Raw genomic sequence first — 57,671 nt, 5'->3', positions numbered from 1 at the left:
GAATCGCTGATGGCGCGATTCCCGGCCCGCGCAGGGTTCGCGGAGCAATTGCGCTTCAGCGACAGAGTCGAGGTCGAGTTCTCTCATCTCTCCGACGAGGAGCTGACCTTCCTGGAAGATCTCTATCGCGCGGCCGGCCCGGACATGCGCGCGAGAGCCGCGCAGCTCGCGACGCTGCGCGACGCGCTGAAGGCCGGCGGCCGGCGCTTCGAGGCCACCGAGCTCGAGCAGGTTCTGCCGGCGATGGTGCGCTATCTGACCGCCGACGCCATTCGCGGCTGGCTGTTCACGGCGAGCGTCGCCTCCAAGCCTCTGCCTTACGTCATCACCCGCTTCGACTATGTGCCGGCCTCCAACGACGAGGCGGGCAAGGTGATGATCGAGCTGAAATCCAACGCCAAGGGCGTGCTGACCACCACCGCCATTCGCATCATGGCGGCGGAGGTCGCGGGCCGCACGATCAACGAGATTCTCGCGGTCAAAGGCTTTATCCGCGAGACGCCCGAGCTGATCGCGGCCTTCGACACGGCGACCGAGACCTATTTCGATTGGCGCGGCCGCTATGGCCAGCAATTCACCGGCCGCGGCACCGGCTTTCACGCCGAGGACCCCAACGCCTCGCATCGCGACACGGATTGGTCGCGCAAGGATGTCGTGGTGCTGTCGACCAGCGGCGGCGATGCGCGCCTCGTCAATGACGAGGCCATTCTCTCGGCGCGCAGCCTGACGCTGGAATCGCCCGGCGACGTGCTCGGCAATTTCATCCGCAAAGCGTCGAAGAGCAATAAATTCACCGTCGAGGACGAGCTCGCGGTGATGCAGCAGCAGATCCCCGAACATTTGTTCAAGCGCATTCCGGTGCATCCTTACATTCTGATGTTCCATCTCGATCTGCATCACCATGTCTGGGTGCATGTCGACGAGATGAAGCTCTATGAATATAAGCCCGCGCTGAAGCAGAAGCTGGTGCTGCCGGCCGAGCAGACCGATCTCATCGACATTCTGACCGCCGAGATGGACGTGCTGATGGACGATATCGTCGCCGGCAAATCGGGCGGCACCACCGTGCTCTGCGCCGGCCCGCCCGGCGTCGGCAAGACGCTGACGGCGGAAGTCTATTCGGAGATCATTCAGCGACCGCTCTATCGCGTGCATTCCGGCCAGCTCGGCCTCAATGTCGCGACGATGGAGACGGCGCTGAAGGAAATCCTCACCCGCGCGCAACGCTGGGGCGCGGTGATGCTGATCGACGAGGCCGACGTCTATATCAAGCGGCGCGACGACAATATCGCCATGAACGCCGTAGTCGGCGTGTTCCTGCGCGTGCTGGAATATTTCAACGGCCTGCTGTTCCTGACGACCAATCGCGTCGACGATATCGACGAGGCGATCGTCTCCCGCTGCATCGCGCTCATCAAATACAGCCCGCCGGACGATGACGCGAAGCGCCGCATCTGGCGCGTGATGTCGGATCAGTTCGAGCTGAAGCTCGCCGATGCGCTGATCGACGATCTCGTCGCCGTCTTCCCCTATGCGACGGGCCGCGACATCAAGGGCCTCGCCAAGCTGACGGCGAAATTCTGCCATCAAAAGCAGGTCTCGCCGGATATCGCCGTGTTCCAGCGCTGCGCGATCTTCCGCGGATTGGATGTGGTGCGCGGAGAGGAATTGAAGACCGCCGCGGAGTGACGCGCCGCGTCATTGCGAGCCGAAGGCGAAGCAATCCAGGAGCCGCCCCGCGACTCTGGATCGCTTCGCTCCGCTCGCGATGACGGCGAAGAATCGAAACCAAAGGCCGCGCGCGAAGCCTCCCTCGTGCTTCGAGACGCCCCACTCTGCGGGGCTCCTCGGCATGAGGGAGGGCTTCAGCCGTTCTTGTCGGCGACGACGCATTCGTGCAGCGCTCTCCGGGCGCACGCCAATCGAACAGCACAAATCCCCCTCATGCTGAGGAGGTCGCGAAGCGACCGTCTCGAAGCACGACGGGCTCCAGAACGCGGCGCATGATGGCGCCTCATGCTTCAAAAAAGAAAACGCCCGCCCTCGATGAAGAGAGCGGGCGCTGAATTTCGAACGAGGGAACAATGTCCCTCGATCGTGTCTTACTTCTTCGGCGCTTCTTCGCGGGCCTTGAGGGCCGCGCCGAGAATGTCGCCGAGCGAGGCGCCCGAATCGGCGGAGCCGTATTGGGCGATCGCCTCCTTCTCCTCGGCGACTTCCAGCGCCTTGATCGACACGGCGACCTTGCGCGCCTTGCGATCGAAGAGGGTGATGCGGACATCCACCTTCTCGCCGACGGCGAAACGCTCGGGACGCTGGTCGGCGCGGTCGCGCGCCAGCTCGTTGCGCTTGATGAAGGTGGTGAGGTCGGTGCCGAGGATCTTCACCTCGAGACCGGCTTCCTTCACCTCGAGCACCTCGGTGGTGACGACAGCGCCCTTCTTCACCTCGCCCCCGGCGCTCTCTTCGGCGACCGAGGCGAAGGGATCATTGGCGAGCTGCTTCACGCCGAGCGAGATGCGCTCCTTCTCGATATCGACGTCGAGCACCTGAGCGGTGATGACGTCGCCCTTCTTATACTCTTCGATGACCTGCTCGCCGGGGCGGTTCCAGTCGAGATCGGAGAGATGGACCATGCCGTCCACATCGCCATCGAGGCCGATGAACAGGCCGAACTCGGTCTTGTTCTTGACCTCGCCGGAGACGGTGGAGCCCACCGGATGCTTCTCGGCGAAGGCCTCCCACGGGTTCTGCAGCGTCTGCTTGAGGCCGAGCGAGATGCGGCGCTTGACCGGATCGACCTCGAGCACCTGAACGTCGACTTCCTGGCTCGTCGCGACGATCTTGCCGGGATGCACATTCTTCTTCGTCCAGGACATTTCCGAGACGTGGACGAGGCCCTCGATCCCCGGCTCCAGCTCCACGAAGGCGCCGTAGTCGGTGATGTTGGTGACGCGGCCGTGGAACTTGGCGCCGATCGGATATTTCGCCTCGATGCCCTGCCACGGATCTTCCAGCAGCTGCTTCATGCCCAGCGAGATGCGATGCGTCTCGTGATTGATCTTGATGATCTTCACGCGCACCGTCTGGCCGATGGTGAGCACCTCGCTCGGATGATTGACGCGGCGCCAGGCCACGTCGGTGACATGCAGCAGGCCGTCGATGCCGCCGAGATCGACGAAGGCGCCGTAATCGGTGATGTTCTTGACGACGCCCTCGATGACCTGCCCCTCTTCGAGGTTGGCCACGATCTCGTGACGCTGCTCGGCGCGGCTCTCCTCGAGCACGGTGCGGCGCGACACGACGATATTGCCGCGGCGGCGATCCATTTTGAGGATATGGAAGGGCTGCGGCACGTTCAGCAGCGGGCCGACGTCGCGGATCGGACGAATGTCGACCTGCGAGCGCGGCAGGAAGGCCACGGCGCCGTCGAGATCGACAGTGAAGCCGCCCTTGACCTGATTGAAGATGACGCCTTCGACCTTCTCATTGCTTTCGAAGGCCTTCTCGAGCTTGACCCAGCTCTCCTCGCGGCGCGCCTTGTCGCGCGAGATGACCGCCTCGCCGAGCGCGTTCTCGATGCGCTCGAGATAGACCTCGACCTCTTCGCCCACCTTGGGGGCCGGGTCGCGGCCGAAGCCGGTGAATTCCTTGAGGGCGACGCGCCCTTCGGTCTTGAGGCCGACATCGATGACGGCGACGTCCTTCTCGATGGCGACCACGCGGCCCTTGATGACGGAACCCTCGAAAGCTTCGTTCTGGCCGTAGCTTTCTTCGAGCAGGGCGGCAAAGTCCTCGCGCGACGGGGCGCGCTCAGCTGCAGTTGACATGGGTTCTCCTGGAATGCCCTTTCGGGCGCGGCGCCGGCATGGGGTTGGCGTTGCGGATCGGGCCTCCTCGATCGGAAGTCCCCTCCCGCCGCCGAAGCGAGGCCTGGAGGAAACGAGAGTTCTGCTCAGAGAACTGGCCGGCGCGGCCCGATCGAAAATGCCCGTGTTTTTAAAATACGGAGAGGCTGGAAGGGAAACCCCGCCAGCCGTCCACGCCCTTCTAGCAATTCGGCGCGCGGCGAGCAAGCCGCGCGAACGCGTCTCGATCACCGCGACGGCAGATCGAAATGATAGTTCACGCCGACGCGGACGGTGTGAAAACTCGCGCCGCGCGCGGCGCCCGGATCGCCGCGGCCGTTCTCGCCGAGATCGGTGAAGAGATATTCGGTCTTGACCGACCAGCGCGGCGCAAAGGCCCATTCGACGCCGCCGCCCGCGGTCCAGCCTTCGCGGATCGATCCGCCGACGTCGCCATAAGCGAAACCGCCCGTGCCGTAGAACAGCACGCGGGAATCGAAGCCGGTGACGCCGAAGCGCCCGCGCAGCGTCCCGAACCAGGGCAGCGAGCGCGCCCTCTCGGGTCCGCGCAGGCCCAGCGGATCGGGTCCGCGACCGCCGCCGGAGAGGCTGGTCCCTGAAAAATCGGTCTCGAGGCCGACGACGAAGAGCGGGCCGATCCGATGATTGTAGCCGACGAGCCCGCCGCCCGAGACCCCGGCGTCGGACTTGCCGGAGGCGAACGCGCCGGCGCCGATATCGAGACCGGCATAGACGCCGGTCCATGCGAAAGCCGGCGGCGTCGGGGGCGGCTGGAAGGTCCGCTCGCGCGATGGCAGATCCGCCGCCTGCGCGCCAGCGGAGAATGCTGCGGCCAGAACCAGAGCCGTGATGACTGGCTTCATGAAAAATCCTCGTTTCGACGACGCCCCCGCTTCGGCTTCGTCGATGGGGATTTCCTCCGTTTGTCCGACAGGTTCGAGATATTTCCGGCTCGCGGCGAAGTCGCGCCGAATTCTTGGCGCGCCGCCGCAAACGCAACCCTGGCCATTGTGGACAAAGCGCTTTCGCGCTAGAACGCGCCGTCGCTCACCAATGGATTGCCGACCATGAGTCTTGCACGCATCGCTTTATTGGCGGCCGCTCTCGGCCTTTCCGCCTGCAATGCCGGCCCGCGCGCCTATGTTTACGCCGGCGGCAGCCAGGCCTCTGTTCAGAAGACGATTTCCGTGCCGCGCGGCGCGACCGCCTCTCTCGGCTTCGGCGCCTCGATCAATCCCGATTGCACCCGCTCGGACGTTCCTGATCGCGTCACCCTCACCCAAGCCCCGTCACAGGGCCGGGTCGAGATCAGGCACGAGGCCGGCTACGCCTATTTCCGTCCCGCCAATCCGCGGTCGCGTTGCAACACGACCCGCGTGCCAGGGACGAAGATGTTCTACCATGCGAGCCCCAACGCCTCCGGGACCGACACTTTCTCTTATGACTGGTATTCGGGCACGGGCGGCGTCGCGCATTTCACCGTGACGGTGAATATTCTCTGACATCCTCTCGAGCTTTCGATCCGCAAAGATCGAAAGCTCGTCTGACGATCAGAAATAGCCGAGCTTCATCCCCTGCATGTTCAGCAGCAGGCTGGAGTCGAGCCCGAAGCTCGATCCAGAGCTCGAGCTGTCGAACAATGTCGAGAGCAGCGAGCTCTGCGAATTGGCGTCGCCGCCGTTGTTGTAGTCATATTGCGCGGCGAAGCGCGAGATGAACTGCTGCAGCTTGGTCGGATCCTTGAAGTCGTCGAGTTTCACCTGCGACGACAGCAGCCGATATTGCGTGTCGATGGACTGCGACGAGGTGCTCGACGAAATGCCGAGCGCCGTCTGCACGACGGTCAAAATATTGGCGTCCGCGAGAATGCCATAGACGCTGGTGAGGCTCGGTGCGCGCTGCTGAAAATAGAGAGCGAGCTGCACGCCCGGATTCTGCTGGCCCTGGCTCGTCTCCAGCGCCTGCTCCGTGTAGCGGCTCACCACATTGTCGACGAGCGTCGAGGAGGATGTCGTCGTCTCACCATTGTCGGCGAAGTCGAACGCCGTCACAAAGGCCTTTATGTTGGCGTTGTTGAGCGTGTTGGCGAGCGCCGAATTGCTGGAGACGCCGCCGTCCAGCGCTTTCTGCATCAGGCCCTTGGCGTAGGTCATGCTGCCGAGGCCGAAAGCGGTCATGGCGTAATTGAAGAGACGCGTGTCCTTCATGAAGGCGTCGACCGACGTCACCTTGCCGATATTGTCCTTGAAATATTGGGTCTGCGTCGCGACATCCGGCGATTTGGCGGTGATGGCCTGCCATTTGGCCTGATTATTGGCGATCTGCAGATAGCTGGCGAGCGTCGTCATGAATCTGTTCCGAGGGACTTGCGCTCGATCATGCGCCCGAGGTTCTTGACGCATTGTTAAGTTTCAGCCGAGCTCATTGCCCTCCACTGTGAGCCGCGGATATTTGGCCGCTGCGCCGGGCCGCGCGACATCTCCCGGCTGAATGTCATGACCCGCTATCGCCGCGATCGCCGCCTTTTTCGCGCCGATGATCCTGTTGCGCGCGATGATCGCCGGCCCGACGCCCTCGCCGATCTGAAAGGTCACGCCATACTCATTGTCGACGAGCTCATTGCCCTCGACGCGGATGTTCTGGCGATAGCCGCCGCAGCGCACGCCCATCCAGCCGCCGACGACAATATTGCCGGCGATCTCGACATTGCTCTCCGCCTCTATGCCGGTGAGCCAGCTCATAATGGGGCCGAACTCGTCATCGGGATGCGTCTCGTGCAGGCCGGTGATCCGATTGCCGATGACGAAGCCTATGTCCGTTCCGCGCTCGGCGTTGGCGAGCGCTATTCCGGCGCCGGCGTCGTCGATCTTATTGTCGCGGAAGCTGGCGCGCTTGGCGCCGAACTCCGCATACATGGCGCGCTCGCCGAAGCCGGCGCAATCATTGCCGACCACCTCGACGTCATGGCCCGCGTTGTTGCGCACCGCCGTATAGGCGCAGCGGCGGATGACATTCTTCTCCACGCGCACGAAGCCGGAGCCCCAAATGCTCACGCCATTGCCATAGGCGCCGTCGCCGCCGGACAGATTGCGAATATCGGCGATCTCATTATTGCGGATGCGCGAGCCCTCATAGCGCCCGGCCTTTGTGGTCCAGACTTGCACGCCATTGTCGCCGCAGCGGCGGACCTTGTTATTGTCTATGTCGACGCCGAGCCCATCGAGCGAGAAATAGCCGGCGTCGCGCACATCCTCGACGATATTCTGCGCGAAACGCCCGCCGCAGCGCAGGAGATTGACGCCCCTGCCGCCCGAGCGGCGAATCGTGCAGCCATGCACGGCGAGCTTCGGCACATCGGCGAGATCGAGAAGGCCTTGGCGGCGATCGGCGAAAGCCGCGCCGCCGCCGTCGAAGCTCACATTCTCCAGCGTCAGCGCCGGAACATTGGCGGCGCGAAGCAGCGGGCCGGAGCCGATCGCCTGCAACGCCGAGCCGCCGGCGGCGCCGATGATCGTGACCTTGTCCTCTATGACGAGGGAACGAATGCGCAAGACGCCGGCCGGCAGACGCAGGGCGCCTCCCGCATGGGCAGCCTCGCGCAGGCGCCGCTGCAGCCAATCGGTGGCGTCCGGGGCGGCGGCGTCAGCGCGCGCAGCGGCGCCGAGAGCGGCGAAAGCGCCTGCTCCAAAGGCTAAAATCTCTCGTCGGGTCGGTGTGGCCACACCTCGGATTAGCGCGAGGAGCGCGACGCGTCGAGCCCGAACTGCCGCTTGTTTTTGCACTGCGGCCGCGCCAAATCGGGCATTGCGCCTAATTTATGTAGTTGCGTTACATAACGGTCGGGGGCATAAAGAGAGCGCCCAAACGGGTAATCGTCTTGCAAAGAACAAGTCTAGGTCCCGCCTCCACTGCTCTGCGACTTGCGACATCGCTTTGTTCGTTGAGGCGGTTCTCCTTTCTGCGACGCTCTACCCCTCCAGAGCGCGGCCTCATCCGTCGAGGTCGGTCCTTTGCGGTTCAGGTTCTCACGGTGTTGTCCAACTCCCCGTTTCGCGTACGCGCGGAACGGGGAGCCCCTTTTTATGCCGAAACCCGTCGCGCGGGAAGCGATTACAGCGCTCGCCGTATGGGGCTTCGCGGTCGCTTCGTCGTTTTAGAAGAACCGGAGTCTCCAAATGCCTCTCGCGGTCGACGATCTCTTGCGTCGCTGGGTCGAGGAGCGCGCCGCGAGCCCCGAGCCGGGCGACGGCGAATATGCGCAATTCATCGCCGATTGGCTGCCGCTCGCCTCCAGCGACGACTGGCACAGAATGATCCTCGGCCATAATCGCGCACTCGGCGACGCGCCCTTGTTCTGGATCATGCGCCAGCCGCGCTGCGAGAAGGCGACCGCGCTCGGCATTTTCTACCTCGCCCGGCCGGGCCGGCTGCTCGCCTATGGAAGAGATCGCGCCGAGGTCCCGGAGCCGATGAAACGCGCCTATGATTTGATCGGCGAGATCAGAATGCGCTATGTCAACGGCTTCTACCGGGCGTCCACGCTGCGCTTCGACGCGGTGGAGGCGCTGGCGCGCGAGGCTCGCCTGCCGGCGCGTTTCGACCAGAAGGCGCTCGACCTCCTCATTCCGCCGGAAATGCGCGTCTCTATCCCCGGCCGAAAGCTGGGCCTGCAACATGGCGTCAGAAACCGTCTCCTCCTCGATACGCCGCTCGGCGCGCGCTGATCGCCCCGCCGCTCCCGACGCATCGCTCTCCGCGCTCGCTTTCATCCGCGCCGCTTCCGAAGCCCCGTCCGCGCCCGGCGCCTATGCGCTGCTCATCGCGCTGACGCATCCGCTCGAGGCGCGCGCCGGCCGTCGCGCGGCGACGCTCGCGCCGGGGCTCTATCTCTATTGCGGCTCCGCCAAAGGGCCGGGCGGGCTGCGCGCGCGGCTCGGCCGGCATATGCCTCAGGGCAAGCGGCGCCGCTGGCATATCGACCAGCTGACCGAGGCCGGCGAATCGCTCGGCGCCTGGATCACCGAGGCGAAGGGGGAATGCGATCTCGTCGCGGCGCTCTCGGCGCTGCCGGTTCCGCTCGAAGGATTTGGCAGCTCGGACTGCCCGCATTGCCGCAGCCATCTGCTGTTCTGGCCCCGGGCGACGCCCCGGCTTTCCTCGCCGCGCAAAAATGCTAGGAAGAGCGCCGAAAAGGCGCACCCAATGTCAGACCAGAAGAAATCCAAGATAGAGGCCCGCTCCCCGCGCGGCCTCGCCGACCGCGACGCCGCCGAACTGGCCGCCGCCGGCCGCATGATCGACGTGATTCGCTCCGTCTATGAGCTCTACGGCTTCGAGGCGCTGGAGACCCCGGCGATCGAATATACCGACGCGCTCGGCAAATTCCTGCCGGACCAGGACCGCCCCAATGAGGGCGTCTTCTCCTTTCAGGACGACGACGAGCAATGGCTGTCGCTGCGCTATGACCTCACCGCGCCGCTGGCCCGCTATGTCGCGCAGAATTTCGACCGGCTTCCGAAGCCGTACCGCTCCTATCGCTTCGGCAATGTCTATCGAAACGAGAAGCCGGGGCCGGGGCGCTTCCGCCAATTCATGCAATTCGACGCCGATACGGTGGGCGCGGCCTCGCCGGCCGCCGACGCCGAAATCTGCATGATGGCCGCCGACACGCTGGAGAAGCTCGGCATTCCGCGCGGCGATTACGTCATCAAGATCAACAGCCGCAAGGTGCTGGACGGGGTGATGAAGGCCATCGGCCTCGAGGGCGACGAGAACGCCGGCCGCCGCCTCACTGTGCTGCGCGCCATCGACAAAATGGACCGGCTCGGCCCGGAAGGCGTCAAGCTTCTGCTCGGCCCCGGCCGCAAGGACGAGAGCGGCGACTTCACCAAAGGCGCCGGCCTCGCCGACGACGCGGTGGCGACCATCCTCTCCTTCACGCTCGGCGGGCAATATAAGGACGGCGAGCCGCGCTTCGGCCTGTTCGAGCTGCTCGGCCGCAGCAATATCGGCGCGGAAGGCGCCGAGGAGCTGCTCGAGATAGAGGATCTGGTGCGCGACGCCGGCTTCGGCCCGGACCGCATCCGCATCGATCCTTCCATCGTGCGCGGGCTCGAATATTACACCGGCCCGGTGTTCGAGGCCGATCTCACCTTCGAGACCAAAGACGAGAAAGGCCATCCGGTGCGTTTCGGCTCGGTCGGCGGCGGCGGACGCTATGACGGGCTCATCGGCCGTTTCCGCTCCGACAATACGCCGGCGACGGGATTTTCGATCGGCGTGTCGCGTCTCTATGCGGCGCTGAAGCTGGTCGGCAGCCCGGTCGTTTCGGCGACGACGCGGCTCGGCCCGGTCGTCGTGCTGGCGCTCGACCGCGATCATATCGCCGATTATCAGCGCATGGTCGCCGCTCTGCGCAACGCCGGCGTTTCGGCGGAGCTCTATCTCGGCTCCTCCGGCATGAAGGCGCAGATGAAATACGCCGATAAGCGCAACAGCCCGGCCGTGGTGATTCAGGGCTCGGACGAGCGCGCCAAGGGCGAGGTGCAGATCAAGGATCTCATCGAAGGCGCGCGGGCGAGCGCCGCCATCGCCACCAATGAGGAATGGAAATCCGCCCGGCCCGCGCAATTCTCCGCGCCGGAGAGCGAGCTGGTGGAACATATCAAGGCGCTGCTCGCCCGCCAGGGATGAGCGGCGCCGCGCCCGCGCCCGAAATTCCCATCGCCGCGCGGCTCGAACGCAGCGGCGGATGTTTCGCGGAATGTCCGTCTCGTCTATAAGGAGCTGCGGCGAGGAGCCCCTAGCACATGGCGCAGCACGACATAGACCCCGCAGCGGATAGCCACGCGGCCGGCGAATCATCGGCGAACGACGCTTGGACGACCACGAAGGTCGACCATCCGGCCGAGGCCGAGCGCACGGAGAGCGAAGCAATTTCGGCGCCCGCGAGCGAGGCCGCGCCGGCGCAAAAGCCGCGCCGCAAGAATTGGCATCGCTTCACTCTGCTCGCCGCGACGCTCGGCCTGCTGGCCACCGCAGGGTCGATCGCCGCCTATCGTTTCCGCGACAAGAATGAGAAGCTCGCGGCCTTCGCCACCATCGTGGACGAGAGCTTCGCGCGGCCGGAGAAGCTGATCGCCACGCTGCGCGAGACGATCGTGAAAGCGACCGGCAAGCCGGCGGCGCCCGAGAAGCCGGCCGACAAGCCCGGCGCAGCCAAGCTCGCCGAGCCCCTCCAAAAATCGACGCCCGCCCCTGTGGAGACGAAGCCGGCCGAGCCCGCCGTTCCGCCGCGCTCCGGCGGCGATCACATCACCTGGAACGCGCCCGCGACGCCCGCGGCTCCTCCCGTTCCTGCGCCCGTCCCGGCCCCGGCGGCCCCGGCGCCGGTCGTTGCGGCTCCGCCGCCGCCCGCGCCCGCCAAGCCGGCGGCGGAGGCCAATCCGGTTTCCAACGCCCAAATCGAGACGCTGACGCGCCGCGTGGACGAGCTCGAGCGAATCGCCCGCTCGGCCCTGGCGCTGGCGGAGCAGGCCCGCAGCGCCGAGCCCGCCGCCGCGCCGCGCGGGGCCAAGGTCCCGGACCAGAAGGTGCAGGACGTCGAGGATAATGTCAGCGGCCTCGAGGGCCGGATCGACTGGCTCTCCGACGAGGTGAAGACTCTTCGCGACAAGCTCGACGCGGCCAAGGACGAGACCCGCGCCCCGCGCGAGGTGGAGCCGGCCCCGCCGCCGCCCGCGCCCGTGGCCGCCGCGCCGGAGGAGAAGGGCCCCAATCCGGCGACCGTCGCCGTGGTCGCGCATTCGCTGCAGCGGGCGCTGGACCGGGGAGCCCCCTTCCCGTCCGAATACGCCATTCTCTCCGCCCAGGGCGCCGATTCGCAGGCGCTGGCCGCGCTCGCGCCTCTGGCCGAGAAGGGCGCTCCCGATGCGCGCGCGCTGCGCGCCTCCTTCCATCCGCTGGTGCGCAAGCTCGAGGCCTCCGCCGATCTGAAGCCCGACGCCCCCCTGGCCGATCGGCTGCTGCAAGGCGCCTCCAAGCTGGTGAAGGTGCGCAGCCCGGTGGAGAAAGAGAAAGCCACGATCGGCGACATAGCCGATAAGCTGGAAGCCGCGCTCGACCGCGGCGAGATCGAGACGGCGCTGGCCGCTTTCGCCGAATTTCCCGACGCCGCAAAGGCCGTCGCGCGCGAGTGGGAGACGCAAGCCCGCCAGCGCGTGGAGGCGGAGAAGGCGGCGGCCTCCATTCTCGCGGGCGCGCTGGATGCGCTCGCAAAACCAAAGAACTGAGCAGGGCCAGACAATAATCCTGCTGAAACAAAAAAATCTAAGCGGACGCGCTTAGAGCCGAGGCGAGGATCGACGACCCATGATTCTGCTGCTCTTCTTCATTGCGGCGCTGGCCGCTCTGTCCATCGGCCTCCACTGGCTCATCGAGCAGCCCGGTTCGATCACGCTCGACTGGGGCGGCTATCACATAGAGACGACGCTGGTCGTCGGCGCGGCGGCGCTGCTCGCGACGATCGCGGCGATCCTCATCGCCTGGGCGATCATCGCCTATTTCTTCCAGGCGCCCGCGCGCTTGAAGCAGAACTCCCGCGCCAAGCGCCGCGAGCGGGGCTTTCAGGCCCTCTCCCGCGGCATTGTGGCCGCCGGCGCCGGCCATCTCGCCGAGGCCAAGCGCGCCGCCAAGGAGGCGGTGAAAAACCTCGACAAGGAGCCGCTCACCTATCTGCTGCGCGCGCAGGTCGCCCAGCTCGAGGGTGATCGCGTCGGCGCCGAGACCGCCTTTCACGAGATGACGCAGCTCTCCGAAACGCGCCTTCTCGGCCTGCGCGGCCTGCACATCGAGGCCAAGCGCCGCAAGGACGACGAGGCGGCGCATCATTTCGCCGATCAGGCGCATCAGCTCGCGCCGCTGCCCTGGGCCGGCCATGCGCTGCTCGAGCATCACGGCGCCCAGGCCAATTGGGAAGAGGCGCGCATCGCCGTCGAAGCCAATCTGAAGGCCAAGGCCATCGATCTGCCGACCGCGCAGCGCCTGCGCGCCGTGGTGGAGACCGCTCTGGCGCTGGAGAAGCAGGCCACACATCCGAGCGACGCGCTGCATCTCGCCCGCCAGGCGGTGAAGCGCGCGCCCGATCTGGTTCCGGCGATCGCGCTGATCGGCCGCCTACTCGCCCGTCATGGCGACAGCGCCAAAGCGCTGAAGCTGCTCGAGAAGGCCTATGCCGAGCATCCGCATCCCGATATCGCCGAAGCTTTTCTCGAGATCGCGCCGAGCGAATCCAACGCCGAGCGCCTGGTCCGCGTGCGGAAATTCGCCGCCGCCGTCTCGCATTCGCCGGAGGCGGGGATCCTCGTCGCCCGCGCGGCGCTGGCGGCGCGCGATTTCGGCGCCGCGCGCAAGGCGCTGGCTCCGCTCGTCGCCGAGGGCAAGACGCCGACCGCTCAGATCTGCCTGCTGATGGCCGAGCTGGAGGACGCCGAGAACGGCCCCAGCGGGCCGGTGCGCGAATGGCTCGCCCGCGGCTCGCGCGCGCCGCGCGATCCGGCCTGGATCGCCGATGGCGTCATTTCGCGTCGCTGGGCGCCGGCCTCGCCCGTCACCGGCAAGCTCGACGCTTTCGTCTGGGCGACGCCGCCCGAGCCCGTTCGCGGCCCGACCGAGGACGCCCGCGCCGATATTCCGGCGGCGTTCCTGACCCGGCCGGAGCGGCTGCTGGAAGCCAAGATCGAGGAAGAGAGCGCGACGGCCTGACGCGCTCTACCCGCCGATCAGCACGGTCGGCAGACCCATGACGATCTTGTTCGGCGGGCCGACCGCCTCGACGATGGTGTCGCCCTGCCGGCAAGCGGGCAGGCCGTTGATGAAGACGCTGGCGGAGCCGTCCACCACCACGCCCGGCCCATGCGGCGGGATCGGCAGCGGCGTCGCGCACATGTGAATATCCGCGCCGCCGGCGGCGCCGCTGATCATCGATCCCATGCTGGCGGCCGCCGCCGCTTTGGTGGCCTGCTCGGCCGCCAGAGCGGCGGGCGCGCCCGGCGTTCCGGCGGCGGCCAGCGTCGCCGCCTCGGCCGCCTGGATCGTCGCATCGGAGGTCGATTTCGCGGATTGTATCGCAGCGGCGGCCGCGCCGCCGACGCCACGCCACGCCGGCAATTGGCCGATGAACACGTTGAAGCTGCCGGGGCCGGGCGTCAGCACCGGCGGCAGAGGATGGGCCACAGGGTCGCTCACGCGCGCAGCCGGCCGTCCCATGATCCGCTCCCTCTATGATCTCGAGCAATGCATATCAGCCTATTCGATAGGCCATCGCCGTCAATCGCGCTGTGCGCCCGCCCATATCGCTTTCGCGGCGGAGACGATATTCTCGCGCGCATTTTCTAAAGTGAAAGGCGGCTTTCGATGAATTTCCCTTTCCCCCGAAGCGCCGGATTGGCGGCGGCGGTTCTGGCGCTCGGCTTTTGGGGGGCGCGGGCGGAGGAAACCCTTCAAGAGCTCGTCCATCGCGGGCCGGAGCTCGCCGGGCTCGAGGCGGCGGGGCTCGTCGTCGAGCAGATGGAGCTGACGCTCGGCGCGCAGAACAGCTCGCTGAAATATCGCATCGTCAATCCCACGGCGGCGCCGGCGCGGACCAATGTGGCCTTCCCCCTGCCCGAGATCGATTTTTCCGATCCAGACGCAGCCTGGTCGATTCCCGGCGCCGACCCGATCAATTACATCGGCCTCGCCGCGACCATCGATCAAAAGCCGGCGCCGCTCGCCGTCTCGCAGAGCGCCTTCGTCGAGGGCAAGGATGTGACCGCCGCGCTGCGTCGCAGCGGCCTGCCGCTGGTTCCCATCGGCTTTTTTCACGACAAGCTCGCCGCTCTGACGCCGGACGCCCGCGCGCGGCTCGTCAAGGATGGGCTCATCGCCGAGAATGGCGTCGATCAGGCGGGAAATCCCATTTACGCGCCGCGCTGGTCGGTGCGCGGCGCGGCGACGCGCACGCTCGACCTCGCGCCGGGACAGAGCGCGCTGCTCGATTTTCGCTTTCGCTCGAGCGTCGGCGTCGCCCGCGACAGTGTGCTGCGCGAGCCCCTGCGCTCCTCCAAGGAGCTGGCGGCGGAGGTGGAGCGCCGCCGCGCCGATTATTGTCTCGATCGCGCCTTTCTCGCGGGCGTCGACAGAATGGTCTCCGCCGCTGCGGCCCGGCGCTCCGCGGCGCAGGAAGCCGCCGCGCTTCCGCCCGAGAGCGCCGAGCCCGCCGCGGCGGATGCGCCGAAAAAGCCGCAGCCCGCGGCGCGCATCTTCCCCGAGGCCAATGTCGCCGAGCTGCAGGAGCGCCGCATCTCCTTCGATCTCGGCGCCGGCGCGCCCGCCGCGCCGGTTCGGCAATTCCGGCTCGTCGTGGACAAGGGCAAGCCGACGCGCCTCGTGAGCTTCTGCCTCGCCGATCTGAAGAAAATCTCGCCCACCGCCTTCGAGATGCGCGCCGCCGATTTCCGGCCGACCGGCGTGCTGCGCGTGCTGCTCGTCGGACCCAAGGATTGATACGGCTTCCTGATTGCTTCGGCGCGGCAAATACAATCCCCTCGTCCTGAGGCGCTTTTTGCGGCACGCAAAAAGCCTCGAAGGACGTTCCAGCGACACGCAGCGGCGAGACCCTTCGAGACGCCCGCTTCGCGGGCTCCTCAGGGCGAGGGACGGATGTTTCATCCGAATGGATCGATCAGAAGTCGTATGAGCGGGAGCGGCCCCGCCTATTGACGCGCGCCGCCCCTCTCGCCACATCGGAGCGGGGCCTCGAGGGGCGGCCTGCTGAAACTGGTCGGAGCCGATGCGCGTCTTTTCCCTCGTCTGTCTCGCCCTGCTCGCCGCCGCCGCCGCGCGGGCCGAAGCCCCCGCCGCCGAGCCTTCCCAGAGCGAGGCCGGCCGCTTCGCCATGAGCCCGACGGAAGGCGGCATGCTGCGGCTCGACAAGCAGACCGGCGCAGTCTCCTTCTGCACAGTGGAGGGCGGGCTCTCCGTCTGCCGCGTCGCCGCGGAGGAGCGCGCCGCGCTGCAGGAGGAGATCGACCGCCTCGCCCGCGAGAATGCGCAATTGCGCGCCAAGCTCCCCGGCGCCGCGCCCGAGGCGACGGCTCCCCACAAGGGCCTGCCCGGAGAGGAAGAGTTCGAGCGCGCGCTCTCCTTTACCGAGCGATTCCTGCGGCGCATGATGCAGCTCTTCCGCGAGGAGGCTCCCAAGGGCGACAGCCTCTGATAGAATTTCACATGATCGTTTTCGCGGCGCGCCTTCTCCCTCTCCCCGCGAGCGGGGAGAGGGAAAGCGGCCGGCGCGTCGCGAAAACGTCGATAACGCCGCAATCGAGAGCGAAGGACGCATGGCCTCCAATAGTCGACTCCATGATTTTCTCGGCGGCTCGCCGCTGCAAGTGCTCGTCAAGCTGCTGTTCGTCTCGCTGGTCGTCGGCGCGCTGCTGATGTGGCTGGAGATCGAGCCCATGGATCTCGTCCATGGCGCGCGACGCTTCTTCGACCGCATCTCCTCGCTCGGCTTCGGCGCGGTGCACACGGTCATCGGCTATGTGATCACCGGCGCGGTCATCGTCGTGCCGATCTGGTTCGTGCTGCGGCTCTTCAATTCCGGGCGGCGCTAGAGAAAATTCTTGCGCGAGGCCGCCGGCGCGAGGATGACGGCGCGAGCGCCCGGGCGAATCGCCCGCCGGCCATTCCCGAGGGGTCACAATGTCCGCAACTCTAGGCAAGAGATCGACCGTCTATCGCTATCTGACCGGTCCCGACGACGCCGAATTCTGCAAGCGCGTCACCGAGGCGCTGAGCCTCGGCTGGTCGCTCTATGGCTCGCCGACGCTGACCTTCGACGCCACGAAAGGCAAGGTGATCTGCGGTCAGGCGATCACCAAGGACGTCTATGATTTCAAATACACGCCGGACGTGAAACTCTCCGAGCTGTGACAGGATAGATGGATTGGCGGGACGAAGGGCTCGTCATCGGCGTCAAGCGCCACGGCGAGTCCGCTGTCATATTGGAGCTGATGACGCGCGCCCATGGGCGTCACGCCGGCATAGTGCGCGGCGGCGCCGGGCGCGCGCTGCGCTCCGTGCTGCAGCCCGGCAATAGCGTCGAGGTCGCCTGGCGGGCGCGGCTCGAGCAGCATCTCGGCGCTTTCGCCGTGGAGCCGTTGCGCTCGCGGGCGGCGCGGCTCATCGACCGCGCCTTCGCCCTGCATGGCGTCGGCCATCTCTGCGCGCTGCTGCGGCTGCTGCCGGAACGCGATCCGCATGGCGAATTGTTCGATATGGCCGAGGTCATCGCCGACCGGCTCGATTCGCTCGATCTCGCTCCGGCGCTGATGGCGCGATTCGAGCTGGCGCTGCTGGCGGCGCTGGGCTTCGGCCTCGATCTCGAGCGTTGCGCGCTGACGGGGGAGACGGCCGATCTCGCCTATGTGTCGCCCAAGACCGGCCGAGCGGTCGCGCGCGCCGCCGGCGCGCCCTGGCGCGATCGTCTGCTGCCCTTCCCCGATTTTCTACGCCAGCCGGCGCCGGCCGGGGCGGAGGCCGGCGAGCTGGCGGCGGCCTTTCGCCTCACCGGGCATTTTCTGCAGCGCGACGTCTTCGGCCCGCGCGGCCTCGCCGCGCCGCAGGCGCGTGGGCTCTATGTGGCCGCCGTGGCGGCGTCGGATGCGAGCCTGAAGGCTCGCGGTCCAACGCGCCCCCAGGACCGCGAGCCTTCAGGCTCGCTCGAGGCGCTCACTCCTGCTCGCACACCACGCGGCGCTCATGACGGCTGACGCCATAGCCTTCGTCGACCGGCACTTCCACTTCCTTGCACAGCGCCTGCGGCGAGGCGCCGTGGCGCGCGTCCTTTTTCTCCGCCGAATCCTCGTGCAGAAAGGGCAGCCAGTCGAACAGCGAGGCTTCGAGCGCCATGGAGCGGACGCTGGCCCCCGCGAGGGCGGCGGCGACGAAAAACGCGAGCAGGAGAGGCTTCTTCATGAGATGCGGCTCGAAAAGACGGAGGCGCCACAGGACGCCGAAAGCTGCGCTGTCTTAGTGGAAGCACGCAGCGACGGCAATGGTTCACGCCAGAGTCGCGGCGGGATATAAGCGCACGCAGTAAACGCCGAAAGGGCGGGAGTCGGCGAGATGGCGAAAAGCGGAACGACGACAGACGAAGGCGGCGGAGATGCGCTGCCGGTGGAATTGCGCACGGCGCTCGAGGAGCGATACCTCACCTATGCGCTCTCGACGATCACCGGACGCGCGCTGCCGGATGCGCGCGACGGATTGAAGCCCGTGCATCGGCGCATTCTGTACGGAATGCAGATGCTGCGGCTGGACCCGAACACGCCGTTCAAGAAATGCGCGAAGATCGTCGGCGATGTGATGGGCTCCTTCCATCCGCATGGCGATCAGGCGATCTACGATGCGCTGGTGCGGCTCGCACAGGATTTCTCCTCGCGCTATCCGCTCGTCGACGGGCAAGGCAATTTCGGCAATGTCGATGGCGACGCCGCCGCCGCCTATCGCTACACGGAAGCGCGCATGACCGCGGTCGCGCGTCTGCTGCTCGAGGGCATCAACGAGGACGCGATCGACTTTCGCCCCAATTATTCGGGCGAGGAGCAGGAGCCGGTGGTGCTGCCGGCGGCCTTTCCCAATCTTCTCGCCAATGGCGCGCAAGGGATCGCCGTCGGCATGGCGACCTCCATTCCGCCGCATAATCTCAATGAGCTGTGCGACGCCGCGCTCTATCTGATCTCGCATCGCAGCGCCAACGCCGAGCAATTGCTCACCTTCGTGCAAGGGCCGGATTTTCCGACCGGCGGCATCGTCGTCGATCCGCGTCCGCAGATCATCGAGACCTATCGCACGGGGCGCGGCTCCTTCCGCCTGCGCGCGCGCTGGCACAAGGAGGAGACCGCGCGCGGGCAATGGGTCGCGGTCGTCACCGAGATTCCCTATGGCGTGCAGAAGTCGCGCCTCATCGAGAAGCTCGCCGAGCTGGTCGTCGAGAAAAAGGCGCCGCTCGCCGGCGATGTGCGCGACGAATCGGCGGAGGATGTGCGCGTCGTCATCGAGCCGCGCACGCGCACGGTCGATCCGGCGCTGATGATGGAGACATTGTTCAAGCTCTCCGAGCTGGAGGTGCGTTTCCCCGTCAATATGAATGTGCTCGTCGATGGCGCCGTGCCGCGCGTCGTCTCGCTGGACGAGGCTCTGCGCCAATGGCTCGACCATCGCCGCGAGGTGCTGGAGCGCCGCTCGCGTCATCGTTTGGCGGAGATCGTGCGCCGGCTCGAGGTGCTCGAGGGCATGATCATCGTCTTCCTCAATCTCGACGAGGTGATTCGCATCATCCGCGAGGAGGACGAGCCCAAGCAGGCGCTGAAGGCGGCTTTCGAGCTCACCGACGTGCAGGTCGATTATATTCTCGACACGCGCCTGCGCGCCTTGCGCAAGCTGGAAGAGATGGAGCTGCGCAAGGAGCATGCGAAGCTGCTCGAGGAGAAGACGGAGGTCGAATCGCTGCTCGCCGACGAGGCCAAGCAGTGGAAGACGATCACCACGCAGATTCGCGAGCTGAAGAAGACGATTCTCGCCGACGCCAAGCTGGCCAAGCGGCGCACCACTTTCGAGGATGCGCCGGAGGCGACCGACATCGATCTCGCCGAGGCGCTGATCGAGCGCGAGCCGATCACCATCGTCGTGACGCAGAAGGGCTGGATACGCGCGCTGAAGGGCCATGTGGCCGATCTGACGCAGCTGCAGTTCAAGGGCGACGATGCGCTGGAGACCTCCTTCTTCGCGCAGACGACGTCCAAGGTTCTGGCGCTCGCCTCGAATGGCAAGGCCTATACACTGGACGCCGCCAAGCTGCCCGGCGGGCGCGGCTATGGCGAGCCGATAAGGCTGATGGCGGATATCGACGAAGATGCGGCGATCGTGAAGGTGCTGCCGCAGACGCAGGACGCGCTGCTGCTGCTGATTGCCGACGACGGGCGCGGCTTTGTCGTCTCGCAGAACGACCTCGTCGCGACGACGCGCAAGGGCCGCGCCGTCTTCAATGTCGAGGAGACGACGAAGCTGAAGATCGTGACGCCGGCGGAGGGCGACCATGTCGCCATCATCGGCGAGAATCGCAAGCTGCTGGTGTTCCCGCTCGCCGAGGCGCCGCAAATGGCGCGTGGCAAGGGCGTGCGTCTGCAGCGCTACAAGGATGGCGGGGTCGCCGACGCCAAGGTCTTCGCGCTCGCCGACGGGCTGACCTGGGTCGATTCGTCCGGCCGCACCTTCACCGTGGAGAAGCGCGAGCTGAGCGAATGGATCGCCCATAGGGCGGAGGCGGGGCGCCTGCCGCCGCGGGGGTTCCCGAAGAGCAATCGATTCGGGGGGTGAAATGGAGAGGCGTTTCCGCAGCGAAGCGCTCCGCGCGCTTCATGAGATAGCAGAGGACCTCGCGGCGGTCGGCGCGATCGACGAAGCGACGATGAGCCGCCTCACTCTCGCATATCTCGTCTCTACGCCACTTTCAGTGATCGAAACTGTCGCTGAGAAGCCGAAGTCGGCTTCCGAGGGTTGATTGTATAGACAATAAGTATAGATTGCTATGCTCGAGTGGGACGAGAACAAGCGCATCGCCAATGTCGCCAAGCATGGGCTCGACTTTGCCGTGGCTGGGCTGCTTTTCGATGGCAGACCGACGATCACCGCGCGATCAGCGAATGCTGCAGAGGCGAGATTCGTGACAGTGGGCCGTATCGATGAAAAATTCTACACGATCATCTGGACTTGGCGCGGCGAGACGCGCCGAATCATCTCGTTCAGGCGCGCGCGCCGCGCCGAAGAAGGAGCGTATCGTCAGGTACACGGATGAAGAATTGCGATCATTGCGCGATGAGAGCGATTGGAAGCGCGCAGAGGCCCTGACCCAAGAGCAGATCGAAGCCGCTATCGCTTCGGATCCTGACGAAGCCGACATGATCGTCGATTGGTCGACCGCTTCGGTGGAGCTGCCGCAGCCGAAGGCCGTGCTCAACATGCGCGTCGACCAGGATGTGCTCGAATTCTTTCGTCGGCAGGGCAAAGGATATCAGACCAAGATCAACGCCGTCCTACGCTCCTATGTGGAGCAGGCAAATCGCAAATCGCAGCCCCCCGCGCGGAAGCCTACAACCCCGGATCGTGCGACTCGTCGATGATCTGATCCATCGTCAGCGCCGGCTCGGCCGCGCCGACATCGCCGATGACGCGGGCCGGCACGCCGGCGACCGTCTTATGCGCCGGCACTGATTCCAGCACCACGGAGCCCGCCGCTATGCGCGCGCGCTCGCCGATCTCTATATCGCCGAGCAGCTTGGCCCCCGCGCCGATCAGCACGCCATGACGCACCTTGGGATGGCGCGCACCGCCCGCCGTGCCGGAGCCGCCGAGCGTCACCCCATGCAGCATGGAGACGTCATGCTCTATGACGCTGGTGGCGCCGATCACGACGCCCGTGGCGTGATCGAGAAAGAAGCCGGCGCCGATTCGCGCCTGCGGGTGGATGTCGGTCTGGAAACGCGCCGAGGCGAGGCTCTGGAGCCAGAGCGCGAGATCGCTGCGGCCGGAGCGCCACAGCCCATGCGCCAGCCGATAGCTCTGAATAGCGTGGAAGCCCTTGAAATAGAGCGCCGCCTCGAGCAGCCGCGTGCAGGCGGGATCGCGGTCGAAAACGGCCATGAGATCGGCCCGCAACGCCGCGCCCAGGGCCGAATCGCGCGCCATCTGATCGTGGCAGAGCCGCTCTATGACGGTCGCCGGCAGTTCCGGCGCAGCGAGGCGCTGCGCGATTCGATGCGCGATCACCGCCTCGAGGCTGTCCTGCGCCAGGACGGCCGCATAGAGAAAGGCCGCCATATTGGGCTCGCGGCCCGCAGCGGCCTCGGCCTCCGCCGAGAGGCGGGCGAAAAGCGGATCGACGCCAGAGAGGGCGACGAGCCGGGCGGGGACGCTGTCGGTCATGGCGTCGCTCCGCGGCCTATTCCCGCTGCGCGAGGAAATCGAGCACCGCCTGCTTGAAGACGCGGTCGCCGACGGCGCGATTATGGTCGCGGCCGGGAATATCGACGATATGGGCGTCCGGGAAAAAGGGCTCGAGCGGATGCGGATCGCCGGCCACCTCGTCGCGCGTGCCGACGCAGATCAGCACGGGGACCTTTATCGCGGCGAGCCGGGCGCGGTCGACGATCTGATTCGGTCCGCGCGCACAGGCGGCGAGCGACAGCAGATCGGCGCGCGTGGCCTCGGCGAAGCCGCGGAACATCTTTAGCAGCGGGTCGTCGATATCCTCTATGCGCTCGGCCTCCATGGCCTCGGCTAGGCCGCGCGGCAGGCCCGTGGTCACGAGATTGGCGCCGATGCCGCCGAGCACGAGCGAACGCACGACCTCGGGATGATTCAGCGCCAGCGTGACGGCGATTCGCGCGCCCATGGAATAGCCCATCACATCGGCGCGGGCGACGCCGAGGCTCGCGAGCAGATTGGCGACGTCCCCGGCCATCAGCGCGAGATCATAGGCGGCGGGATCATAAATCTTCTCCGAGCGGCCGTGGCCGCGATTGTCCAGCACGATGACGCGCCGACCATCCTCGGTCAAAGTCTTGACCCATTGGGGAAAGAGCCAGTTCACGGCATGCGTCGAGGCAAAGCCGTGAATGAGAACGATCGGCTCCCCACGATCCTCCGTCAGCGGCGGAAAATCGATATAGGCGATCTGCGCGCCATTCGACCCGAACTCGTCCATCATCAATCCTATTTTATTACATTCAAGGAGCGTCGGCATCAGGATCGTCGGTAATTATCGCAGCCGTAGGGCAGCGCAAGCGTCTTGGCGGGGGAAATATCTTCCTATTGCCAAGCGGCCTCGTAGCCGCTAAACGACCTCTCCACCGGTTCGACGCATCTTCGTGACGCGGAACGGACCGTAAGGCGCCCGTAGCTCAGCTGGATAGAGCACCAGACTACGAATCTGGGGGTCAGGAGTTCGAATCTCTTCGGGCGCGCCATTTTTCCTTAAAAATCTGGACGGCGTCCGCCTGCGCTCGGCGCGGGCTCGGATCGCGCCGAGCGCAAATCTGCGCGGCGCCGAATCGGCATAGGCTTCGGCGGGAGCGGTCGACCGTCGAAGGCGCCCGTCACGGATAGGAGAATTCGAAGCTCTGCGTGAAGCCGTTCGGCAGGCTGAAGAATGCATTGGTCGATGTCGGCGGCGGCTCGAGAATTATGCCGGCCGCATTGACGAAATTCAGCGTGTCGCTGCCGCTGACGGTGAATGACGTCGGCGCGCCATTCGCCGAGACCGCGCCGGACCAGCTCAAAAGCTCATTGATGACGAAATTATAGGTGTTCGTCTGCGCCGCGGCGCCGCTCTGGGGATAATAGACGATGGTGGCGCCGAAGGCGCCGTTGAAGGACGCCGAGGTCTGGCCCGCGGTGTAATTTATGCTCGCCGCATCGACCGACAGAGCGATCAGAAAATAGCCATAGCCGGGGAAGCTCGCCCGCAGCGTTATGGTGGTGGTCGTTCCCGAGACGCTCTGCGAGACGAAAGTCGGCGTCACGCAGCCCCATACGCAAAATCCATTCGCGAAGAGCGCGCCCACCGCGCCGCTGGCGGGATTGCCGGGATCGATCGTCAGGGCGGAGGAGCCCGTCCCGCCCCCTGCGACGGCGCGCGCGGCGTTTTGGGCCGCGACGATGGCGGCGAGAGTCTGGCGCGTCTGCGTCGCGACCGTCTGATTATTCGTCTGCGCGCGGCTCTGCGCTATGCCGGCGGCGCCCCAATGCGCGCCGATGGCCCCGAGCCCGGCCCAAGGCGTGCGATCGGGCTCCCGAAGAGAACCGAGATGCGCGAGCGCCTGCGCGCCCGTCGGCAGCGCGCCGAGGCCGGCGCCGCCGGTCTGGCCCGGCAGGCTGGCGAATTGCCCGTCGAAACCTTCGATCGACGCCTCGCCGGCGGGCGCGGGATCGGACAACTCCTCGCCGCCCGAGCCGATGACGACGCCATAGCCCGGACGCGTCAGCCGGATGCGCCGGCCTTTCGCGGTGACGATGGTGGCGACGCCATTCAGCAGCACGATCTCGTCGCAGCCGCCCGCTCGCGCGATCTCGCGGCAATCGGCGCCGCCGACGCGCACCAGCACCATGCCGCCGCGCACGGCGATTGTCGCCGAGGGCGTCTTGATCTCCATGCCGGCGCCATGGCTCACCTCGCCGCCGATGAAGCGCAGCGCGCCTTTGGTGATGGAGAGGCTCTGCTTGCCGGCGCCGGCGGCGGCGTCATAGACGAAACGATCGATCGTCACCGAGCTGTTCGCGCCGACGCCGAGCGTCGATTTGTCGAGAAAGACAATCTGCGCGCGGCCGTCGGTCTTGGTGTCGATGCGCTCGCGATCGACGACGCCATAGCCGAGCGTCAATCCTTTGGCGGAACCGCCGGGCGGCGTTCCTTGCGCCGCCTGATTGACCGCGCCGACATTGCCGACGACATCGGCGCGGACATTCGTCGCGCAAAGGCCAAAGAGCGCGAGGAGCGCCACGCCGTGCAGATTTCGCATCGCCTCCCCCTCGTCAGAATCTCGCGGTGGGCCCGAATGTCAGCGAGACATTCTGCATCTTGAAGCTCGATATGTTCGAATCATTGCGCAGAAACTCGAGATGGCCGGAGACGCCCAGCTCCGCCGTGATCGGCGCGTCCAGCGCGAGCCCATAGGTCCAGGCGTCGTCGCGTCGCACGCGGAACGGATCGAGCGCGGGATTGGCGATATCGAAAGCGATCTGCGTGAAGCGCGCGTAGGGCGCGATGGTCCATCGCCGCGGCATTTCCGCGAACGGCGGATCGACCTCCACGCGCAACATCGCCTGCAGATCGAACTGATCCGAAGCCTGAGTCGCGACATAGGCCGCCGCGCGCGAGAAGGCGCCGCGTCCCTCGAGACGCACATTGTCGAAAATGCGCAGGCTGACGCCGAGCGAGCCGGTGAACACATCGCCGCTCGCGATCGTCGCCACCGTCTGCGCGCCGCTTCCCGATGCGGAGCCGGAATTGACCCAGAGCCGCGACCATTCGAAGCCCGGCTCCAGCGACAGCCGATCGCCGAAGGCCTGACGCAGGCTGAAGCCGGCGCCGCCCGTGTTGAGATAGTTGAGATTGCCGACGAGCGCGGCCGAGCCGGAGACATAGGGCTTCACTGACAAGCCCGGCGCGATGTCCGACAGGCCGAAGCGCGGCCCCGTGGAGAGCGAGAACAGTGCGACATTATATTGCGACAATGCGAATTGCTGCGTCGCATAGGCCAGCCCGCGCGTCTCCAGCGTGTCGCCGCGCTGATTTTGGAAATCATAGTCGTGCGTCAGCTGCGCCTGCTCGAATGTGTTGGCGTCGGACTGCCGTCCGGTGACGCCGCCCGGCGTCTGCACGCCGCCGACGTCGAAGAGCCCGCTCGACGGCAGATAGGCGGCGTTGGATTGCGTGCGCACGCCGATCTGCAAATTTCCCGAGAGACGGCTCGCCTGCGTATGTCTTTCGATGTCGGGAAGCTGTGCCTCGATCTGCGCTCTCTGCGCGGCGTCGAGATCGGCCGATTTCAACGCCGCGCGCAGATTGTAGAGCGCGCTCTGATAGGCGCCGATGCGCGCATAGAGAAAGCCGAGCTCCTTGCGCGCGCGGCCGAGAGCCGGATTATACATCAGCAAGCGCTCGAGCGCGCCGATCGCGGCCTCGTCATGCAGCTCCGTCGCGAGCCGAATATAGGCGTAGGTCTGCTCGTAATCGGTCGGATGCATGCGGACGTGAGCCGCCAGCCGATCCAGCTCCGATTGCTCGGGCGCCTGCTCCGAATGCGCGGAAGCGTCGCAGCGCGCAACGCAAGCGATCAGCAGGAGAGCGCTGATTTTAGTCCTTGTCGCCAATTCTCGCCCCGACGCGCACGCCGCACTGATCGCAATTTATTGCTAAACCTTTGCTGAATTGCGACATTTTTTGGGCTACGTCAAGAGCCGCGGCCTTGGCCGCAGGACTCCGGCCGGGCCGCGGCGATGTTCCAGCGTCATGACCGCGGTCGGCATCCGCGCCACGACGACGGAACGCCGCGGGCATGAGCAGAACGCCGCCGCTTCATCTCCATTCGAAGCCGAAGGCGCCCTCGCTCACCGTCACCCGCGCCTCGCGCAGCTCCTCCTTCGCGAGCGAGCGCTTCAGGAACTCGCGCGAGAGCGAGGGGAGCAGCGTGTTGGTGATGATGTTGTCGATGATGCGTCCGCCGGAATCGGGATCGTTGCATTGCGCGACAATGTGATCGACCACCGCGTCGTCATAGACGAAGGCCGCCTTGTGGTTCTCCTCGATGCGCTTGCCGATGCGATTCAATTGCAGCCGCACAATGCCGGACAGCATCTCCGGCGACAGCGGGAAATAGGGAATGGTGACGATGCGCCCGAGCAGCGCCGGCGGGAAGACGCGTTGCAGCTCCGGCCGCAGCGCGGCGGCGAGCGCTTCCGTGTCGTCGTGATAGGCGGGATCGGCGCCGAGCTCCATGATGAGATCGGTGCCGACATTGGAGGTGAGGATGATGAGCGTGTTCTTGAAATCGATGCGCCGGCCCGAGCCATCCTCCATCTGTCCCTTGTCGAAGACCTGGAAGAAAATCTCATGCACGTCGGGATGCGCCTTCTCGATCTCGTCGAGCAGCACGACGCTATAGGGCTTGCGCCGCACGGCTTCGGTGAGGCGGCCGCCTTCGCCATAGCCGACATAGCCGGGAGGCGCGCCCTTCAGCGTGGAGACCGTATGCGCTTCCTGAAACTCCGACATGTTGATGGTGATGATGTTCTGCTCGCCGCCATAGATCGCCTCCGCGAGCGCCAGCGCCGTCTCCGTCTTGCCGACGCCAGAGGGGCCGCAGAGCATGAACACGCCGATCGGCTTGTTGGGATTGTCGAGCCGCGCGCGATTGGTCTCGATGCGCTTTGAAATCATCGCGAGGCCATGACTCTGCCCAACGACGCGCTTGTTCAAAATCTCCGGCAGGCGGAGAATATTCTCGATCTCGTCCTTCACCATGCGGCCGACCGGAATGCCCGTCCAATCCGACACGACGGCGGCCACCGCCTGCTCGTCGACATGCGGATAAATGGCGCGCATCTCGGGATCGAGCGCGGCCAATGCGCCGAGCTTTTCCGTCAGCTTCGCGCGCTCGCTCTCCTGCGCGCTCTCCTCTTGCGTCTGCGCGAGAATCTCGCGCAGCGAGCGCACCTCGTCGACGATGGATTTCTCTTGGCTCCAAGCGCTCTCCAGCAGGCCGAGCCTGTCCTTGGCCGCGACGATCGCATCGTCGATCTCATTCACCCGCGCGCGCGTGTCGGCGCCGAGATCGCGATCGGCGAGCAGCGCCGCTTTCTCCTGCGCAAGATGGTCGATCTCGACGCGCTTGTCGGCGATGGCGGCGGGCGTCGTCGACTGGCTGATGGCGACGCGCGCGCTCGCTGTGTCGAGCAGGCTCACCGCCTTGTCCGGCAATTGCCGCGCGGGAATATAGCGTTGCGACAGAGCGACGGCGGCGGTGATGGCGGCGTCCGAAATGCGCACGCCATGATGCTTTTCCATCGGCGCGAGAATGCCGCGCAACATCGCCGCCGCGCGCGCGGCGTCCGGCTCGTCGATCTGGATCGGCTGGAAGCGCCGCGTCAGCGCCGGGTCCTTCTCGAAATATTGGCGATATTCGCTCCATGTCGTCGCGGCGATGGTGCGCAGTGTTCCACGCGCCAGCGCCGGCTTCAGCAGATTGGCGGCGTCGCCGGTGCCGGCCGCGCCGCCGGCGCCGATCAGCGTATGCGCCTCATCGATGAAGAGAATGATCGGCTTCGGCGATTTCTGCACCTCGTCGATGACGGAGCGCAGCCGCTGCTCGAACTCGCCCTTCATCGAGGCGCCGGCCTGCAGCAGGCCGACATCGAGCGCGCGCAGAGTGACGTCGCGCAGCGGCGGCGGCACGTCGCCGGAGACGATCGCCTGCGCGAAGCCTTCGACGACCGCCGTCTTGCCGACGCCAGCCTCGCCGGTGAGGATCGGATTATTCTGCCGCCGACGCATCAGCACATCGACGATTTTTCTGATCTCCTCGTCGCGGCCCAATATGCGGTCCATCTCGCCGGAGCGCGCGCGCGCGGTCAAATCCTGCGAGAAACGATCGAGCGCCGTCTGGCCGCGCGTCTCACCCGCCGCAGCGCCGCCGCTCGCCGGCGCGAGGCCGCTGCCGTCTATGGGGCGCAGATTCTCTTCGTCGGAACGCGCGAGAATCTTCTTATGCTCGTCGAGCAGCGCATCGACGGCGATCTTGGCGAATTCGCGCGAGACGGCGAGCAGAGCGGCGCGCAGCCGATCCGTCTTGAGCAGGCCGACCAGCACATGGCCGGTGCGAATCTGCGCCTCGGCGAAGAAGAGCGTGGAGTAATGCCAGCCGCGATCGAGCGCCTCGATCACCGCGCCGGAATAATAGGGCGTCTCCGTCTGGCTCGGCGTCAGCGCGCCGATCGCGCGCTCCACATCGAGAAGCAGCTTGGCGCGATCGAGATTGAAATGATCGGCGATCACATCGACGTCGGAGCCGGTCTTCTCCAGCATGTGCAGCAGCCAATGGGCGAGCTCGACATAGCGATTGCCGAGGCCTTTCGCTTGGCGATGCGCTTTGGCGATCGTCTCGAAGCCGACGAGATTGAGCTTGCCAGTGACTGTCTCGAGTCCAATGTCGGTCATGGTTTCATCGCCTCCGCTTCGCGTCTGGCTTTTTCGCGCTCATGCCTCTTGCGCTCCGCAGGCTGGAAGCGCGCATCGGCCCGATAGCCGTCTTTCCTCGATGCATTTTCGTCGACGAGCCAGCTCGTCCAGCCGAGCCGCGCGCCGCCCGCCGGCCCCGCGGCGGAATCGGATGTGAGCCGGATGGGCTCGACGCAGCGCGCCGGCACGGCGAGCTCGACATCCCAATCGATCTCGTCGCCGACATAAAAAAACAAAATATCGACGAGCCGATCGCAATCGTCGCCGACCGGCAGGAATTTGCGATATTGCGCCATATCGGCGACGTAGAGCCGCACGCGAATCTTGTCCTGCACGCTGAAGGACGCGGCGCCGACGAGGAAATCGACGCCGAGCGTGCTGTTGCGTCCGCCCAGATGCGAGCGCTCGCGCGCGTCGAACTCGAGCCAGGAGCCGATGAATTCGTCGATCTCCGTCTCGACGCGCAACATGCCGCGAATGGCTTGGCGCAGCCGCGAGGCGGATTTCACCTGTGGGCCGAGCAAGCCCGCATAGAGCCCGACGCCCTCCGGTATGAAGCTCTCGCGACGCGCGCCGTCATGCTTCGCCGCCGTCGTGTCGAAGGCCTGGGAGCCGACTCCGACCATGGAGGTCACATAGGCGCCGAAGCGGTCATAGTCCGGCCGGTCCGCCTGCACGATGGGACGCGCATCGGCCCAGGCGCGGAAGAACAATTGGATGAAGCGATTGTTGAAGAGATCGAGGAAATGGATGAAGGACAAATCCTCCACCTGCGCATAGGCGAAGGCTTCCTCGGTCAAATGATAAGGCAGCGGCCCCTGCGGGCCGAGCAGGCCGAGAAAGGCCGAGACGATATGCACGCGATCGGCCGGCGTCTGCGCCCGCGCAATGACGTCGGTGGGCGGGAGCGGCTTGTTCCAGCGCGGCGCGATCTCACGCAGCGTCGCGCCTGGAAACGCCATCCACGGCTCCTGCCCGAAGGAGACCGCGGCCTCGCGCGCGAATTGCTCCGAGCCGAGCCGCACCACCTCGTCGCGGCGCGTGGCGCTGTCGCCGATGCGCGGGCGCGGCTGCGCGAACACGCTGTCGCCCTCGAGCCGCTGGCCGAGACTGCGCTCGACGCGGCGCATCATGTCGAGAAAATCATGGCGCCAGGGCTCGCGCCGCATTTTTTCGAAATAGCTCAAAGCGCCCTCCGCGCGCCGAGCCTCGCAGGCCAGCGCATAATCTCGCCGCGCTCGGTCGTTCGCAGAACGAGCTGGGTGAAATGATTGAAGGCGGCATATTCGCAATAGAAGCGATCGAGAATCGCGCCGAGCAGAAAGGCGCCGGTTCCTTCGAAGGCTTTCTCGTCCAGTGTCACGGTCACTTCCGTGCCACGCGCCGGACCGACGCCGCCGCCGCAACGAATGCGTCGCACGACCGGCCGGCTGTCCACCGACAGCACGCCGCGCACGCGCCTTTCGCCGGCGGCGTCATTGGGCTCGGTGAATGTCGTCAATATCTCGCGCAGCGCGCGGGCGTTGTCGCCCGCCTCGCGCTCCGTGAGGCCGAGATGATTGAGGCTCAGCATATTGATGAGCCGCCAGGAGACCGTCCCCATATGCGCGGTCTCGGCGCGGCGGCGCTGATAGGAGACGAGCGACTCGCCCGGCCGCGTCGGGCCGGCGAGGCAAACGAGATCGAGCTCGACATCGTCGGCGAGGCGAAAATCGACGCGGTTCTGGCCGATCGGCAAATGCTCGGGCAAATGGCGATTGGAGCAGAGCGCGCGAATGCTCAGCTCGGCGACGCCGATGTTCTCGTCCAGCGCGCCCGTGTCGCTCAGCGAGATGAAGAGATCCGTGCCGAAATAATCGCCCGCCGGCCCGTAGCGCTTCTCCTCGATCGTGCGCCGGCGCGGCGCGCGGCGGATGGTGTATTGCAGCGCATTCTTCTCGCGCAGATCGGTGGAGGAGGCGTAGAGCGGCCGCACCGGGCGCTTTTCGACGCTGCCGGGAAAATGCGCGAAGACGTCGATGAGCCGATGCGGCTCATAATCGAGATAGCGGCTCTTGTCGGGCACGACATGATATTCGTGCCGATTGGCTTTGATGGAGACGCGATCGGTCGCCATCTCGAAGAGATTGACCGCCGGCGCCGCATAGAGCGCGAACATGTCCTTCTGCACGCTGGCGGCCAGCGCGCTATTGACCTCGTCGAAGCCGAAGACGATGTCGATGACGCGCGAAGGCAGGCGGCTCGTCACCTTCTCGCGATCGAGCGCGAGCTCGAAGCCGAGAAACTTGCGCGAGAACATGAAATATTCATGCAGCAGATCGAAGCCGCGGAAGATGCGATCGTCGCGCGGCAGCAGCGATTCCTGCTCATCCATGCCGAGCTGGCGGAGGCAATCCTTCGGCGCCTCTATGACGGTGGCGTCATTATTGGCGTCGACGTAGCGGAACCACACGCCCGTGCAATGGCCGAAGATCTGCTCATAGATCGCATTGGCGTGCGCCTCGGCGCCGGCGAGATGGAAGGGCAGCTCCGTCGCCTTATTGTCGCTGAACAGCGACCAGGGCTGCGGCGGCGCGGCCTTCTCGCGCGCGTCATCGGCGGGGTCCGACGTCGCGGCGACAACGAGCGTGATGCGCATGCCCGCGACCGTCTCGCGGCGCGCATTGATCTTGAGCGGCTGCAACGCGGCGGCGCTGGTGAAATATTCCGCGGATTTTATGTAGAAGGGCCATAGTCGGATCGGCGCCGTCAGCGTGTAGCGGCAGGCGATCTCCTTATCGGCCTCGAGATAGGTCGCGTCGATCTGCGCGCCGCGCGGAAACAGGCGGCCGTCGGCGAGCGCTGAATCGCCATATTTCGGCAGCGCCTTCACCAGCATGGCGGAGGGCGTCGGCGCGAGATAATGCGGAACGAGCTGCTCGAGGAGATTATTGGCGAATTCGGGAAACTCGTGCTTGATCTTCAATTGCACGCGCGCGGCGAGAAAGGCGGCGCCTTCCAATAGGCCCGCGGCCATGGGATCGGCGCGGTCGCGGAGCAGGCCGCCGAGGCGCTTGGCGATCTCTGGATATTCTTCCGCGAATTCGGCGGCGTGCTCGTAGAAGAGATCGAGCTCGCGATTATAGAGATCGAGGAATTCGCGATTCATCGCTCAGCGCCGCGCAAGATGCAGCTTGCCCGTCGTTTCCTCGAATTTTGCGACGAACTCGATGGGAACGTTGAGCGGCTGGCAGAGGAGATGGCCGTCGACGATATAGCGAATCTCCTGCAACGCCTCCGGCGAGCGGTCGCGCGTGACGCGCACCGTGCCGGGAATGAGGCGCGGCTCATATTGCTTCAGCACGGCGATGATCTCGCCATGAAGATCGCGCGCCTCCAGCTCGTCCATGGTGCGATTGGCGAGATCGGGGAAGCCGTAATTGAGGATGGAGCCGCGCACGCGCGCGAAGGGCGAAAGATCGATCGTCGAATCCATCGAGACATGATTCATCAGCGCGGCGACATCATGCTCGACCTCCGCCTTCAGCTCCTGCTCATTGATGGGCGCGCGCTGCGGCCGCGTCTTGCGCTCCGCCTCTGGCGTTCCGCCCTCGCGGAGCAGCGCCTGGCGCTTCGCCGACTCGCGCGCCTGCTCGCGGCGGTCGCGATGCGCGGCGCGAAACACATGCATGAGAGGGGGGCTGAGCCGGTCCGCCGGGCGAACGCTCGTCGTCGTCGAGGAGGTCATTGAGCTTTTCCCGCGCGGCGTCGCATAGCGGCGAGCGATGCGACCGACGGTCGGCGGCCTCGTCGCGCGAGCGCCGCCGACACGTCATTCATCGTCAGAACGACTTGTTCTCTTTCACATTGTAGCCGCCGCTGATGCTGGGCTCCAGCGAGCCGTCGGCCTTTTGCGGGCTGTATTCCAGCTTCACCTTGGTGAAGTTGAGCGTGAAGCTCTCCGACGGCACTGCGCCGCTGTGTCCGTCGCTGTGATAGGAGGTGATGAACACATCGTTGAGCGTGATCTTGAGATATTCCTGCTGGCCGCCGCCGGCCTTGCGGACGGTGATCAGCGCCTCCTCGAAATGCTTGCCCTCGGCGGTGAATTTGAGAAGGTTCGGCGTGGATTTGTCGACGGATTTGGTGAAATGCAGATCCTGGAAATCCGCCTTGCCGGCGCCGGCGCCGCCGCCATGGCCGGAGGTGCCCTGGTTGGTCACGCCGAATCCATAGCTCGAGATTTCGATCTCGCCCTTGTGCTTGCTGTCGGACGATTCGCCTTCGACCTTGGAAGTGAACTTGAGAAAAATATCGGTCGCCATTGTCTATATCCTTTGATCGGGTTCGAAAGATCGATGCATGAAATCGCTTTTTCGCGATCCTCGCCGTCTTCCCTATTTGATCGGGAGACGGGACACGAGGCGCATTCCGATATTCATGCCTTCCAGCTGATAATGGGGCCGCAACTCGAATGTCGCGGAATAATATCCTGGATTTTCCTCATTCGGGACGATGGTGATCTTCGCGCCGGCGAGAGGCTTCTTGCGCTTCACCTCATCGGACGAATTGGTCGGGTCGCCGTCGACATATTGGACGATCCAGTTCTGCAACCATCTCTGCAGCTCCTCCTTCTCCTTGGTGGAGCCAATCTTATCGCGCACCATGACCTTCAGATAATGTGCGAAGCGGCACACTGCGAACATGTAAGGAAGGCGCGCCGCGAGATTGCTGGAGGCGGTGGCGTCCGGGTCGTTGTTGTATTCCTTCGGACGCGCCAGCGATTGCGCGCCGATGAACACCGCGCGATCGGTGTTCTTGCGATGGATGAGCGGCATCAGCCCGGCCTTGGCTAGCTCCGCCTCGCGGCGGTCGCTGATGGCGATCTCCGTCGGGCATTTGAGATCGACGCCGCCATCGTCCGTCGGGAAAGTATGCGTCGGCAAATCCTCGACCTCGCCGCCCGATTCGACGCCGCGAATGCGCGAGCACCAGCCGTGGTCCTTGAAGGCGCGGGTGATGTTCGCCGCCATCGCATAAGCGGAGTTCATCCAGGCGTATTTCTCGCCCTTGTGGCCGTCGGTGTCTTCCTCGAAGCCGAATTCCTCGACCGGCTCGGACGCGGCGCCGTAAGGCAGGCGCGCCAGCACGCGCGGCAGAGTGAGGCCGAGATATTTGGCGTCCTCCGAATCGCGCAGGCTCTTCCAGGCGGCGTATTCCGGCGTGTCGAACACCTTGCCGATGTCGCGCGGATTGGACAGCTCGTTCCAGCTGTCCATGCGCATCAGGCTCGGATCGGCGGCGGTGATGAAGGGCGCATGGGCGGCCGCGGCGATCTTGCTGAGATCGCGCAGCAGCTGCACATCGGTCGGATGATGGCTGAAATAATAGTCGCCGACGAGCGCGCCATAGGGCTGGCCGCCGAGCTGGCCATATTCCTCCTCATAGACCCGCTTGAACAGCTCGCTCTGGTCCCATTTCGCTTTGGGATAGTCCTTCAGATGCTGATAGAGTTCCGTCTTGGAGATGTTCAGCACGCGAATCTTCAGCGTGGCGTCCGTCTCCGAGCTGTAGACGAGATGATGCAGCCCGCGCCAGGCGCTCTCGATCTTCTGGAACTCCTCGGCGTGGATGATCTCGTTGAGCTGGGCCGTCAGCTTCTCGTCGATGGAGGCGATCAGCCGCTCGATCGTGTCGAGCACATCGTCCTTGATGACGGCGTCCGTATTGGACAACGCCTGATTGACGAAGATGGAGATCGCGTCCTGGACGCGCGCATTCTGCTCCTTGGCCGCGGATTCGTCCTTCGGCGGCTTGAAGCTCTGCTTCAGCGATTGCAGAAATTCGTCGAGTTCGCCGCCGGTCGTGGCGACAGCGGCTTCGGTCTGTGTGAGCTCTGTGGTCACTTGCGCCTCGCTCATTTGTCGCCCGATCGGGTCGCGGAGAGGAATTCCTTGAGCGCTTCCATCTTTTGCGGGTCCTTCAGCAAAGCCCGCAATTGCTGGTTGGCGGCGTCCTTGCCGTCCATATAGACGCGCAGATTGGCGAGCTTTTGCCGCGCCTCGAGCAGCTCGGCGAGCACCGGCACCTGCTTGGCGACGGCGGCGGGGCTGAAATCGGCCATGCTCTTGAAATCGAGCTTCACGCTCAGCTTCTCGCCCGGCTGATCGGAGAGCTTGTTGTCGACATGGAAGCTGACGCCCGGACGAACGCCATGCTCGGAGCTCATGCGCTCGTCGAAATTATCCATGTCGAACTCGACGAACTTGCGGGTCGCCGCAGTTCCCTTGTCGAAGTCTTCCTTGCCGTGGCCGGGCGAATTGCCGGAGAGATCGGCCAGCACGCCCATCACGAAGGGAAGCTCGACCTTCTCGTCGGCGGTCGGATCGACATATTCGATTTGAACTCGCGGAGGGCGATTGCGCGCGATGAATTTCTGCCCACTCATCTTCGCCATATACAATAATCCTTTATGAATTCGCGATAGAGAAGCCGAGCATCGCGAAACTGTCAAGCCGTGGACGCGCCGAGTCGGCTCGTGTTCGCGCTGCCCTCCGTATACTCGTCGAACCGCTTAAAATCGCTGTGTGATGGCGCACACTCGTGTCAATCTTACGACGGCCGTCAGCTCTCCTCGCGTTCGAGCACGGCGCCGAGCACGGCGATGAAGTCCTTGTCGGCGAGCGCGCGGGCGCGATCGATGAGGCAAGGAATTGGGCTCGACGGCTCGGCGATGCGGAAATAGCGCGCGATATCGTCCAGCAACAGCAAGGCCTGCACGCGCGTCGTCGCCGAGAAGCTCGGAGCGTCGATCTCATAATCCTCGACGTATTCGATCGCCTCCGGCTCCGGCTCGACCTGCTCCGGCTCGACGACGATCGGAGCCGGCGCCTCGATCTCGCTCGTCTCCGCGAGATCGTCCTGCGCGGCGGCGCTCACCGCCGCGTCCGGCTCCTCGGCGCTCGCTTGCGCCTCTTGCTCTATGCTCTCCGGCTCTGCTCTCTCTTCCTCGAAAGGCGCAGGCTCCTCGGGAGCCGGCGCCTCGATCAGCAACGGCGCCGGCCGCGCCGCGCGGCGCGTCTTGCGCGGCGTCTGGCGCTCGTCGAAATATTCGGCGCGCGACGGCGTCATGTCGCCGAGCGGCGCGACGGCCAGCTTGAAGGCGTTCTCGCCGCCGATCGAAAATTGCGCATAGGCGTGACGGTCCGGCAGCAGAGCGGCCAGCACCTCTATGAAGGTCTTGCCCTGCAGGACGATCGCCTGCGCGACCAGCGGCAGCGCGGGATTGGACGGCTCGAAGAGGCAGAAATAATCCTTCGCCGCATCGAGCGCGCGGCGCGCGTCGGCGGCGCAGGCGATGGCGCCGCGCGCCGCGCTCCCGCCCGCTTCGTCTCCTTCACCCTCTTCCGGCTCCGGCGCCGTCGGATCGGGAAACGCCAAGGAAAAGAAGGTCAGCACGCCGCCGACGACCTTCAGCAGCGCGCCGAATTCCGGCGTCTCCGCGCCGCTCGTATGCTCGGCGAAACGGGCGCGAATAGTCTTCAGCGCCGCCTCGAGCCGCCGGAAGCTGGCGCGCGTCGCCGCGACGGCCTCCTCGCCCGCGTCGGCGAGGACGCGCACGATCTGCTCCTGCGTCATCGCCGCTATGCGGCCGCCCGCGGGCTTCTCGCCGCCCTCTGCGCCTTCGGCCGCCTTCTCCTGCTCGGCGAGCACAATGGAGCGAAAGGCGATATTGCCCTTGCGCCGATCCGCATGGAGCGTGACGAATTGCAGCGAGATCGTCACGACAGAGCTGTCCAGCTCGTCGAGAATATCGGCGCGCGCCTTCACCGATCCGTCGCGGGGGCGCGGATGCACGCCGTCCCAATAGCGTTCCAGCAAGGTCGCCATGGCTGCGACCGTGTCGACGAACTCGTCGAGGTTGCGCTTGAGAATGGCGAGACGCGCCAGAAAAACCATGAGGCGCAGATCGCGTGTGCGCTTCATCACATCGGCGAGCATGGCCGGTATGTATTCTATGGCTTCTCGGAATTCATTGTCGGTCGGGTCGAAAGGCCGGCCGTCGGTAAAGAAGGTCTCGGGAAGTTGAAACGGCGCGAAGGCGAAGAAATTCATGAAGGCGGCGTCGCCGTTCTCGTCGAGATCGGGGCCGCAAGGATCCGCCTCGGAGACGGGCGACGAGAGAAAGGCCGGATCGACGATCGCCATGGCCGCTCAATCCTCCGCGCGGGTTTCGACGCGGCGATTGGCCGGGTCGAGCGGATCGCGCGCTTTCGGCCGCGCGCGGCCATAGCCTTGCGCATCCAGCCGCGCAGCGTCGATCCCCGCCGAAACCAGATAGTTGCGCACCGCTTCGGCGCGACGTTGCGACAGCCGCAGATTGGTCTCGTCGCGGCCGCGCGCATCGGTATGGCCGTCGACATGAAAACGTCGCGCGGCGAGCGCCGGATCGCGCAGCGCCTCGGCGAATTGGTCGAGATTTTTGCGCGCGCGCGCCGTCAGCCGATCGGAGCCGAGCTCGAATGTCACCTCGAGGTCGAAGGCCTCGTTCCGCGTGGCTTTCTCCGCCGCGTCGCCGGGGCAATCCGCCGCTGCGCCGATGCACAGCGAGCGCGCCGCGCCGAAGGACGGCTCGGCGGCGAAATGTCGAACGATATCCGTTGCGGAATAGGCCGGCGCGTCATCGGCGCGGCTGAGAGTCGACGGCGCACAGGCCGCAACCGTCGACAATGCGAGAGCGAGAAGAAGCTTGCGTCCCAATATGTCGTCCCCGGCGCAAAAATACTTCTCGACACTATTTTTGCCGTTACGTATCGTCAAGGGCTTACCCGTTTCGCTTTCCAGGATCGTTTCGAGCTTCGGATGCACCATGTCTGACATATTGATTCAGGACGGCCGCATCGCAATCCTGTCCACGCCATTGGGAAAGGACAAGCTCGCGATCACGGCGCTCGACGCGACGGAAGGATTGAGCGAGCTGTTCGAGGTTCGCATCGAGACGGTCAGTCCCGACGCCAATGTCGATTTCGACCAGCTGCTCGGCCGCGACTGCACAGTGGCTCTGTCGCTGCTCGATCGGCCGCAACGTCATTTCAACGGAATCGTCGCGGAGGCGCAGGCGATCGGCGCCTTCGAGGATCTCTATGTCTATCGCTTCGTGCTGCGGCCGGCCCTATGGCTGCTGACGCGCACGACCAATTGCCGCATCTTCCATCACAAGTCGGCGCTCGCCATCGTCGCCGACATTCTCGGCGAGCGCAACATAACGATCGAGAAAGCGACCAAGCGCAGCTATCCCGAGCTCGACTATTGCGTGCAATATCGCGAGACCGATTTCGATTTCGTCTCGCGGCTCATGGAGCAGCACGGAATCTATTACTACTTCAAGCACGCGGACGGCGCGCACACGATGGTTCTGTCCGACTCGCGCTCCTCGCATCAGGCGATAGAGGGCGGCGCCTCCATCGTCTTCGCCAATGCGCTGGCCGGCCTGACGCAGCAGGAGCAGGCGCTGCTCTCCTGGTCGTCGGAGCGACGCTTCCGCACCGGCAAGATCGAGCTGCGCGACTACGCCTTTCGCGAGCCGGGCTCCAATCTCAAGGCCAGGACGCAGGGCTCCGAGAGCTACGCGCGCGCGACGACCTACGAATATTACGACTATCCCGGCAAATACCAGAATGCGAGCGACGGGCGCCTCTATGCCGACGCGCGGCTCGAGGCCGAGCAGGCGATCGACTATCGCCGCTACGCATCGGGCCAGGCGCCCAGCCTCTTTCCGGGCGGGCTCGCCACGCTCGACCGCCATCCGACCACGGCGGAGAACAAGCAATATCTCATCGTCCGCTGCTCGCATCATTTCGCCGACGAGGCGTTTCGCTCCACTGGCGGGCTCGACGGGCGCCAGCCCTATCACGGCAATTACGAGCTGCAGCCGGCCGATCGCGTCTTTCGCGCGCCCCTGGTGACGCCGCGGCCGCTCGTGCATGGGCCGCAGACCGCGAAGGTGGTCGCGCGCGACAAGGACGCCGACAGCGAGGAGATCGACACCGATCCCGACGGCCATGGAATGATCAAGGTGCGCTTCCATTGGGACCGCGAGGACAAGCGTTCCTGCTGGATGCGCGTCGCGCAGCTATGGTCCGGCCCCGGCTGGGGCGCGCAATTCATTCCGCGCATCGGCATGGAGGTGGTCGTCGAATTTCTGGAGGGCGATCCCGACAAGCCGATCGTCGTCGGCGCCGTGTATAATGGCGGCAATAAATTTCCCTATAAGCTGCCGGACAACAACACGCAGTCGGGGATCAAATCCGACTCCTCCAAGGGCCATGGCGGCTACAATGAATTCATGTTCGAGGACAGCAAGGGCCACGAGAAAATCCGCATGCATGCGGAGAAGGATCACGATGTCGTAATCCGCAATTCGGAGACGACCGAGATCGGCGAAGCCTTCTCCGGCGGCGGCGCCTCGCGCAAGACGACGCTGAAGAGCGGCGGCGACGAGCTGACATTGCAGAGCGGCTCGCGCAAGACGACGATTCATGGCGGCAAGGATGCGACGACTGTCGATCAGAGCATAACGATCGAATCGCTCGGCGACACGATCACGCTGACAACGGGCGCGAGCTCGATAAAGCTGACGCCGAGCAAGATAGAGATCAGCTCGACGATGATCGCCCTGTCCGCCGCCAAGATCGACCTGAACTGAAGGGGGAGAGGGTGAGCGCGCCGAGCAAGATACGCTTCGCCACCGTGCGCGACCTCTACGCCGCTTTTCCCACGGCGGAGATCGACGTCGGAATCGAGTGCTGCGAGGAGCCTTCCGCGGGCTTCGTCTCCCGTCTCGCGAAGGAGGGCGACCATCGCGCGGCCTTGTCCTATTGCGCCTATCTTCTGGCGCGGCGCGAGGCCGTGTGGTGGGCGGCGCGCTGCGTGCGGCAGACGGCGCCGGCGGACGCCGTGTCGCTGCGCTGCCTGCAGGCGGCGGAGGAATGGGTGAGCGAGCCGAGCGAGGCGCGGCGTCGGCGCGCGCTGGAGGAGGCCGCGCAAGCGAGAAAATCGCTCGCCGCGGCCTGGGTCGCGCAAGCGGCGGGATGGTCGGGCGGCAATGTCTCGCCCGATCCCGCCTTTTATCTGGAGCCGCCGCCGCAGGCCACGGCGCAGGCGGCGCGCGGCGCCGTGCTGATTGCGCTCGGCGCCGTGGCGGGGGATCGCCGTGAGGCTGTCGAGAGCGGCTGGATAGAGGCGGCGCTGCGTTGCGCGCTCGGCGAGCTTCAACGGTCATGAGGCGAGAAGGCGCGGGCTCGCGGCCCGCTGAGGGAGCCATCGGGGAATGCGCCTGACATTGACGATCGAGAATTTCAGCCGAAGGCCGGACGGCGGCCCGCTGACCTATGTCGCGGAAGGCCGCCGCAGCATCGACATCGGCCGCAATCAGCATCTCGACTGGTGCCTGCCGGACGAGAATCATTTCATCTCCGGCCGCCATTGCGAGATCGCGCCGCGCGACGGCGCCTATTATCTCACCGATGTCTCGATGAACGGGACTTTCGTCAATCACCCCGACAATCGCGTGCAATCGCCCTATCGGCTGCGCGACGGCGATCGTCTCTATATCGGCGATTATGTCGTGGCGGCGCGCGTGGAGGGCGACGCGCCCGCGCTCGACGCAGCCGCCGTCTCATCGACGCAGCCGGCGCCGGCCTATGACGATTTCTGGAGCTCCTCCGAGCCGGCGCCGCCGCCCATCGATCCGCGCTCGCTCGATCCGCGCCGGCTCGACCCGTCGCCGCAGACCGATTGGATCGACCATGTCGCCGATGTGGCGACGCCGATAGCGCCGACCCCGCGCCGACCTTCCGCCGAGCCTGCGCCCGCCGCCTTTTGGGGCGAGCCGCCACAGCCCGCTCCGGCCGCCGCGCCGAACGACATTTGGGGCGCGCCGGCGCCGCCCGCCTCGACTCCCGCGCCCATTATCGACTGGGGCTCGCCGCCGCCCGCCGCCGCGCCTTCCATCCCCGCCGCTCCGCCTCTCGCAGTTCCTGCGCCGATCGCCACTGCGCCCGTTCCGCCGCCGCCCGCGCCCGCCGCTGCGGCGGGGATGGATGGCGCCTATGCGGAATTTCTGACGAGCTTCGCGCAGGCGCTGAACCTGCCGGAACAGACATTCGCCGGCGCGACGCCGGCGCAGCTCGGCGAGCAGCTCGGAACGTTGACGCGCCTCATCGCCGAGGAGACGCGGCAATTGCTGCGCGCCCGCGCCGAGGCCAAGCGGCTGACGCGCAGCGCCAGCCATACGATCATAGAGGCGCAGGGCAACAACCCGCTGAAATTCGCGCCGACGACGGAAGAGGCGCTGCGCATCGTGCTCGGTCCGCCGCGTCCGGGCTATCTCTCCGCCGGCCCCGCCTTCGCCCAGGCCTTCGTCGATGTGAAGGCGCATGAGCTACGCACCTACGCCGCCATGCAGGAAGCGGTGCGCATGCTGAGCGACAGCCTCGATCCCGCGAGCCTCGAGAGAGCGCAGGGCAAGGACAGCGGCATCGCCTCGCTGGTCGGCTCGCGCAAGGCGCGGCTGTGGGACCGCTATGTCGAGCGCTGGACGGCGATGAGCCCGCGCTCGGGCGACAAGCTCGCCGACGCCTTCATGCGCAATTTCGCCGACTGCTACGACCGGGCCGACGCCCAAAAATAAATGACAGGGGAAGCAAATGTCTTGGCGCAGCAAGGTCGTGTGGAGCGAAGGTTTGTTCCTGCGCCCGCACCACTTCCAGCAGGGCGACCGCTATCTGGAATGGGCGACCACCGCCCGCACGCGCAATCTCGCGCCCTTCTCCTGGGGCTTCTCCCGCCTCGACATCGACCACGGCCTCGCGCAGCGCGGCAAATTCGGGCTCGAGGCCGCATGGGGCGTGATGCAGGACGGCACGCCTTTTCAGCTCGAGGGCAAGGAGGAGCTGCCGGAGCCTCTGCCGATCGACGACAAGATCGCCAATCGCATCGTCTGGCTCGCCTTCCCGGAAGCGTCGCCCAACACGCGCGAGGTGGCGCGGCGCGACAGCGTCTCCGCGAGCCGCTATTTTCACGCCTCCGAGACCTTCATCGACTCCACATCCGAGCTGCGCGTGGAGGAGGAGATAGAGGTCGCGCATCCGCGCATGGAGCTGCATCTCGAGAGCGAGCGCAAGCGCGGCTACAATAATCTTCCCGTCGCGCGCATCGTGAAGCTCGAGAATGGCGCCGTGCTGCTCGATCCCGAATTCGCGCCGACCGTGCTGATCTGCCGCGCGCATGACGTCGTCGTCGGCTGGCTCAATCGCGTCATCGGCTGGATCGAGAACAAGCTCGAATCCATCGCGCGCTACGCGGCCGATCCCACCGCCGGCGGCGGCCTGCAAAATCGCGATTACCTGCTGCTGCAGACGCTCAATCGCGCGATACCGGCGCTCCAGCATTTCGAGCATACGGCCAATCATCTGCATCCAGAGCGGCTCTATGTGTTTCTCGTGTCGCTCGCCGGCGAGCTCGCCACATTCTGCGCCGCCGATCGCCGCGCGCCGAGCTATCGGCCTTACGATCACGACAATCTGAAGAATACATTCGAGCCGGTGCTGCGCGATCTTCAGGACTTCCTCAGCAAGGACGCCGATCATCGCGCCATTCGTCTCGAGCTGCAGCAGCTCGCGCCCAACGCGTTCAAATCGCCGATCAAGGACCGCTCGCTGTTTCAGAACGCGTCCTTCTATCTCGAAGTGTCGTCGCGGCGTCCGCTCAGCGAGATACAGATGCAATTCCCCAATCTGCTGAAGCTCGGTCCCGACACGCGCATGAACGAGATCGTGCATTACAATCTGCCCGGCGTGCCGATCGTGCATCGGCCCTCGCCGCCGCCGCAGATTCGGCTGCTCGGCGACCATGTGTATTTCTACATCGACAAGAAGAGTCCGCTGTGGCCCGATTTCAGCGTCGCCGCCGCGATTGGCCTGCATTTCTCGGGCGATTGGCCGGATCTCGAGCTCGAGCTCTGGGCCATTCGGGAGGATAAGAGATGAGCGACAAGGACAATCCTTTCGGCTCCTCCGGCGGCGACCGCACGGTCTTTCAGCCCAATCCCGGCGGGCGCCGTCCGCCGCCGCGCCCTGCTGCGCCGCCGCCTCCGGCGCCCACGCCCGGCTACACGCCGCAGACGGCGCCCGCCTATGCGCCGCAACAAGATTTCGGCGCGCCGCGCCCGGCCGAGCATCCTTACGGCCAATTCGCGCCCTCGCCTTTCGAGACCGCGAGCCCGCCGCGCGCGCCGGCGCCCGACGCCTGGGTGACGGGCCGCGGGCAGCAGCAGCAGGCGGCCGCGCCTCTGCAGCGCGCCGAGGATTTGGATTTCGACGCGCTCGTCGCGCAGCATCCCAATCCCATATTGCGCGCCGCCGGCCCGCTGCTGCATCTGCTGGGACGTCTGCGCGTCGCCGCGCTCAGCGCCGATCTCGAGAGCCTGCTCGAGCAGGTCGCCGCCGCCGTCGCCTTTTTCGACAAGGATATTCGCAGCGCCGGCGTCACGCCGGAACAGGCGAACGTCGCCAAATATCTCATTTGCGCGACGGCCGACGACATTGTGCAAAACATACCGACCGACGACCGCCATTTGTGGACGCGCTACAGCATGACCTCGCGCTTCTTCGGCGAGCGTCTCGGCGGCGTGAATTTCTTCAAGCAGCTCGAATGGCTGCAGCGCGATCCGGGCGCCAATTTCGACGTGCTGGAATTGCAGCATGTCTGTCTCGCGCTCGGCTTTCAGGGCCAATATCGCGCCGCCGAGGGCGGCCCCAATCAGCTGCAATACATACAGCGCAATCTCTATGAGCTGCTGCGCCGCGTGCGGCCGAAGCAGGCGCTCGATCTCTCGCCGCGCTGGAAGGGCCAGGCGCTGCCGCTCGGCCGCAAAGGCTTCGTTTTGCCCCTATGGGCGAGCGCGGCTGTCGCGGCGCTCCTGCTCTTCGGCGTCTTCATTGGCCTGCGCGCAAAGCTCGGAGGCGTCGGCGAATCCGTCGCAGCGGAGATCGGGACGCTGCATCCTTCCACCAAGATCGCCTTGCAGGAGCGGCTCAATCTCCCGCGCGTGGAGCCGCCGCCGAAACCTTCCGTGCAATGCAAGCGCATCGGCGAGCAAGTCGGCGACGGCGTGAGCGTCACCTGCAACGGCAAATGGGTGCAGATCAAGGTCGGCGACGCCGTGCTGTTCCAATCCGGCAAGGCGGCGGTGCTGCCGCAATTCTCGCCCATCGCCGAGCGCATCGCGCGCGCGATCGACGGCGAGACGGGGCCGGTCAAAGTGATCGGCCACTCCGACAATCAGCCCTTGAGCCCGCTCAATCCCTTCCGCGACAATCAGCGTCTCTCGGAGGAGCGCGCGCGCGCCGTCGCGGCGCTGCTGAAGCCGCTGCTCAAAGATCCTTCGCGCGTCTCGGAGGCCGGCCGCGGCCCGTCCGAGCCGATCGCCGACAACGCCAATGAAGCCGGACGGCGCCTCAATCGGCGCGTCGAAGTGCTCATCAGCCGCATAGACTGAGGAATTTTCCCAATGTCCGAGAAGCCCGGCGTCAAGGGCGACATCGTCCGCATCATTCTGCTCGGTCTCGGCCTCGCGTCGATCTCGAGCATCATCTATCTCGCCGGGCCTTTCATCGCCTTCGGGAGCTGGCAGCCGCTCGAGAATGAGATCGTGCGCGACATCGTCATCGTGCTGATCGTCGCCATTGCTGCCTCGGTCGCGGGCTTCTCCTTCTGGCGCCGGCGCAAGAACGCCGCATCGCTGGCCGATGGCGTCGCCGGTGCGGACGCCGAAGACGATTCCGTCGTGCTCGGCGAGCGCATGAAGGACGCGCTCGCCACTTTGCGGAAATCCGCCAAGGGCGGCTCCACCTATCTCTACGACCTGCCCTGGTATGTCATCATCGGTCCGCCCGGCGCCGGCAAGACGACGGCGCTGGTCAATTCGGGCCTGCGCTTTCCGCTCGCCGCCGGCGCGACGCCGGAGGCGATCGCCGGCGCCGGCGGCACGCGCTATTGCGATTGGTGGTTCGCCGAGGACGCCGTCTTCATCGACACCGCCGGCCGCTACACGACGCAGGATTCCGACGCCGCGCTCGACAAGCGCAGCTGGTTCTCCTTTCTCGATCTCTTGAAAAAGCATCGCCCGCGCCAGCCCATCAATGGCGTGCTGGTGGCGATCAGCGTGCAAGATCTGCTGCTGTGCTCGCGCGAGGAGCGCGCCGCCCATGCGCGCGCCATTCGTGCGCGCTTGCTGGAGCTGCACGAGCGATTGAAGGTGGATTTCCCCGTCTACGCCGTCTTCACCAAGGCCGATCTCGTCGCCGGCTTCAACGAATTCTTCGCCGATCTCGACAATGACAAATTGCAGTGCGTCTTCGGCGCGACCTTCCAGACCGCCGACAAGAAGCTCAATCTCGTCGCCGAAATTCCGCGCGAGCTCGACGCGCTGATCGAGCGCTTGAACCAGACCATGCTCGACCGTTTGCAGGAGGAGCCCAATCCCGCCAATCGCGTGGCGCTCTACGGCTTCCCCGCGCAAATGGCGGCGCTCAAGCGTCCGGTGCACGACTTCCTCAACGCGATCTTCGAGCCGACGCGCTATCACTCCAACGCCAATCTGCGCGGCTTCTATTTCACCTCCGGCACGCAGGAGGGCGCGCCGATCGATCAGCTCATCAATGCGCTGGTCAAGAATTTCGGCGCGCATGATGTCGGCGGCATCGGCTTCCGCGGCTATGGCAAGAGCTTCTTTCTCTATGATCTCGTGGAGAAGGTCATCATCGGCGAAGCCGCCTGGGTGTCGACCGATCCGCGCGCGGTGCGGCGCGGCTTCTTCCTGAAGACCGCGGCCTTCGCGCTCATCGCGCTCATCAGCGCGGGCGCGAGCTTCGCGATGTGGAAGAGCTATTCCGCCAATGCCGAATTGACTGCGAACGCGCAGACGCTGGCGCGCGAGTACGCCGCCGACGCCGCCTATCCGCTGACGCGGCAAATGGTCGTCGAGGATCGCGACTACGGCAAGATTCTCGGCCTGCTGCAGAAGCTGCGCGACGCGCCGACGGGCTATGCGCATCGGGGCGGTCCCGAATCCTTCTTCGAAGGATTGGGCTTCGGCCAGCGCCCGCGTCTCGTCGAGGCTTCCGTCGCCTCCTATCGTCTCGCGCTCGAGCGTCTGCTGCGGCCGCGGCTTTTGTTCCGCCTCGAGGAATTGCTCGAGGAACATCGCGACGATCCGGGCTTCATCTATGAGGCGCTGAAGGTCTATCTGATGCTCGGCCATGCGCGCACGCCCATAGATCGCGAGGTGATTCTCGCTTGGGAGCGGCGCGATTGGCGCGACAATCTCTTCCGCGGTCCGCTCGCCGACAACGCCAAGGCGCTGGAGCAGCATCTCGACGCCATGCTCGAGCTCGACACTGGCGAGCTGCTCGTTCATCCCAATCAGACGCTCATCGACGAGAGCCAGAAGACTCTCGCGCGCTTGAAGCTCTCCGAGCGCGCCTATGAGCTGCTGAAGTCTGAAGCGCGCACGCTCGACGTCGCCGATTGGACGGCGCCGGGCGCCGGCGGTCTGCTCTTCGATCAATTGTTCGAGGAGGCGAGCGGCAAGGATCTCGACTCGATCCGCGTGCCGGGCTTCTACACTTACGAAGGCTTCAAGCGCGCCTTTCTGCGCGGCCTTCCCGGCATATCGGACCGCGTGCGCAAGGAGCGCTGGGTGCTCGGGCGCCCGGGCGACGAGGAGACGCTCGGCGACGAATATCGTTCGCTCGGCAATGATCTTCTCGCGCTCTATGGCCGCGATTTCGACGCCGCCTGGCGCGGCGCGCTCGCGCGGCTGAAGATGAAGCGCCTCAACGCCGACAAGCCGCAATATCGCGCGCTCGGCGCCGCCACCGCCTCCAACTCGCCGTTGAAGGCGCTGTTCGAATCCGTGGTGGAGGAGACGTCTCTCACCAAGGAGCGCAAGCTGCGCAAGGAGGCGCCGGCCAAGGAAGGCGCCGCCGCGCCGCAGATCGCCGCGAGCGATCTCTTCCCCGGCCGTGGCGACCGGCCGCCGGGCGAGGAGATCGAAAAGCGCTTCGTCCCCTTCCAAATCTGGCTCGATGGCTCGGGTCCGCGCAAGCCGATCGACGAATTGCTCGCCGAGCTGAACGACATAAAGGACAATCTCGTCGTCGGCGCCACTCTGCCGGAGAATTCGCCGCAGGCGAATGCGGCGCTCGCCATGCAGCTGAAGAAATTCCGCGGCACGGCGGATCGCCTGCCGGAGCCCTTCCGCCCCATGCTCACCGGCGCGGCCTCCGATTTCGATCGCGCCGTGCTCGACTCGGAATTGATCCGGCTGACCGGCGCCTTTCGCGAGCAGGTCGCGACCTCCTGCCAGCAATTGACGCCCGGCCGCTATCCTTTCGTCAAAGGCGCGGCGAGCGAGATCGGCCTCGCCGAATTCGGCCGGCTGTTCGGGCCGAACGGCATACTCGATTCCTTCTTCAAGCAGTCGCTCGCCAAATATGTCGACACGGCCAAGACCCCCTGGGCCTTCCGGCCGGAATATCCGCTGACCGCGCGGCTCTCCGCGGCCAGCCTGCGCGAGTTCCAGCGCGCCGCGCAGATTCGCGACGCCTTCTTCCCGTCGGGCGGCAACATGCCCAATCTCGCGCTCACCGTCTTTCCGCCGCCGCTGAGCGGCGCGGGCCGCACGGCGAAATTCGAGGTCAACGGCCAGGAGGCGACCTCCGTCGCCGGAACCTCGGTGACGCCGCGCGCGATCCAATGGCCCGGCGCCGGCGGCGGCCGCGCGGCCGTGAGCCTCGCGACCGATCTCGCGCCGAGCCAGACCGCCGCGGCGGACGGCTCGGCGCCGGCGGCGGCGCCCATAGTGCTCGAGCGCTTCGGCGGCTGGGCTTTGTTCCGACTGCTGGATGCCGCCGGGCGCTCCTATGCCGGCGAGCGGCTGAACGCGACCTTCTCGCTCGGCAAGCAGACGCTGATCTTCGGCTTTCAGGCGGGCTCCACATTGAAGCCGCTCACTCTGCCGGCGCTCACCGAATTCCATTGTCCGACGCAATTGTGAGGGACGCGGAATGCGGCGCGGACTATTCGGCAAGCTGCAGGCGAAGCGCGATTTCGTCTCCCAGGGCGCGCCGCGCGGCTTTCTCGCCGCCTTCGAGCCCTGGATTCAAGGCGGCGTCGCCTCCAGCCGCGCGCAGCTCGGCGACGCTTGGCAGGCCGCCTATCTCACCGCGCCCATCTGGCGCTTCTGGCTCGGCCCGCAGCTCTGCGCCGGCGTGACGACGCTCGGCGCCTTCATGCCGTCGATGGATGGCGTCGGCCGCTATTTTCCGCTCAGCGTCGCGTTTTTCGCCGAGGCGGGCGAGACGCTGTCGCCGCCGGAGGCCGATCCGCAGGACCTCTGGTTCGCGACGCTCGAGGATTTCCTGCTCTCGACATTGGAGCAGGGCGTCGCTTTCGAATCGGCGCTGGAAGCGCTGGAGGTTCTGCCCGCGCCGGCGCTGGAGCAGCCGCAGGCGCGTCTCCTGACGGCGAGCGCGGCCGCGGCGCGCGTCGGCGAGGCGGGCTTTGCCGAAGCCTGCCGTTCCGCCCGCGAGGCGCTCGCCCGCGCCAAGGCCGTCGCCGATCAGAGCTTCTGGTGGACGCAAGGCGGCGAGGGTTTCGCGCCTCACGCGTTGGCTTCGACCGGCATGCCCGATCCGGCGATCTTTTCGGCCATGATCTCCGGCCGCTTCACGCCCGCGGCGAGCGAGCCATGAGCGGCATGGCCGATCTTCGCCCGATGCGCGCCTTCGCGCTCTCCGACAAGGGCCGCGTGCGTGCGGAGAATGAGGATAATTTCCTGTCCAAGCCGCATATGGGCCTTTTCGCCGTGGCGGACGGCATGGGCGGCCACGCCGCTGGCGCGACCGCCAGCGCGGTGGTCGTCGACAGTCTCAGCCGCGTCGCGCCGCAGAGCGCGGCGGCGGAGCTGCGCCGCCAATGCGAGGCCGCCTTGCAAGGCGCGCATCGCGATATTCAGCGGCAGGCGGCGCTGCGCGGCGTCGGCACGATGGGCTCCACCGTCGTCATGCTGCTGACCTTCGACCGCTATTACGCTTGCCTGTGGGCCGGCGACAGCCGCGCCTATCTGCTGCGCGGCGGCGATATCGTGCAGATCACCATCGACCACACAGAGGCCGAGCAGCTGCTCGCCGATGGCGTGCTCACGCCGGAGGAGGCGCGCAACTGGCCGCGCCGCAATGTCATCACCCGCGCGGTCGGCGCCGGCGAGACGCTGGCGCTCGATTTCGTCAATGGCGAGCTGTTCGAGGGCGACATGCTCGTGCTCTGCTCGGACGGGCTCACCGGCCATGTGACGGCGGCGGAGATCGCCGGCCTCGCCAGCGGCCGCGCGCCGGAGGAGGCCTGCCGCGCGCTGATCGATCTGGCGCTGGCGCGCGGCGGAACCGACAATGTCACAGTCCTCGTCGCCGCCTATCGGCAGCAGGAGGAGGAGCCGACCCGCTTGCGCCCGGGACGGGAGGAGTCCAGAGAAACCACGAGGCCGCGTTGAAGAAATTCACGCGGACCATCTATCATTCATGCTCATGCGTACGGTTCGCCGCCTTCTCCCTCTCCCCGCGGGCGGGAGAGGGCTGGGGTGAGGGGCTCGGGGCGCTGGCCAGAAACGGAAAAAGCCCGAGCCCCTCATCCTCACCTTCTCCCCGCGCGCGGGGAGAAGGAAGGCGGCGAAGGCCGCGCCAAACGATTTATAGAGCGATCAAATGTCTTACTCGCCGGATGTCCAATCGATCCATGGCGCCCTGCCGCCCGGCACGCGGCTCAACGCCAATTACGAGATCGACGCCTTTCTGAAGGCGGGCGGCATGGGCGATGTCTATCGCGGCCATGAGATAGAGACGGGCGACACGGTCGCCATAAAGCTCATCCGCGATCAGCTCGCCGGCGACGAGGCCGTGCTGGCCATGTTCCGCAATGAGGCGCTGGCGCTGCGCCGCATCCATCACGAAGCCATCGTGCGCTATTTCGGCTTCACGCTGGAGCCGCAGCTGCGCCGGCATTATCTCGCCATGGAGTTCGTCGAGGGCCAGCCGCTCTCCGATATTCTGGACCGCGGCCCTTTGCCGGCGCCGCAGGTTCTCGCGCTGATGCGCCGCATCGCCGCCGGCCTGCAAGCGGCGCATGAGCAGAATCTCGTCCATCGCGACGTCTCGCCGGACAATATCATCGTGCCGGAGACCGGCATCGCTCGCTCGCGCATCATCGATTTCGGCATCGCCCGCTCGCTGCGGGTCGGCGACAGCACGGTGATCGGCTCGGGATTCGCCGGCAAATACAAATATGTCTCGCCGGAACAGCTCGGCCTCTTCGGCGGCGATGTGCGCGCGGCCTCCGATATCTACAGTCTCGGCCTGGTGCTGGCGGCCTGCCTCATCGGCAAGCCGCTGCCGATGGACGGCACGCAAGTGGAGGTGATCGAGCGCCGCCGCGTCCTTCCCGATATCTCCGCCGTCGATCCGATGATGCGGCCGATCATCGCCGCAATGCTGCAGCCGGACCCCGAGGCGCGGCCGCGCAGCATGGCCGAGCTCGCCGCCTGGACGCCCGACGCCGACGAGCGCGGCTCCACCGTCTTCGCCCCGCGTGGGGTGAGAGCGCCCGTCCCGACCCGAGCGCCGGAGCCGCCGCCGATTCCGGTTCCGCTCGGCGCCGCGCCCCTTCCGCCGCCGGCGAGACCCGCCGAGGAGAAGACGCCGCGGCGCGCCGGCCTCCTTATCGGCTCTCTCGCCGCGGTCATCGCGCTCGCCGCCGCAGGCTTCGGCGGCTGGCGTTATCTTCATCGCGAGGAGCCGGCCGCGACCACGCAGGCCGAGACGTCGCCGACGACCGACGTCGCCGCCGAGCCGCCGCCGCCCGTCGTCGAGCCGCAAAAGCCCGCCGAGACGCGGCCCGATCCTTTCGTGCGGCTGCGCGAATATGCGCGGGATTTCGACGGCGGCGATTGCTTCCTCGCGGTCGTCGGCGAGATTTCCGCCGGCGAAGCGCAGATCGACGGCTATGGCCGCGGCCGCGAGCCCTTCGACGCGCTCGACAAATCGTTCAGGGATGCGACGGGCGTTCCCGCCGCGATCGGCGTCCGCAAGGTGACGGCGCCGCAATGCCCGGCGCTCGCCTTCGCCAAGAAGTTTCTCGCCGTCCGCGAGCCTTTGCGCTTCGACGTCGCGCGCACGCAATTGCAGCGCAGCGGCGACAAGCTCGAGGGCGCGATCGAGACGCGCGCCGAACATGTGCGTTTTCTCATAGTCGACGACGACGGACTGGTGAATGATCTCAGCGCTCGGCTCGGACAGGAGCCCGGACGGCGCGACTTCGCGATGGAGCTGCGCGCCACTCGGCCCGGCCCGGTGCTGCTGGTGGCGATCGCCGGCGCCACGCCCATCTCCCCGGCCGGCGCCGCCCGCGCGGCGACCGCCAAAGAAGTGTTCGCCAAGCTCGCCGAGGAGCTCGCCAATGCGTCGCCGCCGCCGGCGGTGGCGCTGAAATATGTGTCGCTGGTCTCGGGACGCTGAGCGCCGCCGGGGCCGGCGAAAATAGCCCCGAGATTTTTCGACCTCGGACTTTGAAGCTCGCATTTTCCGGCGCTGCGCCGGGCGGAGGTTGCTCATGGCGCGATCAGTGACAGGATTTGCGATCGATCGCGCGGCGCTGGCCGCCTTCCGTTTCCCCACGCCGTCATGGCCGGGCTTGTCCCGGCCATCCACGCCAGGACGCCGAGACCTCTCGAAAGCTCGGCGTGACGCGGAGGCTCCGATGGGGAGTCCGTCATGGGACGAATCCGTCGATAGCGGGCGCTTTCCTGCGATTTCTCGGCTACCTGGCGTGGATTGCCGGGACAAGCCCGGCCATGACGGCGGCGGCATTTTGCGATGGGTGAATCCGATAGCCGGCAAGGGGAGGGTGATCGCACCCCTTCTGGCGTTGGCGGCGCTCGCTCTGCCGCTGGGAAACGCGCGCGCCGACGATGCGCTCGTCCGCAGCTTCCGCCAGGGCGGCGACGTCGCCTCGGTCGGCGTGGTGGAGGCCGGCGCGGACACCGAGATCGAAGGTCCGCAAGCGATCTATTCCGGCGCCGACGGCGAGATCTATCTGCTCGATCAGGTCAATGGCCGCGTGCTGCGCTTCGATCCGCGCAAGCCCGCCGAGGCGACGCGCTCGCTCGAATTGCCGAGCGATCTGCGGCCGACCGACATCGTCGTCGCCAGAGACACGATCTATGTGTGGGACGAAGGCCCGCGCGCCTTGCAGGCGACCGGGCCGCAGGATGCGCAGACGCGCAGCCTCGCGGTGACGCGCTCCGTCTCCGCGCCGGACGAGGCGGTGCTCTCCGCCTTTGCGCAGACCGGCTCGCAGGAGATCGGCGAGGACGCCGCGACGCGCAGCCTCGGCGACGGCAAGCCCTTGCGCTCGCGCCAGACCATCGCCTCGCATGGACGCGGGCAGGTGGTCGCCGATGTGAACGCCCTCGACAAGAAAGGCGTCTCCATCTCCTTGCAGATCAAGGACGGAGCCGCGCTCGCCAAGCTCAAAATGCAGGTGCGCAGCCGCATCGGCTCGGTGGAGCTGCTGGATGTCGATCAGCGCGGCCGCATTTTCGTGCTGGGCGAGAATATCCCGACCGACGCCACCGACCAGCCCTCCACCTTCGTCGCCCGCTACGCCTCCTATGGCGCGCTCGAGGGCGTCTATGAGCTGCCGCTCGATAAGCAAGTCGCGCTGTCGCGCCGCTTCGTCACCGTCTCGGCGGAGGGCGACGTCTATTTCCTGCGCACGCGCAAGGGCGGGGTCGATCTGCTCGGCGTCGGCTTCCGCCCGATGAAGAATGGGCAGACCATCGATCTCGCGCCGCCGGCGCCGGCGATTCCCTCTTACGCGCTCACGGATTTCGGCAAGCGCAAGGGAGCCACGGCGGCGACGCGTCCGCTCGATCGCACGCAGGTCGTGCAGACCGCGCTGCAATTCGCCAATGTGCGCTGGCGCGTCAACGCCGGCGCCTATGGGGCGGACCCGGATCGCTCTTGCAGCGGCTTCGCGCGCATCCGCCGGCCGGGCTATCTGCACGGCAAGCTGGGGCAGGAGGTCGTCGGCATTCCCTATTGCTGGGGCTGCCATGGCGCGCTGCCGCGGATTGCGGCGGAGATCGGCGCCGGGCGCCTCGCCGGCAATGTCTGCACGCGCAACGATCCTCGGCCCGATGTCGCCGGCGTCGATTGCTCCGCCTTCGTCAGCGCCTGCTGGGGCCTCTCCACCCATTTCACCACTATGGCCATTCCGGCCATCTCGCGCGAATTGAGCAATCCTTGGGATCTGCTGCCCGGCGACGCGCTCAACAAGCCGGGCTCGCATGTGATGCTGTTCATGCGCTTCACGCCGGATCGCCGCGCCGAGGTGATCGAATCCTCGACCGGCGGCTGCAATGGCAAAGTGTGCCGCAACATCTATCCGCTCGCCTCGCTGCTGGCGCGCGGCTATCGCCCGGTGCGCTTTCGCGGCCTCGCCAATGACATGAGCGCGCCGACGCCGGTCGCCGCCGTCGCCACGGCGACGCCCATGGGCAAGACCAAGCCGGAAAACGCCCGGCCGGAAGCGCTGGATCAGAACGGCGCCGAGAAGCCCGCCAAGGGCGCAGTCAAGACGCGGATACGGTGAGAGCGGCATGATCCTGCGCCTGCGCACCGGCTCGGAGACGCTGATCCTCGGCCCGCGCGCCGCCTTCGCGGGCCTCGCCGGCCGCGACCGCCGCGCGCTGGTCAGCGAATATGAGGTGCGCCGCCGGCTGCGTCTCGCGCTCGCCGATCCCGAGGGCGCCGATGCGCTGCGCCGCGCCTTCGCGCTTTGGCGGGAGGAGGGCGCGCGCATTCGCGAGGCGGACGATCGCGCGCTGATCGATCGCGTCGCGCGCATGAGCCGCAATGGCGCGCTGGCGGCTTTCGTCGTTCAGGATCGCGCCAAGGGCCTCGGCGTCTCCACTGCCGCCGCGCCGCCGAGCGGCGCGAATGTCACGGGCGCGAATGTCACGGGAATGAATTTGCAGGAGCGTCTGACGGCGACGCTCCGCCTCGTTCCGAACCATTTGAGCGGAACGACGAAGCAGGCTTTCGCCGAGCTCATCGAGCCCAAAGCGCTGGCGATCACGGCCGAGGTGCTGGCGCTATGGGCGATCTCCCATGCTTTCGGCGCGGGCGAGGCGATCGACGCCGTGCTGCTGGGCGCGGGCGTCTATTTCGGCGGCGCGCAAGTCTGGCAGGGGCTGCATGCGCTGTTTCATGCGCTCGATCTGATCCGCATGGCGCAAAGCGAAGCGCAGCTCGACGAGGCGGCGGCGATTTTCGCCGAAGGCGTGACGAAGCTCGGCGTCGCCGTTCTGATCGCCGCGCTGACCCATGGCGCCGCGAAAAAAGCCGCGCGCTGGACCGAGAAGAAGCCGAGCCTCCGCAACACGCCGCAGGAGAGAGCGCCGAAGACGGAGAGGTTCGAGCCCAAGCCGAGCAAGCCGGCCGGGCCGACGAATGAGCAGAAGCTGTTGCAGCCCGGACTGACGGAGCAGCTCGCGAAAATCTATGAGAAGGCCCCGGCGGCGAAGCAGGAGATAGACGCCGTCGCCGCGGAGATCGCCGAGAAGACCGGCGGCGCGGTGGCCAAGGCGCCGCTCAAGGACATCGACCGGGCGCGCGCGAAGATCATCGCAGATTATCAAGGCGACGCCTCCCGTATCCGCGACATAGCCCGCAACACGATCGTCGTCGAAGAGGAGAATTTCGACGCCGCCGTCGCGCTGCTGAAGGAGAAAGGCGCCAAATGCAAAATCATCGCCGCGGGATCGGACGCGCTGGGTTATAGCGGCGCCAATACGGTCTTGAAGACAGAAGCCGGGATCATGGCGGAAATTCAAGTCAACACGCCGCAAATGATCTACGCCAAGGAGACGCCCGAGGTCGCCAAGCTGATCTTGGGCGAGGAGAAATATGCGGAGATCGCCAAAGCCGCGAATCTCGAGGGCGGACGCGGGCATGCGCTCTATGAGGCGTATCGCGATCTTCCGGCCGGCGATCCGCGGGCCGCGGAGATCGAGGCCGAGAGCCGCGCCTATTACGACGCCATTCGGCGCGCGGGAGGAAAGTGATGGGACTATCGAAAGCCGATTTTCGTGACCGCGACATCTATGTCGACTATCCTTTCGAGGATGTGATGTTCCGCTTCGACAGCAAGACCGGCAGCTTCTTCCAAAAATTCTACGGCGCCGCCCATGAGGCGGCGGTGCCGCACGACAACAGGCTGCTCACCGAGGCGATTCTCCAAGGCGAGGAGATCGACGCCGCCGCCTATCACGCCGGAAAAAAATGATCGGCGCGCGGCCGGAATGTGCGTCATCTCACATCGCCGCGCTTCCCGCCTCTGATATCGGTTGCGACGACGACAAGGGCGATGATAGCCTCGAGTCATTGGGATCGCGTCTATTCATCAGACAATGGCCATCGGCGAAATGACGAAGCATTGGAAAAATTTCGTCCTTGCCCTCGCGAGCTTCGCTCTCGCGGCCATCGTCGCGTCTCCCGCCTTCGCCGAGCGCCGAGTCGCTCTCGTGCTCGGCAACGCCGAATACGACCACATCGCCAGGCTGAAAAATCCGGTCAATGACGCCAAGGACGTCGCCGAGACGCTCGAGAAGGAGCTGGGCTTCGAGGTGATCGCCATCGTCAACGCCCGCAAGGATCAGCTCGACGGCGCGCTCGCGGACTTCTCCCGCAAGGCCGCCGGCGCCGATGTGGCGCTGTTCTATTACGCCGGCCATGGCGTGCAGAACGAGGGCAAGAATTATCTGCTGCCGACCGACATCGCCGTGAAGGACGTCGCCGACGTCGAGTTCAAGGCGCTGGACATGGACCGCGTGCGGTTGGCGCTCTCCAAATCCGCCGGCGTCAATATTCTCATCCTCGACGCCTGCCGCAACAATCCTTTCGACAGCCTCGTCACCGCCTCGCGCTCGGTCGACGGCGGCTTGCTGCCGCGCGGCCTCGAGCGGATGGCCGTCGCGGTCAACAAAGGTGCCAAAGGCATTCTCGTCGCCTATGCGGCCGCGCCGCATGAGGTGGCGCTGGACGGCGCCGGCCGCAACAGCCCCTTCGCCGAGGCGCTGCTCAAGAATCTGAAAGCGCCGGAGGTGGAGATTCGCCGGCTGTTCAACCTCGTCAGCGACGATGTCGCGCGCACGACCAAGGGCAAGCAGTCGCCGGAAATCTCCAGCCGCATCTATGGCGACTTTTATTTCCTCAGCCCGGACGAAATGGCCGAGCGCGCGTGGCAGAAGGCCTCCAAGACCCAGGACCCGGCCGATTTCCGCAGCGTGCTGACGCTCTATCCGACCTCGCCCCGCGCTCGCGACGCGCAGCTGCGGCTCGATCTCTTCGAGAGCGTGCAGCGCTGCAACGCCGAGCAGAAGGAGCTGGAGGCGATCTCCCCCGCTGATCTTACGCGCCTGCGCGCCGCCGCCGGTCGCTTCTCCTGCGACGCCGCGCGCAAGAGCGCCGAAGCGCTCGTCGCCAAGGCGGAGGAGAAAGAGCGTCGCGAGCTGGCGAGCTGCGAAGCCGACAATAAAGCGCTCGGCGCCCTCGGTGAGGACAATCTCGCCGGCCTGCGCGCCGCCTCCGCGAAAATGTCCTGCCCCGACGCGCGCCGCCGCGCCGGCGATCTCATCGCCCGGCTCGAGGCGAAGGAGCAGCGCGAGCGCGAGATTTGCAACGCCGATCTCGCGGCGCTGCATTCGGTCCCGCGCGACGATCTTTTCGGCCTGCGCGCCGTTTCCGGCCGCCTCGCTTGCCGCGCGGCGATAGAGGAAGCCAAGCCGCTGGTCGCGGCGCTGGAGGCGAAGGAGCGCCGTGAGCGCGAGACCTGCGAGGCCGAGCGCAAGGCTTTCGCCGCCGTCGATCCGAGCGATCTTCCCGGCATGCGCGCCGCCGTCGGCCGCATGACTTGCGCCGCCGCGGTGGAAGGCGCGCGCTTCGTGCTCGCCCGCCTCGAGGAGAAGGAGCGCCGCGAGCGCGATATTTGCGATACAGATCGCAAGGCGCTGGGCGCCGCCGGCGTGAGCGACATTGGCGCGCTGAAATCCGCCGCCGCCAAAATGCGCTGCGAGGCGGTGCGCAACGACGCCAATCTTCTCGTCGCCGAGCTGGAGAGCAAGGCGATCCGCACCGAAGGGCAGAGCTGCGACGCCGAGCGCAAGACCGTCGCCGGAATGGGCGGCGACCTCGCGCGGCTGCGCGCCGCCGCGCTGGGCATGAAATGCGACGCCGCGCGCGATGACGCCAAAGGCCGCCTCGCCAAGCTCGAGGAGCAGGAGATTCTCGCGCGCCAGACCTGCGACGCCGAGCGCAAGACGCTGCAATCCAAAGCGGACGACCTCATCGCTCTGCGCGCCGCCGTGCTGGCGACCACTTGCGAGGATGTGCGCAAGGACGGCAAGGCGCTGGCGGCCGAGCTGGAGAAGAAGCAGCGCCTCGCCAAGGAGAGCTGCGACGCCGATCGCAAGGCGCTGGACGGCAAGTCCGGCGATCTCTCCGGCCTGCGCGCCGCGCTGGACGGCATGAGCTGCGAAACGGCGCGCGCCGAGGCCCGCCGCAAGATCGCCGAGCTGGAAGGCGCCTGCGCCGCCGATCGCAAGAGCGTCGCCGATGTCGATGCGACGAGCTTCGACGCGCAGCAGAAATTTGGCGCGCTGCGCGGCCGCAAATTCTCCTGCGGCGATGCGCGCGGCGATCTCGACAAGACCGTCGCCGCGATAGAGACACGCGTGCGCGCCGCGCAGACGCAGCTGAAGACGCTCGGCTGCTATGCGGCCGCCGCCAATGGCAAGCTGGACGAAGCGACCA

General features: G+C 66.1%; 46 protein-coding genes and 1 tRNA gene (2 of these 47 only partly in view). 28 read left to right on the top strand and 19 right to left on the bottom strand.

The genetic code is table 11. The annotated features are described in order from the left end of the window. Window positions 1-1,689: the 3' portion of an AAA family ATPase gene (locus METLW4_RS0116870; protein WP_018267411.1), read on the top strand. The gene continues 30 nt to the left of window position 1, outside the view; only the last 1,689 of its 1,719 coding nucleotides appear in the window; the start codon falls outside the window, past its left edge; the stop codon is at window positions 1,687-1,689. A 413-nt stretch (window positions 1,690-2,102) separates the two neighbouring features. Here METLW4_RS0116870 and rpsA read toward each other — a convergent pair whose 3' ends face one another. Continuing rightward, on the bottom strand, window positions 2,103-3,830 hold the full coding sequence (gene rpsA / locus METLW4_RS0116860) for a 30S ribosomal protein S1 (protein ID WP_018267409.1): 1,728 nt from the start codon (window positions 3,828-3,830) through the stop codon (window positions 2,103-2,105). Window positions 3,831-4,096: 266 nt separating this feature from the next. Further along, complete coding sequence (locus METLW4_RS0116855; RefSeq protein ID WP_018267408.1) at window positions 4,097-4,732, bottom strand: outer membrane protein; 636 nt, start codon at window positions 4,730-4,732, stop codon at window positions 4,097-4,099. Between the two features lie 204 nt (window positions 4,733-4,936). Between METLW4_RS0116855 and METLW4_RS0116845 the strand changes: the two genes are divergently transcribed. After that, a complete protein-coding gene (locus METLW4_RS0116845) occupies window positions 4,937-5,371 on the top strand; it encodes a hypothetical protein (RefSeq protein WP_157235202.1) in 435 nt (144 codons plus the stop codon). Window positions 5,372-5,419: 48 nt separating this feature from the next. Here METLW4_RS0116845 and METLW4_RS0116840 read toward each other — a convergent pair whose 3' ends face one another. Both METLW4_RS0116840 and METLW4_RS0116835 read right to left on the bottom strand, forming a co-directional pair. Next, window positions 5,420-6,217 carry a DUF1217 domain-containing protein gene (locus tag METLW4_RS0116840; RefSeq protein WP_018267405.1) on the bottom strand — a complete coding sequence of 266 codons (798 nt, stop codon included), beginning with the start codon at window positions 6,215-6,217 and terminating at the stop codon, window positions 5,420-5,422. Window positions 6,218-6,280: 63 nt separating this feature from the next. Further along, window positions 6,281-7,591 carry a TIGR03808 family TAT-translocated repetitive protein gene (locus tag METLW4_RS0116835; RefSeq protein WP_245258466.1) on the bottom strand — a complete coding sequence of 437 codons (1,311 nt, stop codon included), beginning with the start codon at window positions 7,589-7,591 and terminating at the stop codon, window positions 6,281-6,283. 453 nt (window positions 7,592-8,044) lie between these two features. On the opposite strand from METLW4_RS0116835, the gene METLW4_RS0116825 reads away from it, so the two are divergent. The 4 genes from METLW4_RS0116825 (at window position 8,045) to METLW4_RS0116810 (ending at window position 13,631) form a co-directional block, all read left to right on the top strand. Beyond that, window positions 8,045-8,593, top strand: a complete 549-nt coding sequence (locus METLW4_RS0116825; protein ID WP_018267402.1) for a DUF4274 domain-containing protein — start codon at window positions 8,045-8,047, stop codon at window positions 8,591-8,593. Continuing rightward, window positions 8,544-10,562, top strand: a complete 2,019-nt coding sequence (hisS, locus tag METLW4_RS0116820) for a histidine--tRNA ligase (protein ID WP_018267401.1) — start codon at window positions 8,544-8,546, stop codon at window positions 10,560-10,562. The genes METLW4_RS0116825 and hisS overlap by 50 nt, the downstream gene beginning before the upstream one ends. A gap of 116 nt (window positions 10,563-10,678) precedes the next feature. Beyond that, complete coding sequence (locus METLW4_RS0116815) at window positions 10,679-12,160, top strand: COG4223 family protein (protein WP_018267400.1); 1,482 nt, start codon at window positions 10,679-10,681, stop codon at window positions 12,158-12,160. A 79-nt stretch (window positions 12,161-12,239) separates the two neighbouring features. Next, complete coding sequence (locus METLW4_RS0116810; RefSeq protein WP_018267399.1) at window positions 12,240-13,631, top strand: heme biosynthesis protein HemY; 1,392 nt, start codon at window positions 12,240-12,242, stop codon at window positions 13,629-13,631. 6 nt (window positions 13,632-13,637) lie between these two features. On the opposite strand, the gene METLW4_RS0116805 is transcribed toward METLW4_RS0116810, so the two are convergent. Further along, entirely contained in the window at window positions 13,638-14,135 is a 498-nt protein-coding gene (locus METLW4_RS0116805; RefSeq protein ID WP_018267398.1) for a PAAR domain-containing protein, read from the bottom strand. A gap of 147 nt (window positions 14,136-14,282) precedes the next feature. On the opposite strand from METLW4_RS0116805, the gene METLW4_RS0116795 reads away from it, so the two are divergent. The 5 genes from METLW4_RS0116795 to recO all read left to right on the top strand — a co-directional run bounded on the left by METLW4_RS0116795 (window position 14,283) and on the right by recO (window position 17,680). Beyond that, a complete protein-coding gene (locus METLW4_RS0116795) occupies window positions 14,283-15,413 on the top strand; it encodes a DUF4424 family protein (protein WP_018267396.1) in 1,131 nt (376 codons plus the stop codon). A 286-nt stretch (window positions 15,414-15,699) separates the two neighbouring features. Then, window positions 15,700-16,125, top strand: coding sequence for a hypothetical protein (locus METLW4_RS0116790; protein WP_018267395.1), 426 nt, complete (start codon window positions 15,700-15,702; stop codon window positions 16,123-16,125). A gap of 121 nt (window positions 16,126-16,246) precedes the next feature. After that, on the top strand, window positions 16,247-16,522 hold the full coding sequence (locus tag METLW4_RS0116785; RefSeq protein WP_018267394.1) for a DUF6460 domain-containing protein: 276 nt from the start codon (window positions 16,247-16,249) through the stop codon (window positions 16,520-16,522). Between the two features lie 88 nt (window positions 16,523-16,610). Beyond that, window positions 16,611-16,841 (top strand): DUF1737 domain-containing protein, encoded by a 231-nt coding sequence (locus tag METLW4_RS0116780; RefSeq protein ID WP_018267393.1) that lies wholly within the window; start codon window positions 16,611-16,613, stop codon window positions 16,839-16,841. An 8-nt stretch (window positions 16,842-16,849) separates the two neighbouring features. Beyond that, on the top strand, window positions 16,850-17,680 hold the full coding sequence (recO, locus tag METLW4_RS0116775; RefSeq protein WP_018267392.1) for a DNA repair protein RecO: 831 nt from the start codon (window positions 16,850-16,852) through the stop codon (window positions 17,678-17,680). On the opposite strand, the gene METLW4_RS0116770 is transcribed toward recO, so the two are convergent. Further along, window positions 17,640-17,885 carry a hypothetical protein gene (locus METLW4_RS0116770; protein WP_018267391.1) on the bottom strand — a complete coding sequence of 82 codons (246 nt, stop codon included), beginning with the start codon at window positions 17,883-17,885 and terminating at the stop codon, window positions 17,640-17,642. The two genes, recO and METLW4_RS0116770, sit on opposite strands and share 41 nt — an antisense overlap. Before the next feature lie 150 nt (window positions 17,886-18,035). Between METLW4_RS0116770 and parC the strand changes: the two genes are divergently transcribed. From parC to METLW4_RS0116750, 3 genes are all read left to right on the top strand, one after another. Then, window positions 18,036-20,288 (top strand): DNA topoisomerase IV subunit A, encoded by a 2,253-nt coding sequence (gene parC / locus METLW4_RS0116765; protein ID WP_018267390.1) that lies wholly within the window; start codon window positions 18,036-18,038, stop codon window positions 20,286-20,288. 211 nt (window positions 20,289-20,499) lie between these two features. Further along, window positions 20,500-20,766 carry a BrnT family toxin gene (locus tag METLW4_RS0116755; protein ID WP_018267388.1) on the top strand — a complete coding sequence of 89 codons (267 nt, stop codon included), beginning with the start codon at window positions 20,500-20,502 and terminating at the stop codon, window positions 20,764-20,766. A 4-nt stretch (window positions 20,767-20,770) separates the two neighbouring features. Further along, window positions 20,771-21,091: a BrnA antitoxin family protein gene (locus METLW4_RS0116750; protein ID WP_245258465.1), complete on the top strand. Its 321-nt coding sequence runs from the start codon at window positions 20,771-20,773 to the stop codon at window positions 21,089-21,091. Here METLW4_RS0116750 and cysE read toward each other — a convergent pair. Continuing rightward, window positions 21,060-21,893, bottom strand: a complete 834-nt coding sequence (gene cysE, locus METLW4_RS0116745) for a serine O-acetyltransferase (RefSeq protein ID WP_018267386.1) — start codon at window positions 21,891-21,893, stop codon at window positions 21,060-21,062. The genes METLW4_RS0116750 and cysE overlap by 32 nt on opposite strands. Window positions 21,894-21,909: 16 nt before the next feature. Next, window positions 21,910-22,674: an alpha/beta fold hydrolase gene (locus METLW4_RS0116740; protein WP_020493748.1), complete on the bottom strand. Its 765-nt coding sequence runs from the start codon at window positions 22,672-22,674 to the stop codon at window positions 21,910-21,912. 185 nt (window positions 22,675-22,859) lie between these two features. Here METLW4_RS0116740 and METLW4_RS0116735 point away from each other — a divergent pair. Continuing rightward, window positions 22,860-22,936, top strand: a tRNA-Arg gene (locus tag METLW4_RS0116735). Between the two features lie 129 nt (window positions 22,937-23,065). Here METLW4_RS0116735 and METLW4_RS26605 read toward each other — a convergent pair. The 11 genes from METLW4_RS26605 to METLW4_RS0116675 form a co-directional block, all read right to left on the bottom strand. After that, window positions 23,066-24,487, bottom strand: coding sequence for a FecR family protein (locus METLW4_RS26605; protein WP_018267384.1), 1,422 nt, complete (start codon window positions 24,485-24,487; stop codon window positions 23,066-23,068). A gap of 13 nt (window positions 24,488-24,500) precedes the next feature. Beyond that, on the bottom strand, window positions 24,501-25,841 hold the full coding sequence (locus METLW4_RS0116725; protein WP_018267383.1) for a tetratricopeptide repeat protein: 1,341 nt from the start codon (window positions 25,839-25,841) through the stop codon (window positions 24,501-24,503). Between the two features lie 205 nt (window positions 25,842-26,046). Then, a complete protein-coding gene (gene tssH, locus METLW4_RS0116720; protein ID WP_018267382.1) occupies window positions 26,047-28,683 on the bottom strand; it encodes a type VI secretion system ATPase TssH in 2,637 nt (878 codons plus the stop codon). Continuing rightward, entirely contained in the window at window positions 28,680-29,891 is a 1,212-nt protein-coding gene (gene tssG, locus METLW4_RS25140; RefSeq protein ID WP_018267381.1) for a type VI secretion system baseplate subunit TssG, read from the bottom strand. The genes tssH and tssG overlap by 4 nt, the downstream gene beginning before the upstream one ends. Next, on the bottom strand, window positions 29,888-31,852 hold the full coding sequence (gene tssF, locus METLW4_RS0116710) for a type VI secretion system baseplate subunit TssF (RefSeq protein WP_018267380.1): 1,965 nt from the start codon (window positions 31,850-31,852) through the stop codon (window positions 29,888-29,890). Before tssF ends, tssG begins: the two co-directional genes overlap by 4 nt. A gap of 3 nt (window positions 31,853-31,855) precedes the next feature. Next, window positions 31,856-32,431, bottom strand: a complete 576-nt coding sequence (locus METLW4_RS0116705) for a type VI secretion system baseplate subunit TssE (RefSeq protein WP_083919280.1) — start codon at window positions 32,429-32,431, stop codon at window positions 31,856-31,858. Window positions 32,432-32,525: 94 nt separating this feature from the next. Beyond that, window positions 32,526-33,008, bottom strand: coding sequence for an Hcp family type VI secretion system effector (locus METLW4_RS0116695; RefSeq protein ID WP_018267378.1), 483 nt, complete (start codon window positions 33,006-33,008; stop codon window positions 32,526-32,528). A gap of 72 nt (window positions 33,009-33,080) precedes the next feature. Next, window positions 33,081-34,604 (bottom strand): type VI secretion system contractile sheath large subunit, encoded by a 1,524-nt coding sequence (gene tssC / locus METLW4_RS0116690; protein ID WP_018267377.1) that lies wholly within the window; start codon window positions 34,602-34,604, stop codon window positions 33,081-33,083. After that, window positions 34,601-35,140, bottom strand: a complete 540-nt coding sequence (gene tssB, locus METLW4_RS0116685; protein ID WP_018267376.1) for a type VI secretion system contractile sheath small subunit — start codon at window positions 35,138-35,140, stop codon at window positions 34,601-34,603. Before tssB ends, tssC begins: the two co-directional genes overlap by 4 nt. A gap of 167 nt (window positions 35,141-35,307) precedes the next feature. Then, window positions 35,308-36,891, bottom strand: coding sequence for a type VI secretion system protein TssA (locus METLW4_RS0116680; RefSeq protein WP_018267375.1), 1,584 nt, complete (start codon window positions 36,889-36,891; stop codon window positions 35,308-35,310). Window positions 36,892-36,897: 6 nt separating this feature from the next. Beyond that, window positions 36,898-37,443 carry an OmpA family protein gene (locus METLW4_RS0116675; RefSeq protein ID WP_043332916.1) on the bottom strand — a complete coding sequence of 182 codons (546 nt, stop codon included), beginning with the start codon at window positions 37,441-37,443 and terminating at the stop codon, window positions 36,898-36,900. 109 nt (window positions 37,444-37,552) lie between these two features. On the opposite strand from METLW4_RS0116675, the gene METLW4_RS0116670 reads away from it, so the two are divergent. The 13 genes from METLW4_RS0116670 to METLW4_RS26590 all read left to right on the top strand — a co-directional run. Continuing rightward, window positions 37,553-39,388 carry a type VI secretion system Vgr family protein gene (locus METLW4_RS0116670; RefSeq protein ID WP_018267373.1) on the top strand — a complete coding sequence of 612 codons (1,836 nt, stop codon included), beginning with the start codon at window positions 37,553-37,555 and terminating at the stop codon, window positions 39,386-39,388. An 11-nt stretch (window positions 39,389-39,399) separates the two neighbouring features. Next, window positions 39,400-39,966, top strand: coding sequence for a DUF6931 family protein (locus tag METLW4_RS25135; RefSeq protein ID WP_018267372.1), 567 nt, complete (start codon window positions 39,400-39,402; stop codon window positions 39,964-39,966). 46 nt (window positions 39,967-40,012) lie between these two features. Then, window positions 40,013-41,374, top strand: a complete 1,362-nt coding sequence (tagH, locus tag METLW4_RS27100) for a type VI secretion system-associated FHA domain protein TagH (protein ID WP_018267371.1) — start codon at window positions 40,013-40,015, stop codon at window positions 41,372-41,374. Between the two features lie 16 nt (window positions 41,375-41,390). Beyond that, window positions 41,391-42,731, top strand: coding sequence for a type VI secretion system baseplate subunit TssK (gene tssK / locus METLW4_RS0116655; protein ID WP_018267370.1), 1,341 nt, complete (start codon window positions 41,391-41,393; stop codon window positions 42,729-42,731). Next, window positions 42,728-44,242: a type IVB secretion system protein IcmH/DotU gene (gene icmH / locus METLW4_RS0116650; RefSeq protein WP_018267369.1), complete on the top strand. Its 1,515-nt coding sequence runs from the start codon at window positions 42,728-42,730 to the stop codon at window positions 44,240-44,242. Before tssK ends, icmH begins: the two co-directional genes overlap by 4 nt. Window positions 44,243-44,254: 12 nt before the next feature. Then, on the top strand, window positions 44,255-47,803 hold the full coding sequence (gene tssM, locus METLW4_RS0116645) for a type VI secretion system membrane subunit TssM (RefSeq protein ID WP_018267368.1): 3,549 nt from the start codon (window positions 44,255-44,257) through the stop codon (window positions 47,801-47,803). Between the two features lie 10 nt (window positions 47,804-47,813). Next, window positions 47,814-48,500: a type VI secretion system-associated protein TagF gene (gene tagF, locus METLW4_RS0116640; protein ID WP_018267367.1), complete on the top strand. Its 687-nt coding sequence runs from the start codon at window positions 47,814-47,816 to the stop codon at window positions 48,498-48,500. Further along, window positions 48,497-49,297 (top strand): PP2C family protein-serine/threonine phosphatase, encoded by an 801-nt coding sequence (locus METLW4_RS0116635; RefSeq protein WP_018267366.1) that lies wholly within the window; start codon window positions 48,497-48,499, stop codon window positions 49,295-49,297. The genes tagF and METLW4_RS0116635 overlap by 4 nt, the downstream gene beginning before the upstream one ends. Window positions 49,298-49,508: 211 nt before the next feature. After that, on the top strand, window positions 49,509-51,314 hold the full coding sequence (locus METLW4_RS28340; protein WP_026191570.1) for a serine/threonine-protein kinase: 1,806 nt from the start codon (window positions 49,509-49,511) through the stop codon (window positions 51,312-51,314). A 310-nt stretch (window positions 51,315-51,624) separates the two neighbouring features. Next, window positions 51,625-53,451 carry a hypothetical protein gene (locus tag METLW4_RS0116625; RefSeq protein ID WP_157235200.1) on the top strand — a complete coding sequence of 609 codons (1,827 nt, stop codon included), beginning with the start codon at window positions 51,625-51,627 and terminating at the stop codon, window positions 53,449-53,451. Window positions 53,452-53,458: 7 nt separating this feature from the next. After that, window positions 53,459-54,925, top strand: a complete 1,467-nt coding sequence (locus METLW4_RS26595; protein ID WP_018267364.1) for a hypothetical protein — start codon at window positions 53,459-53,461, stop codon at window positions 54,923-54,925. Next, entirely contained in the window at window positions 54,925-55,146 is a 222-nt protein-coding gene (locus METLW4_RS0116615) for a hypothetical protein (RefSeq protein ID WP_018267363.1), read from the top strand. Before METLW4_RS26595 ends, METLW4_RS0116615 begins: the two co-directional genes overlap by 1 nt. A 139-nt stretch (window positions 55,147-55,285) precedes the next feature. Next, a protein-coding gene (locus METLW4_RS26590) for a caspase family protein (RefSeq protein WP_198290193.1) crosses the window boundary here: on the top strand, window positions 55,286-57,671 show its 5' portion. 434 nt of this gene lie beyond the right edge of the window; the window shows 2,386 of its 2,820 coding nt (coding positions 1-2,386); it begins with the start codon at window positions 55,286-55,288; its stop codon lies off the right edge, out of view.

The sequence above is a fragment of the Methylosinus sp. LW4 genome (assembly GCF_000379125.1).
Taxonomy (GTDB): domain Bacteria; phylum Pseudomonadota; class Alphaproteobacteria; order Rhizobiales; family Beijerinckiaceae; genus Methylosinus.
Note: the sequence above shows the minus strand (reverse complement) of the source record. Positions and strands in the feature narration are given on the sequence as shown.

Bases quoted from the DNA above. Each gene is read 5' to 3' on its own strand.
- tssC (WP_018267377.1), bottom strand. From the start codon at position 34,604: ATGAGCGAGGCGCAAGTGACCACAGAGCTCACACAGACCGAAGCCGCT.
- METLW4_RS0116705 (WP_083919280.1), bottom strand. From the start codon at position 32,431: ATGACCTCCTCGACGACGACGAGCGTTCGCCCGGCGGACCGGCTCAGC.
- METLW4_RS0116615 (WP_018267363.1), top strand. From the start codon at position 54,925: ATGGGACTATCGAAAGCCGATTTTCGTGACCGCGACATCTATGTCGAC.
- tssM (WP_018267368.1), top strand. From the start codon at position 44,255: ATGTCCGAGAAGCCCGGCGTCAAGGGCGACATCGTCCGCATCATTCTG.
- rpsA (WP_018267409.1), bottom strand. From the start codon at position 3,830: ATGTCAACTGCAGCTGAGCGCGCCCCGTCGCGCGAGGACTTTGCCGCC.
- METLW4_RS0116785 (WP_018267394.1), top strand. From the start codon at position 16,247: ATGGCCTCCAATAGTCGACTCCATGATTTTCTCGGCGGCTCGCCGCTG.
- METLW4_RS26595 (WP_018267364.1), top strand. From the start codon at position 53,459: ATGATCCTGCGCCTGCGCACCGGCTCGGAGACGCTGATCCTCGGCCCG.
- tssF (WP_018267380.1), bottom strand. From the start codon at position 31,852: ATGAATCGCGAATTCCTCGATCTCTATAATCGCGAGCTCGATCTCTTC.
- METLW4_RS0116795 (WP_018267396.1), top strand. From the start codon at position 14,283: ATGAATTTCCCTTTCCCCCGAAGCGCCGGATTGGCGGCGGCGGTTCTG.
- METLW4_RS0116825 (WP_018267402.1), top strand. From the start codon at position 8,045: ATGCCTCTCGCGGTCGACGATCTCTTGCGTCGCTGGGTCGAGGAGCGC.
- tssK (WP_018267370.1), top strand. From the start codon at position 41,391: ATGTCTTGGCGCAGCAAGGTCGTGTGGAGCGAAGGTTTGTTCCTGCGC.
- METLW4_RS26605 (WP_018267384.1), bottom strand. From the start codon at position 24,487: ATGCGAAATCTGCACGGCGTGGCGCTCCTCGCGCTCTTTGGCCTTTGC.
- METLW4_RS0116680 (WP_018267375.1), bottom strand. From the start codon at position 36,891: ATGGCGATCGTCGATCCGGCCTTTCTCTCGTCGCCCGTCTCCGAGGCG.
- METLW4_RS0116695 (WP_018267378.1), bottom strand. From the start codon at position 33,008: ATGGCGACCGATATTTTTCTCAAGTTCACTTCCAAGGTCGAAGGCGAA.
- METLW4_RS0116635 (WP_018267366.1), top strand. From the start codon at position 48,497: ATGAGCGGCATGGCCGATCTTCGCCCGATGCGCGCCTTCGCGCTCTCC.
- METLW4_RS0116670 (WP_018267373.1), top strand. From the start codon at position 37,553: ATGTCTGACATATTGATTCAGGACGGCCGCATCGCAATCCTGTCCACG.
- METLW4_RS0116805 (WP_018267398.1), bottom strand. From the start codon at position 14,135: ATGGGACGGCCGGCTGCGCGCGTGAGCGACCCTGTGGCCCATCCTCTG.
- icmH (WP_018267369.1), top strand. From the start codon at position 42,728: ATGAGCGACAAGGACAATCCTTTCGGCTCCTCCGGCGGCGACCGCACG.
- hisS (WP_018267401.1), top strand. From the start codon at position 8,544: ATGGCGTCAGAAACCGTCTCCTCCTCGATACGCCGCTCGGCGCGCGCT.
- recO (WP_018267392.1), top strand. From the start codon at position 16,850: ATGGATTGGCGGGACGAAGGGCTCGTCATCGGCGTCAAGCGCCACGGC.
- METLW4_RS0116815 (WP_018267400.1), top strand. From the start codon at position 10,679: ATGGCGCAGCACGACATAGACCCCGCAGCGGATAGCCACGCGGCCGGC.
- parC (WP_018267390.1), top strand. From the start codon at position 18,036: ATGGCGAAAAGCGGAACGACGACAGACGAAGGCGGCGGAGATGCGCTG.
- METLW4_RS0116770 (WP_018267391.1), bottom strand. From the start codon at position 17,885: ATGAAGAAGCCTCTCCTGCTCGCGTTTTTCGTCGCCGCCGCCCTCGCG.
- METLW4_RS0116845 (WP_157235202.1), top strand. From the start codon at position 4,937: ATGAGTCTTGCACGCATCGCTTTATTGGCGGCCGCTCTCGGCCTTTCC.
- tagF (WP_018267367.1), top strand. From the start codon at position 47,814: ATGCGGCGCGGACTATTCGGCAAGCTGCAGGCGAAGCGCGATTTCGTC.
- METLW4_RS0116755 (WP_018267388.1), top strand. From the start codon at position 20,500: ATGCTCGAGTGGGACGAGAACAAGCGCATCGCCAATGTCGCCAAGCAT.
- METLW4_RS0116740 (WP_020493748.1), bottom strand. From the start codon at position 22,674: ATGGACGAGTTCGGGTCGAATGGCGCGCAGATCGCCTATATCGATTTT.
- METLW4_RS0116810 (WP_018267399.1), top strand. From the start codon at position 12,240: ATGATTCTGCTGCTCTTCTTCATTGCGGCGCTGGCCGCTCTGTCCATC.
- tagH (WP_018267371.1), top strand. From the start codon at position 40,013: ATGCGCCTGACATTGACGATCGAGAATTTCAGCCGAAGGCCGGACGGC.
- tssB (WP_018267376.1), bottom strand. From the start codon at position 35,140: ATGGCGAAGATGAGTGGGCAGAAATTCATCGCGCGCAATCGCCCTCCG.
- METLW4_RS0116840 (WP_018267405.1), bottom strand. From the start codon at position 6,217: ATGACGACGCTCGCCAGCTATCTGCAGATCGCCAATAATCAGGCCAAA.
- cysE (WP_018267386.1), bottom strand. From the start codon at position 21,893: ATGACCGACAGCGTCCCCGCCCGGCTCGTCGCCCTCTCTGGCGTCGAT.
- METLW4_RS0116855 (WP_018267408.1), bottom strand. From the start codon at position 4,732: ATGAAGCCAGTCATCACGGCTCTGGTTCTGGCCGCAGCATTCTCCGCT.
- METLW4_RS0116790 (WP_018267395.1), top strand. From the start codon at position 15,700: ATGCGCGTCTTTTCCCTCGTCTGTCTCGCCCTGCTCGCCGCCGCCGCC.
- METLW4_RS0116780 (WP_018267393.1), top strand. From the start codon at position 16,611: ATGTCCGCAACTCTAGGCAAGAGATCGACCGTCTATCGCTATCTGACC.
- METLW4_RS28340 (WP_026191570.1), top strand. From the start codon at position 49,509: ATGTCTTACTCGCCGGATGTCCAATCGATCCATGGCGCCCTGCCGCCC.
- tssH (WP_018267382.1), bottom strand. From the start codon at position 28,683: ATGACCGACATTGGACTCGAGACAGTCACTGGCAAGCTCAATCTCGTC.